This window comes from Streptomyces sp. NPDC047880 (genome assembly GCF_040706515.1).
Lineage (GTDB): Bacteria > Actinomycetota > Actinomycetes > Streptomycetales > Streptomycetaceae > Streptomyces.
Map to the genome: position 1 here is coordinate 1 of NZ_JBEZOK010000029.1, position 57671 is coordinate 57671.

Consider the following 57671-nt stretch of genomic DNA (forward strand, 5'->3'; position numbering starts at 1 on the left):
AAGGACGAGCGCACGCAGGAGCTCATCGCGATCTGGACCAAGGCGACCAACGAGGACGCCGAGGCGATGAACGACAACTTCCCGTTTCACGTGAAACAGGGCGCCCACCCACATGGTCGTCTAACCGATTCCGCGCCACCCGTCGCGATCGACGCCACCCGGCACAGGAGCGCCCTCGTCGTACGGCTGACGCGTGAACACGAACGAACCGACGTCCAGGTGGCTCACGGCTCCGTCAGGCCGCCGTACGGCCTGCAGAAGTTCGCCGGCGTAGTAGCCCTCCAGCCCCGTCCAGGTGCCGTCACCGTTCGGTCGGAACCGCGAGCGACGGCCTCCGCCAGTCAACGGCCCCAGCGAGACGAGCCCGTCGGCCGTCAGGCGCAGGGCGAAGGCGTGCGTCCCCCAGTACCACTGCCCCGTCAGCTCCAGCAGCGACGGGTCGACCTCACGCAGCGGCTTCCACGGGTCGGGGATGCGCGGCTCCGCCTCGGCGACGATGCGGACCAGATCGGCCGCGACAGGGAACAGCAGCGGCCCTGAGGTGGAGTTGGCCAGGGCGACCGCCGCCACGTCGTCCTCGACGCTGATCATGAGGCACGCGAGGAAGCCGGGCAGCGAACCGGTGTGGCCGACGAGGGAGCGTCCGTTCCGACGCCGGATCTCCATGCCGAGGCAGTAGGCGTAACCGCTCGCCACGTCCGCCGCCTCATGGGCCGCAGCCGGCGTCCTCATCTCTCGCAGCGACTCGGCGCTCAGCACCCGCTCGTCGCCGTTGAGCAGGAAGGCCGCGAACCGCGCCAAGTCACCTCCTGTAGACCACAGTTGACCAGCTGGAGCCATACGCCCCAGATCCTCGGCGGGCTCGGGAAGCATCACGTCGGCCCAGGGATGCACGGCCCAGCCCCCCGCATGGGGCGCCACAGACCGCACGCTCGTGCGATGCAACCCCAGAGGTTCGAGCACTTCGCTCCGCAGGACCTCCTCCCAGGAAGCCCCACGGAGCTTCTCGACGAGAGCACCGAGCAGGGCGTAGCCCGGGTTGGAGTAGTGGAATCGCCGGCCCGGCGGGGTCAGCTGGGGTCGGTCGCCCAGGATGTCGGCGAGTTCGGGCCGCAGGGCCCCGGGGCTTCGCTCCCACCACGGGCCCGGCGTCTCGGCCGGCAGTCCTCCTGTGTGCGCGAGGAGTTCGGCGATGGTCGCCTCCCCCACGCCGGTGCCCGGCAGATGCTTCTCGAGCGGGTCCTCGAGATCGAGTGCGCCCTCGTCGCGCAGCCGCAGCACCAGAACCGCTGTGAAGGTCTTGGTGATCGAGCCGATCCGGTACTGCACGTTCTCGTCCGGCGCGTGCCCTTCCACCGAGGTCCGTGCGCCCGTCCACACCGTCGTACCGTCTCGTACGACGGCCGCGACGAGCGACGGGGTCCGGCCCTCGGCCTGCGCGACGGCGATGCGGTGCAGCAGAGCGCGACGTGTACCGGGAAGCAGTTCTCCCTGAAATGTCGTCATGGGCACAGTCCACCCGGGCTGGCGTTCCCCCGTCGAGCACATTCGGGGGCAGGGCCTGTGAGAGCCGGGGCGGATCAGGTCTGTGCCATGTCCACGAAGCGCGAGTAGTGCCCCTGGAAGGCGACGGTGATCGTCGCCGTCGGACCGTTTCGGTGCTTGCCCACGATGATGTCCGCCTCGCCCGCACGGGGCGACTCCTTCTCGTACGCGTCCTCGCGGTGCAGAAGGATCACCATGTCGGCGTCCTGCTCGATGGAGCCCGACTCACGCAGGTCGGACACCATCGGCTTCTTGTCCGTGCGCTGCTCGGGACCACGGTTGAGCTGGGAGAGCGCGATCACCGGAACTTCCAGCTCCTTGGCCAGGAGCTTGAGGTTCCGGGACATGTCCGAGACTTCCTGCTGACGGCTTTCGGCGCGCTTGGATCCCCCGGACTGCATCAGCTGCAGATAGTCGATGATCACCAGCCTGATGTCGTTGCGCTGCTTCAGCCGACGGCACTTCGCGCGGATCTCCATCATCGACAGGTTCGGGGAGTCGTCGATGTACAGAGGCGCGGAGGAGACCTCGGGCATCCGGCGCGCCAGACGCGTCCAGTCCTCGTCCGTCATGGTGCCGGACCGCATGTGGTGAAGGGCGACCCGGGCCTCCGCGGACAGCAGACGCATCGCGATCTCGTTGCGACCCATTTCCAGGGAGAAGATGACGCTCGGCAGGTTGTGCTTGATCGACGCGGCCCGGGCGAAGTCGAGGGCCAGAGTCGACTTACCCATGGCGGGACGGGCCGCGATGACGATCATCTGGCCCGGGTGCAGACCGTTGGTGAGCGAGTCGAAGTCGGTGAACCCGGTGGGCACGCCGGTCATCTCGCCGCTGCGCGAGCCGATCGCCTCGATCTCGTCGAGAGCGCCCTCCATGATGTCGCCGAGCGGGAGGTAGTCCTCACTGGTGCGCTGCTCGGTGACCGCGTAGACCTCTGCCTGGGCGCGGTTGACGATCTCGTCGACGTCGTCGTCGGCCGCGTATCCCATCTGCGTGATGCGGGTCCCGGCCTCGACCAGGCGGCGAAGAACGGCCCGCTCGTGCACGATCTCCGCGTAGTACGCCGCGTTGGCGGCCGTCGGCACCGTCTGGACAAGGGTGTGCAGGTACGAGGCGCCGCCGACCTTGTTGATCTCGCCGCGCTTGGTGAGCTCGGCCGCGATCGTGATGGGGTCGGCCGGCTCGCCCTTGGCGTAGACGTCGAGGACGGCCTGAAAGATCGTCTCGTGGGCCGGCTTGTAGAAGTCGTGGCCCTTGAGGATCTCGACGACATCGGCGATGGCGTCCTTGGACAGGAGCATGCCGCCGAGGACGGACTGCTCGGCGTCAATGTCCTGCGGCGGTACCCGCTCGAACGACGGGGACGATCCGCCGTCCCACGCTCCGTTGTCCCTGCCTCGCTCGTGCTGTTCGTCGCGGCCCCGGGCTCCGTCGTCCCGTCGGCGGGAGGCGGGCAGACGATCACTGGGTCCGCTGTCGGCCCACGGGTCGTCCAAGGGCTCGGAAATACTCACCGAGCCACCTCCTCCCGTCCGCCGAAGCAGACCTAGCCGTGCCCCTCTTTTCTACGGCACGGCACTGACAAATAAGAGGCCCAACTCCGGTTGGCACGCGCCGGTTTTGTGGCGTTCTGAAAACCGGCGGACGGAGCGGGCGCCGGACCACCGTAGGCCTGTCGGCACCGTCAGCCAATCTGGTTATCCACAGGCCATGTGGACGACGGCCCAGATGCTGTGGAGAACTCCGCGAAACCTGTGTACGACCCAGTGGACAGGCCTGTGAACAAGCGACACCGGTCGGCGAAGAAGAAGCTCTGACCTGCACGTTTACCGTCCACGGGCTGTGTAGAAGAAAAACTTTCCCAACCGGCCCAAGATCACCTCGAACAGTGCACAGCAGTGCGCATGCCAGGACGCGAGGTAAGGGTCACGAAACCTTTGCATCTCTTACCTGTGGACGATTAGATTGGTGCACATGACACAGGCCCCCGCGCGCCGTCCCTCCGGCCGGAGACAGCACGACCGAGAGATCATCGCGTTGGCCGTGCCGGCCTTCGGCGCCTTGGTCGCCGAGCCCCTCTTCCTCATGGCCGACACCGCCATCGTGGGCCATCTGGGCACGGCCCAACTCGCCGGTCTCGGTGTAGCCTCCGCCCTGCTGATGACTGCCGTGAGCGTCTTCGTCTTCCTCGCTTACGCCACGACGGCCGCCGTGGCACGCCGTGTCGGCGCGGGCGACCTCCAAGCCGCCATCCGACAGGGCATGGACGGCATCTGGCTGGCCCTGCTCCTCGGTGCCGCCGTCGTCGCCGTGGCGTTGCCGACAGCCCCGCACCTCGTGGACCTGTTCGGCGCTTCGGACGCGGCAACTCCTTACGCGATCACGTATCTGCGCATTTCCGTGCTCGGCATACCCGCCATGCTCGTGGTCCTGGCCGCGACGGGTGTCCTGCGCGGACTGCAGGACACCCGAACCCCGCTCTATGTCGCCATCGCGGGCTTCGTCGCCAACGGCGCCCTCAACGCCGGCCTGGTCTACGGGGCAGACCTGGGGATCGCCGGTTCCGCGTGGGGCACCGTCATCGCCCAGTGCGGCATGGCCGCGGTCTATCTCGTGGTGGTTCTGCGAGGAGCACGCAAGCACGGAGCCTCATTGCGCCCGGATGCCGCCGGGATAAGGGCCTCCGCTCAAGCCGGTGTACCTCTCTTGGTGCGCACCCTCTCGCTGCGGGCCATCTTGATGATCGCAACGGCGGTCGCCGCCCGTCTCGGGGATGCCGACATAGCCGCCCACCAGATCATCCTCTCGCTGTGGAGCCTGCTGGCCTTCGCCCTCGATGCCATCGCCATCGCGGGACAGGCCATCATTGGGCGCTACCTCGGAGCCGGTGACGCCCAGGGCGCCCGGGACGCGTGCCGTCGCATGGTGGAGTGGGGCATCGCCGTCGGCGTCGTCCTCGGCGCTCTGGTGATTCTCACCCGACCGGCATTCCTGCCCTTGTTCACCAGCGACCCAGCCGTGAAGGACGTGGCGCTGCCCGCCCTGATCATCGTCGCCCTCTCCCAGCCGATCTCCGGGATCGTCTTCGTCCTGGACGGCATACTGATGGGCGCCGGCGACGGTCCGTATCTCGCCTGGGCCATGCTGCTCACCCTGGCGGTGTTCACACCGGCAGCTCTCCTGGTCCCGGTACTGGGCGGCGGCCTGACCGCGCTCTGGGTCACGATGACGCTGATGATGACCGTTCGCATGCTGACCCTGTGGCTCCGCACCCGCTCGGGCCGCTGGATCGTGACAGGCGCTACCCGCTGACCGTGCGCATAGGGCGCTGTCTGTTTCACGTGGAACGCTCTGTGTTTCACGTGAAACACGGGATGCTCCACAGAACGCGGTGTTTCACGTGAAACATGGTCGCTCGACAGGCCCGCCCACCAGGCACGAAGGGGCCGCACCCCATAGGGTGCGGCCCCTTCGCCTACTGCCTCAGCGAGCGCGGTGCTCAGGCCGCGACGACCTCGATGTTGACCTTGGCGGCAACCTCGGGGTGCAGACGCACGGACGTCTCGTGAGCGCCCAGCGTCTTGATCGGCGAGCCGAGCTCGATGCGGCGCTTGTCGACCTCGGGGCCACCGGAAGCCTTGATCGCGGAAGCGATGTCGGCCGGGGTGACGGAACCGAAGAGACGACCGGCGTCGCCGGAGCGGACGGCCAGACGGACCTTGACGCCCTCGAGCTGGGCCTTCACGGCGTTGGCCTGCTCGATGGTCTGGATCTCGTGGATCTTGCGAGCACGACGGATCTGCTCGACGTCCTTCTCGCCACCCTTTGTCCAGCGGATAGCGAACTTCCGCGGGATCAGGTAGTTGCGAGCGTAACCGTCCTTGACGTCGACGACGTCGCCCGCGGCACCGAGGCCGGAGACCTCGTGGGTGAGGATGATCTTCATGTGTCGGTCACCCTTCCCTTATCGCGCGGTGGACGTGTAGGGCAGCAGCGCCATCTCACGGCTGTTCTTCACGGCCGTGGCGACGTCACGCTGGTGCTGCGTGCAGTTGCCGGTCACGCGGCGGGCACGGATCTTGCCGCGGTCGGAAATGAACTTCCGCAGCATGTTCGTGTCCTTGTAGTCCACGTACGTGACCTTGTCCTTGCAGAAAGCGCAGACCTTCTTCTTCGGCTTGCGCACAGGCGGCTTCGCCATGATGTTTCTCCTGTGTGATCAAGAAGTGTGGGGTGCGAGCCCGCCCTTAGAAGGGGGGCTCGTCCGAGTAGCCGCCACCGCCGCCGCCGGAGTTTCCACCCCAGCCGCCGCCACCGCCCTGGTTGCCACCGGCGGGAGCGCCGGTCGCCCACGGGTCGTCGGCGGGAGCGCCGCCGCCCTGCTGGCCGCCACCGGGGCCGCCGCCCCAGCCGCCGCCACCCTGGCCGCCGCCACCGCCGTAGCCGCCCTGGCCACCCTGTCCGCCGCGGCCGGTGGTCTTGGTGACCTTGGCCGTGGCGTTGCGCAGGCTGGCGCCGACTTCCTCGACGTCCAGCTCGTAGACCGTGCGCTTGACACCCTCACGGTCCTCGTAGGACCGCTGCTTCAGCCGGCCCTGCACGATGACGCGCATGCCTCGCTGGAGCGACTCGGCGACGTTCTCCGCCGCCTGACGCCAGACCGAGCAGGTCAGGAAGAGGCTTTCGCCGTCCTTCCACTCGTTCGTCTGGCGGTCGAAGGTGCGGGGGGTGGACGCGACACGGAACTTCGCGACCGCCGCACCGGAGGGGGTGAAGCGCAGCTCGGGGTCGTCGACAAGATTGCCGACGACCGTGATGACGGTCTCGCCTGCCATGGGGGAACCTCTCGGCGGGTTTGCTCTGGCTGCTTGCTACTCGAATCCCGGAATCAGCTGAGCCGGGAAGCTCAGTGGGTCTCGGGACGGAGGACCTTGGTCCGGAGGACCGACTCGTTCAGGTTCATCTGGCGGTCGAGCTCCTTGACGACCGCAGGCTCGGCCTGCAGGTCGATGACCGAGTAGATGCCCTCGGGCTTCTTCTTGATCTCGTACGCGAGACGACGACGACCCCAGGTGTCGACCTTCTCGACCTTTCCGCCGCCGTCACGGACGACAGAGAGGAAGTTCTCGATCAGCGGAGAGACAGCGCGCTCCTCGACCTCGGGGTCGAGGATGACCATCACCTCGTAGTGACGCATGTGGAACCCACCTCCTTTGGACTCAGCGGCCACGGTCGTTCCGTGGCAGGAGGGTTGTGATGCGTAGCAACGGTATCGGCCATCACTGACAATCGGGGTTCTGAGGAGAAGCCCCTGCCATGACGTGGGCAGACACCGGTGCGGACGGTACAGAGTACCCGCACAGCGGCTTGCGGTTGAAATCCGGCCGTCTGGGCAGCCAATCTGTACACATCGGGTGTGTATGGCGCTACGGTGCGCCGACTTTCGCAGGAGGTGCCCTATGGCACAGGCATTGCGATCCAACACCGGTGGCGGCCTCTTCGCCACGGACGGCAAGCCCCATCCCCTCCAGGACGCCCTGCTCGCGGTGACCCTGGTGCTGGGCCTCTTGTCGTTCCTCACGGCGATCATCGACGAAGACCTGCATCTGCTCAGCTCCTGGGCCGGCCTGGTGGGCATCCTCACGGGTGCGTACGGCCAGTGGATCTCGGAGACGACCCGGGAGCGCTTCGGTCTCATCCTCGGCCTGGGCGCATCGGGCGTCGGGTTCTTCCTGGGCATGGCGCACGGCGGCCTCATCGGCTGACGCCAGGGACACCTCCTCAACCGAAGACCGGAGCACGCCCCGGTCGGCCTCGGGCCGGGACGTGGGCCCCGTACGCCCAACCGGCGCGCTCCCAAGGCGCAGTAGGCTTCGCGCGAGAGCCGGAGCCCCTGACCCCATGGGGACACACCAGCCCGAGGAGCGCCCCGAAATGAGCCTGACCCTGAGGACCATCAGTCGCGAGCAGCATCTGGCCTACATCCAGAGCCTGCCGTCGGCGAGCCACATGCAGGTCCCGGCCTGGGCTGACGTCAAGGCGGAGTGGCGCTCCGAGAACCTCGGCTGGTTCGACGACCGCACCGGCGAGATGGTCGGCGCGGGTCTGGTCCTCTACCGGCAGCTTCCCAAGATCAAGCGGTACCTCGCCTACCTGCCCGAGGGCCCGGTCATCAACTGGTTCGCGCCGAATCTGCAGGAATGGCTCGAACCGATGCTGGCGCACCTGAAGCAGCAGGGGGCCTTCTCCGTGAAGATGGGGCCGCCGGTGATCATCCGGCGCTGGGAGGCCCCGTCGATCAAGCAGGGCATCCAGAACCCGGACGTCAAGCGTCTCCGCGACATCGAGGCCGACCACATCGAGCCGCGTGCCTTCGAGGTGGCCGACAAGCTGCGCCGCATGGGCTGGCAGCAGGGTGAGGACGGCGGTGCCGGCTTCGGTGACGTCCAGCCGCGCTACGTGTACCAGGTGCCGCTGGCGAATCGTTCCCTGGAAGAGGTCCACAAGAACTTCAACCAGCTGTGGCGCCGCAACATCAAGAAGGCCGAGAAGGCCGGCGTGGAGGTCGTCCAGGGCGGCTACCAGGACCTCGAGGAATGGCAGCGGCTGTACGAGATCACGGCCGTGCGCGACCACTTCCGGCCGCGCCCGCTGTCGTACTTCCAGCGCATGTGGACGGCCCTCAACACCGAGGACCCCAACCGCATGCGGCTGTACTTCGCCCGGCACAACGGCGTGAACCTGTCGGCGGCGACCATGCTGATCGTGGGTGGGCACGTCTGGTACTCCTACGGCGCCTCCGACAACATCGGCCGCGAGGTGCGACCCTCGAACGCGATGCAGTGGCGGATGCTGCGCGACGCCTACGCGCTCGGTGCCACCGTCTACGACCTGCGCGGCATCTCCGACTCGCTGGACGAGACCGACCACCTCTTCGGTCTGATCCAGTTCAAGGTGGGTACCGGCGGCCAGGCGGCCGAATACCTCGGCGAGTGGGACTTCCCGCTGAACAAGCTGCTGCACAAGGCGCTCGACATCTACATGTCGCGCCGCTGATGTCCCGTTCAGTGCTTCTATACCTCTGATACACGGCAACCGCCGATACACGGCACCGCGAGAAAGGTTCCAGGTCCGGTCATGGCGCTCACGCTCTACGTCGACACCGCGCGCTGGCGTGCGCACCACAAGCACGTGCAGGAGCAGTTCCCGGGCCTCGTGCCGGTCTGCAAGGGCAACGGCTACGGCTTCGGGCACGAGCGGCTGGCGGAGGAGGCCACGCGGCTGGGCTCGGACGTCCTGGCCGTCGGCACGACCTACGAGGCCGCCCGGATCAAGGACTGGTTCGGCGGTGACCTGCTGGTGCTGACGCCGTACCGGCGCGGCGAGGAGCCGGTGCCGCTGCCGGACCGGGTCATCCGCTCCGTCTCGTCGATAGACGGTGTCTACGGTCTGGTCGGTGCGCGCGTCGTCATCGAGGTGATGTCCTCGATGAAGCGGCACGGCATCGGCGAGCAGGACCTGGCCCAGCTGCACGCGGCCATCGAGAACGTCCGTCTCGAAGGCTTCGCCATCCACCTCCCGCTGGACCGGACCGACGGCTCGGACGCCGTCGAGGAGGTCATCGGCTGGATGGACCGGCTGCGTGCCGCCCGGCTGCCCCTGCACACCATGTTCGTCAGCCACCTCAAGGCCGAGGACCTCGCCCGGCTCCAGCAGCAGTTCCCGCAGACCCGCTTCCGGGCCCGCATCGGCACGCGGCTGTGGCTGGGAGACCACGACGCCACCGAGTACCGCGGGGCGGTCCTGGACGTCACGCGCGTGGCCAAGGGGGACCGTTTCGGCTACCGGCAGCAGAAGGCGGCCTCGGACGGCTTCCTGGTGGTCGTGGCGGGCGGCACGTCGCACGGAGTGGGTCTGGAGGCTCCCAAGGCGCTGCACGGCGTCATGCCGCGCGCCAAGGGAGTCGCCCGTGCCGGCCTCGCGACGGTGAACCGGAACCTTTCTCCGTTCGTCTGGGGCGGCAAGCAGCGCTGGTTCGCGGAGCCGCCGCACATGCAGGTCTCGATCCTCTTCGTACCGGCGGACGCGCCCGAGCCGAAGGTCGGCGAGGAACTGGTCGCCCATCTGCGCCACACCACCACGCAGTTCGACCGGATCGTGGACCGCTGACCGTCGCGAGAGACCGTCTCGCGCAGGGCAGCAAGAAGGCCGTACACGGTGCCCCGTGTACGGCCTTCGACGTTCCCGGCCACGGCGTTCCGGGGGGCGGTTCGCTCAGAGCGAACCCCCCGTGGCACGGGGCCCGCCCCACTCGACCGGTGTCGCGTCGGACTCGGCGGTCACGCGCTGCCGGGGGCGGGCCGCCGGGCCGAGGACGAAGACGTCGTCGGCCCCGTCGAGGACACCGCCCGAGGGGTCGTCGTGACCGGACCGGCGCACCGGATCCCGATCCGGCATGAAGATGTCGCGCACGACCATCACGCACAGGTACAACGTCCCCAACAGATGCAGACCGATGGCCCAGTGGTAGCCGTCGGTGGGCAGCCCCTTGTGAGCGTCTCCGCTGGTCGTGTACGCGAGGTACAGCCAGATCCCCAGGAAGTACGCCACCTCGCAGGCCTGCCAGATCAGGAAGTCCCGCCACTTCGGCCGGGCGAGAGCGGCCAGCGGCACCAGCCACAGCACGTACTGCGGCGAGTAGACCTTGTTGGTGAGGATGAAGGCCGCGACGATCAGGAAGGCGAGCTGGGCGAACCGTGGGCGGCGCGGGGCGGTGAGTGCGAGCGCCGCGACAGCCGCACAGCACACCAGCATCAGCAGCGTGGCCAGGGTGTTGACGGTGTCGGTGCTGAGCGGGTCGTCCGAGTTCTGCGCCATGATCAGCCAGAAGGAGCCGAAGTCGACGCCCCTCTCCTGGCTGAACGTGTAGAACTTCGACCAGCCCTCGAAGGCGAAGAGCATCACCGGTCCGTTCACGACGACCCAGGCGACGATCGCGCCCCCCAACGCCGTCCCGAACTCGCGCCACCTGCCCGCGCGCCAGCACAGCACCATCAGGGGCCCGAGGAGCAGGAAGGGATAGAGCTTGGCGGCCGTGGCAAGCCCCAGCAGGACGCCGAAAGCGAGGGAGCGGCCACGTGACCACATCAGCATCGCCGCGGCGGTCAGAGCGACCGCCAGCAGGTCCCAGTTGATGGTCGCCGTCAGGGCGACGGCGGGCGCCAGGGCGACAAGCAGGCCGTCCCAGGGGCGCCGGGCATGGGTGCGGGTCACGCAGACGGCGATGACCGACGCGCACACCATGAGCATTCCGGCGTTGACCATCCAGTACCACTGCTCCTGGTCCTGGATGGTGCCGCTGCCGGGCGTGAGCCACGAGGCGACCTCCATGAAGACACCGGTGAGCACCGGATACTCCAGGTACTGCATGTCGCCGGGGAGCCTGTCGAAGTACGGCACGAGTCCGTCGGCGAATCCGCGTCCCTGGTAGAGGTGCGGGATGTCCGAGTAGCACGCGTGCGTGTACTGGGAGCTGGCTCCGAAGAACCAGGCGCCGTTGTAGCAGGGCGCCTTCTGGACCAGGCCGAGGGCGAACATGCCGATCGCCACCAGCGCGATCACCCGCACGGGCGTCCACCAGGACGACCCGAGCAGGGCACGCCGTCCGAGCGGACCGCCGATCAGCTCGCTGCCGGCCGCGGCGACCTCGTCCTCCTTGGTCGGCCGCACCGGCTCCCGCTCATGGACGCTCGCTTGCGTCGATTCTGCACTGGGCATGCCGCACATCCTGCCGTACGTGTCCAGGAAAACGCCGAGGGCCGCCGTACCCCGCGGGGACGGCGGCCCTTGTTTCACGTGAAACACCTTCGCGTTTCACGTGAAACACCCAAGCCGGGCGATCTGCCGGCGACTACCCTTCGGGGCCTCCGAAGATGCCGCCGTTGCCGTTGCCTCTGCTGTTGCCGCCATCCAGGTTCGTATCGGTTGGCGTGGGCTCGGGAGAGACTCCTCCGTCCGTGCCTCCGTTGCCGGTGCCGCCGTTCTGCGCGCCACCGTCCTCCTCACAGCCGAAGAACCCGCAGGTGTCGCTCGGCGTCGGCGACGGAGACGAGCTCTCGGTCGGCGTGGGACTCGGCGACTCGGTCACGGTCTGGCTGGGCTCCACGCTGGGCGTCGGCTTCGGCGACGGAGCACCCACCTCGTCCTGGATCTCGCCGATACTCTCGGCCTCGGGGAAGCCGAGGTCGGGCTTGCCCTTCAGTGCGGCCTTCATGTACTCGGTCCACACCAGCGTGGGGACGTCACCGCCGTGGATGGACTCCTCACCCGCGGTGCCGTTCATGGACAGCAGCTTGGCGCTCTTGGGGTCCTCACGGAACATCGCGACCGAGGTCGACAACTGCTGGGTGTAGCCGACGAACCAAGCCGACTTGTTCTCGTCGGTGGTACCGGTCTTGCCGGCCGCCGTACGGCCCAGGGAGAGAGCGTTCTTACCCGTACCGTTCTGGATGACGTTCTCCAGAACGTCCGTGACGTTGTTGGCCACCTGCTCGGGCATCGCCCGCGTGACCCTCGGCTTGTCGAAGCCCTCGACCTCCTGGCCGTTGGACTTGACGCTGGTCACCGAGTACGGAGCGGCCTGCTTGCCCGCCGCTGCGAACGTCGCGTAGGCGTCGGCCATACGGATCGCACTGGGAGTCGACGTACCGAGCGCGAACGACGGGTTGAGGGTGGCGAAGCTGGCGTCCAGGATGCCGGACTTCTCCGCCACGTCCCGCACGTTCTTCATCCCCACGTCCATGCCGAGCTGCACGAACGGCGTGTTGACCGACTGCTCCATCGCCTTGCGCAGGGAGATGTAGCCCCAGGGATGGTCGCTCTCGTTCTCCTGGAAGAACGGGGTGTTGTCCTTCTTCAGCACGTAGGTGCCGTCGTTGTTCTTGACCTTGAGGTGGTCGTTGCCGTTGTACTTGCTCAGCGGCGAGAGGGGACCGTTGCTCCGGTACGTGCCGTGCTCCATCGCGGCGGCGAGCACGAACGGCTTCCACGTCGAACCGACGGGGACACCCGAGGTGTCCGCGTTGTTGTTGAAGTGGCCGTTCTCGTAGCCCGCACCGCCGTACAACGCGACGATCGCGCCGTCCTTGGGCTTCACCGACGCCGCACCGAACTGGACGTGCTTGTCCAGCTCACGGTTCTTCGGGTCCAGCTTCTGCTTCTCGACCTTCTTGACGGCCTTCGCCAGCGCCTCCACCTTGTCCTTCTGGAAGGTGGTCTTGATCTGGTAGCCGCCCAGGTCGAACTGCTTCTCGGAGATGTTTGAGTGGCTCAGGACGTACTTCTTGGCCGTCTCCGCCAGGTAGCCGATCTGGCCGCTCATGCCCTTGGAGGCCTTGCGGTCCTGGGGCATGGGGTACTTCTTGATCGCGTCCTGATACTGCTTGTCCGTGATCCTCTCGTCGTTGTGCATCTGCTCGAGGATCCAGGCCCAACGGTCCTTGGAACGCTTGGTGTTCTTGGCCTTGCTCGCGTTCGCGTCGATGCTGCCGTTGCCCGCGGGGTCGTAGTACGTCGGGCCCTTCAGCAGCGCGGCGAGGAAGGCGCACTCACTCGGCGTGAGGTCCTTCGCCTCCTTGCCGTAATAGGCCTGGGCAGCGGCCTGGATGCCGTAGGCGCCCCGGCCGTAGTACGAGGTGTTCAGGTAGCCCTGGAGGATCACCGGCTTGGAGACCTTCGTGCCCACCTTGATGGAGATGAACATCTCCTTGAACTTACGGCTGACCGTCTGTTCCTGGCTCAGGTAGGTGTTCTTGACGAACTGCTGGGTGATCGTCGAACCACCCTGCGTGTCACCGCCCCGGGCCATGTTCGCCAGGGCGCGGGCGATACCCATGGGGTCGACACCCGAGTCGTCGTAGAAGCTCTTGTTCTCGGCCGAGATCACCGCCCACTGCATGGCCTTCGGGATCCGGTCGATCGTGACGTTCTGCCGGTTCTGACCACTGCCGGCCGCGACCATCTGGCTGCCGTCGGCCCAGTAGTAGACGTTGTTCTGTGACAGGGCCGCGGCGTTCTCCTCATTGGGGACGCCCACCATGGCGTAGCCGATGCCCGCCACGGCCACCAGGCTGCCGAAGAAGCCGATGCACAGTCCGGAAACGAGCTTCCAGGACGGCATCCAGCGCTGCCAGCCGTACTTGCCGGCCCGCGGATAGTCGATCAGCCGCTTCTTGTCCGGGACGGCGGCAGGGCGCCCTCTGCCCCGGCCGGGCCCGCCAGGCCCTCCGGGTACGGCGCGCCGGCCGCCACGGGCCGGCTCGGCGGCTCTGCGGCGGCTGCCACCCGTACTTCTCTGCGCCGCACGACGGGCCTCGGCACGGCCGCCGTACTGACGCTCCTCACCCCCCGAGTCGTACGAGCCCGACCCATAGGAGTCGGACGGAGACCCGGTGGCGCCTCGCGGTGCCGCACGGCGGCCGGAGGGCGAAGCGGACGTGCCGCGTCGGGCCGCGGCACGTCCGCCTCCCTGCGGCTGCTGCGGTTTGCGACGGTGCTCGCTCATCGAACGACTACTCCTCGGGCAGGCGCACCCCTGCGCGCCTGGAAACGGCGGCTTGTTTCCGGTCCCCCCGAAGTACGGATGCGGTCGGCTCCGCATTCATCGGTCCCGCATGCACCCGTACTACACCGATGACGACGACGCGCTCAGGCGTCACTCGGTTCCCGGTGATGTGCATGGCGCACAGACTACGCACCGCCAAAACCTGCCGAGCCCAGAAGTTCACCTCAAATCAGGCAACTCACGTCGGATGAATCGGTGATGTGATCCCGTTCACCCACCCCCCTCTTGTCGCATCCGGAAGGCCGTTCTATCGTCGTGATGTATCGACTCGATACATCAGCTCGACACATCGGCCCGAGACATCGGACTGATGCACGCGCACCGCGGTGAGAGGAGGCGACGATGAGCCGGCGTTCCGGGATCCTCGAGTTCGCCGTACTCGGTCTGCTCCGCGAATCTCCGATGCACGGCTATGAGCTGCGCAAACGGCTCAACACATCGCTGGGTGTGTTCCGTGCGTTCAGCTACGGAACGCTCTACCCCTGCCTCAAGACGCTGGTCGCAAACGGCTGGTTGATCGAGGAAACGGGCAGCACCACCGAGGACGCCCTCGCCGCCCCGCTCGCGGGGCGCCGCGCCAAGATCGTCTACCGGTTGACGGCGGAGGGTAAGGAGCACTTCGAGCAGCTGCTCTCGCAGACCGGACCCGACGCGTACGAGGACGAAACCTTCGCAGCCCGTTTCGCCTTCTTCGGGCAAACCTCACGCGATGTCCGCATGCGCGTGCTGGAGGGCCGCCGCAGCCGGCTGGAGGAGCGGCTGGAGAAGATGAGTGCCTCCCTGGCCCGGACCCGGGAGCGCCTCGACGACTACACGCTAGAGCTCCAGCGCCACGGGATGGAGTCCGTGGAGCGCGAGGTGCGCTGGCTGAACGAGCTCATCGAGAGCGAGCGGGCGGGGCGGGACCTCAAGGGTCCGGCCGCCGGAGAGCCCGCTTCGCATGACACCACATCTGGAGCGTCGGGCGCCCTGCCCCGGCCGGGGGACGCCCCCCAGCCGGATGCGCCCGACGACACCGCCACGTGAGAGCCCACTCAGGGCCTCACTCGTACACACAGGGAGCAACCGGAATGGGTTCGGTTCGCGTAGCCATCGTCGGTGTGGGCAACTGCGCCGCATCGCTGGTGCAGGGAGTCGAGTACTACAAGGACGCCGACCCGGCGTCCAAGGTGCCGGGCCTGATGCACGTCCAGTTCGGCGACTACCACGTGCGCGACGTCGAGTTCGTCGCCGCGTTCGACGTGGACGCCAAGAAGGTCGGCCTGGACCTGGCGGACGCCATCGGCGCCTCCGAGAACAACACCATCAAGATCTGCGACGTGCCCCGCACGGGTGTCACGGTGCAGCGCGGCCACACCCTCGACGGCCTCGGCAAGTACTACCGCGAGACGATCGAGGAGTCCGCCGAGGAGCCGGTCGACGTCGTCCAGGTCCTCAAGGACCAGCAGGTCGACGTCCTCGTCTGCTACCTGCCCGTCGGTTCCGAGGACGCGGCGAAGTTCTACGCGCAGTGCGCCATCGACGCCAAGGTCGCCTTCGTCAACGCCCTTCCGGTCTTCATCGCCGGCACCAAGGAGTGGGCCGACAAGTTCACCGAGGCGGGCGTCCCGATCGTCGGCGACGACATCAAGTCCCAGGTGGGCGCCACCATCACGCACCGTGTGATGGCGAAGCTGTTCGAGGACCGGGGCGTCGTCCTGGACCGCACGATGCAGCTGAACGTCGGCGGCAACATGGACTTCAAGAACATGCTCGAGCGTGACCGCCTCGAGTCGAAGAAGATCTCCAAGACGCAGGCCGTCACCTCCCAGATCCGCGACCGCGAACTGGGCGAGGGCAACGTCCACATCGGCCCGTCCGACTACGTCGCCTGGCTGGACGACCGCAAGTGGGCCTACGTCCGCCTCGAGGGCCGCGCCTTCGGTGACGTCCCGCTGAACCTGGAGTACAAGCTCGAGGTCTGGGACTCCCCGAACTCGGCCGGCGTCATCATCGACGCCCTGCGCGCCGCGAAGATCGCCAAGGACCGCGGCATCGGTGGCCCGATCCTCTCCGCGTCGAGCTACTTCATGAAGTCCCCGCCCGTGCAGTACTTCGACGACGAGGCCCGTGAGAACGTCGAGAAGTTCATCAAGGGTGAGGTCGAGCGCTGACGCGCACAACAGTCGCTCCTGCCAAGGCTGTGAGGGTCCCCGGGTCGTACGACCCGGGGACCTTCCCCGTATGTGAGGCTGGGCCCCATGGCCGTCGTCCGTGACCTGCGCGTCCTGTTGCGCTTCCAAGGTTTCCGGCGCCTGCTCGCCGTGCGTCTGCTGTCCCAGGGGGCCGACGGCGTCTACCAGGTCGCGCTCGCCGCGTACGTGGTCTTCTCGCCGGAGAAGCAGACCTCGGCGGCGGCGGTCGCCTCCGCGATGGCGGTGCTGCTGCTTCCGTACTCACTCGTCGGCCCCTTCGCCGGTGTCCTGCTGGACCGCTGGCGGCGCCGGCAGGTCCTGCTGTACGGGAGTCTGCTGCGCGCTCTGCTGGCCGGTGCGACGGCCCTGCTGATCCTCAGCCCGGCTCCGGACTGGCTCTTCTACGTCTCGGCGCTGTGTGTCACCGCGGTCAACCGTTTCGTCCTGTCGGGCCTGTCCGCCGCCCTGCCGCGTGTGGTCGACTCCGATCGCCTGGTCATCGCCAACTCCCTTTCCCCCACCGCCGGAACGCTGGCGGCGACCGCGGGCGGCGGGCTCGCCTTCGTCGTACGCCTGGCGGTGGCGGACTCGGACGCCGCGGTGGTGCTCGTGGGAGCCGGGCTGTATCTGTGCGCGGCCCTGGCGTCGCTGAGCATGGCGCGGGAACTCCTCGGCCCTGACCGGCCCTTGGCGCGCGAGCAGCTCGGGACGGCCCTCACGGGAACGGCCCGTGACCTGGCGGCAGGCGTACGTCACCTGGCCGCTCCACAGCGCCGGGAGGCCGCCTGGGCGCTCGCGGCGATGTCGCTGATGCGGTTCTGCTACGGCGCCCTGCTGGTCATGCTGTTGATGCTGTGCCGGTACGCCCTCACCTCGACCACGGACGACGGACTGGCCCTGCTGGGACTGGCGTTGGGCGTCTCCGGAGCGGGGTTCTTCGCGGCCGCCGTGGTCACCCCCTGGACCGCGGGGAGGCTCGGGCCGGGGCGCTGGATCGTCGTGTGCGCGGGAGCCGCAGCGCTGCTGGAGCCCGCTCTCGGGCTGCCGTTCGCCACCGCCCCGATGCTGGCCGCGGCCTTCGTCCTGGGGCTGACGACTCAGGGCGCGAAGATTGCCACAGACACCATCGTCCAGTCCTCCGTCGAGGACAGCTTCCGTGGCCGGATCTTCTCGGTTTACGACGTGCTCTTCAACACTTTCTTCGTCGGCGCGGCCGCCGTCGCGGCCCTGATGCTGCCACCGGACGGCCGATCCGTGCCGTTGGTGATCACGATCGCCGTTATCTACGCGGCAGTAGCTGGTGCTATGGCACGGTTTGGCCATCAGTAAGTGTCACATCAATGACACAGAGCCACCTCTGACTACTGCGTTGTCAGCGGGGCCCGCTACCTTACGTGGGTCTTATCTCGCGACATGTTCGCGTCACTCACCATGTTCTAGGGGGACCCCCAAGTGACTACTCCGCCGCCCCAGGGCAATCCGTTCGCGCAGGGACAGCCCGCGGCTGCACCCCAGGCTCCGTTCCCGCCCCAGGGCGGCCACCCGCAGCAGCCCGGACAGCCCGGCTTCCCGCCCCAGGGCGCCGCTCCGTACGCTCCGGTCCCCCCGCAGCCGGCCGGCCGCAAGCTCAGCTTCAAGACCATCAAGAACATCGTCGTCGTCATAGCCGTGGCGACCATCGCCATCGTCGGCTACGTCACGAGCCGGGACGACGCCAACACCGCCGCCGTGGGCGACTGCATGCACCGAGGCAGCAGCAGCGACAACAACCCGGACCTGGAAGTCGTGAACTGCGACGACGCCAAGGCCCAGTACAAGGTGCTGGCCAAGATCGAGGGTTCGTTCCTCACGGACACCCTGGCCTCCAGCAAGTGCGAGGCGAAGGCCAAGGACTTCCAGTACACGTACACCGAGAGCGGTGACGGCAAGGACTTCCTGCTCTGCCTGAAGGACTACAAGAAGTAGGCAGACGCACCAAGGGGCACTGTTTCACGTGAAACAGTGCCCCTTGGGCTGTGTCCAGCAGGTGGCAGCTCTCCGCCGGGTCGTGTTTCACGTGAAACATGACCCCGTTTCCCAGCCCTCAGCCCTCCTGGCCGGCCCACCACTCCTTGAGCGCCGCCACCGCAGCGTCGGGCTCCATGGGGCCGTGCTCCAGACGCAGCTCCAGCATGTGCTGGTAGGCACGGCCGATGACCGGGCCGGGACCCACGCCGAGGATGTCCATGATCTGGTTGCCGTCGAGGTCCGGACGGATCGCGTCCAGCTCCTCCTGCTCCTGCAGCTTGGCGATCCGCTCCTCAAGCCCGTCGTAGGCGCGTGACAGAGCCGCCGCCTTGCGCTTGTTCCGGGTCGTGCAGTCCGAGCGGGTCAGCTTGTGGAGGCGGTCGAGGAGAGGCCCGGCATCACGGACGTAACGGCGGACCGCCGAGTCCGTCCACTCGCCGGTGCCGTAGCCGTGGAAGCGCAGGTGGAGTTCGACCAGACGTGAGACGTCCTTCACCAACTCGTTGGAGTACTTCAGCGCCGTCATGCGCTTCTTGGTCATCTTCGCCCCGACCACCTCGTGGTGGTGGAACGAGACCCGGCCGTCCTTCTCGAAGCGACGCGTACGGGGCTTGCCGATGTCGTGCAGCAGGGCGGCCAAGCGCAGAGTGAGGTCGGGACCGTCCTCCTCCAGTGCCATCGCCTGCTCCAGAACGATCAGCGTGTGGTCGTAGACGTCCTTGTGACGGTGGTGCTCGTCACGCTCCAGGCGCAGGGCCGGCAGCTCGGGCATCACGCGTTCGGCCAGGCCCGTCTCGACGAGCAGCGTCAGGCCCTTGCGCGGCTGCTGGGAGAGGACCAGTTTGTTCAGCTCGTCCCGCACCCGCTCGGCCGAGACGATCTCGATACGCCCGGCCATCTCCGTCATCGCCGTGACGACCTCGGGGGCGACCTCGAAGTCGAGCTGAGCCGCGAAGCGCGCGGCCCTCATCATCCGCAGCGGGTCGTCCGAGAACGACTCCTCTGGAGTGCCGGGGGTGCGCAGCACCCGTGCGGCGAGGTCTTCCAGCCCGCCGTGCGGGTCGACGAACTCCTTCTCCGGCAGTGCCACCGCCATCGCGTTCACCGTGAAGTCACGACGAACGAGGTCCTCCTGGATGGAGTCCCCGTACGACACCTCGGGCTTGCGCGAGGTGCGGTCGTAGGCCTCGGAGCGGTAGGTGGTCACCTCGATCTGGTAGCCGTCCTTGTGCGCACCGACGGTGCCGAAGGCGATCCCGACCTCCCACACGGCGTCCGCCCAGGGCCGCACGATCTTGAGGACGTCCTGGGGGCGGGCGTCCGTGGTGAAGTCCAGGTCGTTGCCGAGCCGGCCGAGCAGCGCGTCCCTGACCGATCCACCGACCAGGGCGAGTGAGAACCCGGCCTCCTGGAAGCGGCGGGCGAGGTCGTCGGCGACAGGGGCGACCCGCAGCAGTTCGCTCACCGCGCGGTGCTGCACCTGGCTGAGGGCGTTGGACGATTCTTCGTTGGCGTTCGGCACAACAGAAGAGGGTACGTGGCCCGCGCCACCGCAAGCTCCTCCTATTCTGCTGGCAGAGGCATGGGGGACACATCCGCTATACACGCACAAGCCGAGCCTTGAGCAGTAAAGAAGCGCTCTCCTCCAAAGAGTCATATACCGGACAGCGCGGTGCCCGCCCGCGATCTTGTGAGGCGGACCATGGCACTTCCCCTCAGCGCGCATCGTTACCATGCGTGGACGCACATTCCGACGACCACTGACGACGACGAGGGACGGACGAGCGCGTGGCCGAGGCGGCAGACTTCCGAGGGGCCAGTGCCTCACCTGCCCGCCGCTGGCTGCGGCGCACCGGGGCACTGCTCACCGGCGCACCCCTGCTGGCCGGGCTCCTCCAGTTGCCCGCTGCGACACCGGCGGGCGCGACCGGACAGGAGTCCCCGCAGGCTGCCGCCGGCAAGGGCTCGGTGTCGGTCGCGGTCGACTCACTGAGCCCCAGCGCCCCCTCCGAGGGGGACACCGTCACCGTGTCGGGGACGGTGACCAATAACGGCAAGCAGACGGTCACCGGTGCCCACGTCGACCTACAGGTGGGCCCACCGCTGGAGACCCGCTCGGCGATCGACACCCTCGCCAAGAAAAGCGATGACCTCCAGGGCCCCTCCGGAGAGAAGGTCGGCGGCAAGTACACCGAGAAGTTCTCCGCGCTCACCCCCGGCGTCGCGGAGCCGTTCAGCATCTCTGTGCCGGCCGACAAGCTGGATCTCGGCAGCGACGGTGTCTACCAACTGGGCGTCGCGCTCTCCGGTGAGACAGCGGCGCAGCCGTGGGACCAGGTTCTCGGTGTCCAGCGCACTTTCCTGCCGTGGCAGCCGGAGGAGGCCGGCACCAGGACGAAGACCACGTTCCTGTGGCCACTGGTCTCCAGCGCGCACATGGCCGCCGAGACCGGGTCGAACGAACAGCAGACTCCGGTCTTCCGTGATGACGAGCTCGCCGACGAGATCGCCCCGGGGGGCCGCCTCGACCAGATGGTGTCGCTGGGCAAGGGCCTCGACGTCACCTGGGTGATCGACCCGGACCTGCTGGCGTCCGTCGACGCGATGACGGGGAGCTACGAGGTCCGCGGCCCGGACGGCACCACCACCCCTGGAAAGAACCAGGAGATCGCCAAGCACTGGCTGGCCGAGCTCCAGCAGGCGGTCACGGGCAAGGAGGTCACCGCGCTGCCGTTCGGCGACCCGGACCTGGCCTCCCTCGCCCACAACGGCACGAATGTCACCGGCTCGCTGAACCACCTCAAGGAGGCCACCGACGTCGCCGACGACACGGTGGAGACCATCCTCCACGTGAAACCGTCCACGGATTTCGTGTGGCCGGTGGACGGCGCCGTCGACCCCTCGATCGTGAAGGTCGCCACATCCGCGGGCGCCGACAAGGTGATCACCCGCAGCGACAGCCTCCAGGACAACCTGTCGTACACGCCCTCCGCGGCCCGGCCCATCGGCGGCGGCACCACCGCCGTCGTCGCGGACTCCCGGATGTCCACGGCGTTCCAGGGCGACCTGACCAGGGCCTCCGCATCCACGCTCGCCGTGCAGCGGTTCCTGGCCCAGAGCCTGACGCTCGGCCTGCAGACCGGCAAGCAGCGCAGCGTCGTCGTGGCCCCGCCTCGCATGCCGTCCGTGAGCCAGGCACAGGCCATGGCCGAGGCGGTGGGGGCCCTTCAGGTCGGGAACTGGTCCGAGTCGCAGGACCTCACGGCCGCCGCCAAGGCCAAGCCGGACCCGTCCGCCAACACGAAGGTGCCGTCGGCCTCCGCCTATCCCTCCGCGTTGCGCAAGCAGGAACTGCCGCGGGCCGCCTTCGAGCAGATCGCCAGGACCCAGGCCAAGCTCGACAAGTTCAAGGTGATCCTCACCCGCCAGGCCCGGGTGGTGACCCCGTTCGGGCGGGCCATGAACCGCGAGATGTCCGCGTCGTGGCGTGGCCGGGGTGTTGCGGCGGTGGGGTACCGCGATGGCATCGAGTCGTACCTCAACGGTCTCATCGACGGCGTCAAGCTGATCCAGAAGTCGGAGACCAAGCTCTCCGGCCGCAGTGCCACGATCCCCGTGACCGTCCAGAACAACCTGGTCCAGGGCGTCGAGCACCTGGAGCTGCGGCTCACGTCGAAGAACCCCACGCGACTCAAGATCGGCGGCGACGCCTACGAGGAGCAGCGAGTCACCGTCAACGGCGGCCACGCCCAGTCGGTGAAGTTCACCACGTCCGCCAATGCCAACGGCCGGGCGGAAGTCGTCGCCCAGCTGTACACGGAGGACGGCCAGAAGTACGGCGCCCCGGTCACCTTCGACGTGCGGGTCACCGAGGTCACGCCCACGGTGATGCTGGTCATCGGCGGTGGCGTCCTGCTCCTGGTCCTCGCGGGCTTCCGGATGTACACCCAGCGCAAGCGCGCCGCCGCCCGTGAGGCCGCCGAGGACGAGACCACCGAGGCGGACGACGAGGTCGACGGCCCGCAGGGCCAGGTCGAGGCTCCGCAGAACCCGGACGCCTCCGGCGTACGTCCCACGGAGGAGGTGGAGGCCGGCTCACCCGCGGAAACCCCCGAGCAGCCGAGTGACCCGGCCCCGGACACCGCAGCGGAAAGCGCCGACCCGTCCGGCACGGGTGAGAGAGTGGACCGTTGAGAAGTCGTGGCCGGTGGGCCCGGGACGATGAGGTGGGGTAATCATGAACGCGCCGTACGACGGTGACCGCCGTGCCGCGGGCAGCTCGGGCTACCCCGACGCGGGCGGACCCGAGGGGGCACCGCCCGAGCACGGCCAGGTGCCGCCGCAGCCGCCCACGGACGTGTACCTCCAGGACGTCTACAGCCAGGACCCCTACCGCGCGCAGGACCTCTCCGCGCAGGACCCGGTCGGCGAAGCGCTCTACGACCGCGCCGCGCACCCTCCGCCCGCTCCCGGCACGTACCAGCCGCAGCAGCAGCTCTACGGCCAGCCGCCGCAGTCGCCGTACGCGCCCGACCCGCAGGTGTGGGCCCAGACGCCCGCTCCGGAGCCGGAGGGCCCCACGCGGCATCTGCCCTACGGCGACGACCCGCGCACCACGCAGTTCGTAGGCGTGGACGACCTCGTCTCCCAGGCGGGCGGGCCGCGCCAGGAGCAGGACGCGTTCGCGCACCTCTTCCGGGACCAGCAGCAGAGCAGCGGTCACCCGTCGTACGAGCCGCCGTCGGTCCCCGGCCCGTCGCCGGCCCCGGGGCAGCCGGCGCAGAGCCCGTACGCGGCGCAGAGCCCGTACGCGGCCGCCGACCAGACCATGGCGGGACCGCACCTCGTGGACGAGGCACAGGATCCCGAGCCCGAGGCCGCGCCGGCGCCGGCGCCGAAGAAGAGCGGCCGCGCGGCGGGCTTGATGAAGTCCAGCGCCGTGATGGCCGCGGGCACGATGGTCTCCCGCCTCACGGGCTTCATCCGCTCCGCGCTGATCGTGTCGGCGCTGGGCGTCGGCCTGCTCGGTGACACCTTCCAGGTCGCCTACCAGCTGCCGACGATGATCTACATCCTCACCGTCGGCGGTGGTCTCAACTCCGTCTTCGTGCCGCAGCTCGTGCGCGCCATGAAGGAGGACGACGACGGCGGCGAAGCGTACGCCAACCGCCTGCTCACCCTGGTCATCGTGACGCTGGGCGCACTCACCGCGCTCTCGGTCCTCGGCGCACCGCTCCTGATCCGCGTCCTGTCCGACCCGGTCGCCAGCGACCCGGCGGCCAACGAGGTCGCCGTCACCTTCGCCCAGTACTTCCTGCCCACCATCTTCTTCATGGGCATCCACGTGGTGATGGGCCAGATCCTCAACGCCCGCGGCAAGTTCGGCGCGATGATGTGGACTCCGGTCCTGAACAACATCGTCATCATCGTGACGCTGGGCATGTTCATCTACGTCTACGGCACAGCGGCCGACTCCGGGATGACGGCCACCACCATTCCGCCGGAGGGCCAGCGTCTGCTCGGCATCGGCGTCCTGCTCGGTCTCGTGGTCCAGGCACTCGCGATGATTCCCTACCTGCGCGAGACCGGCTTCCGGCTGCGGCTGCGCTTCGACTGGAAGGGCCAGGGCCTCGGCAAGGCCATCACGCTCGCCAAGTGGACCGTGCTGTTCGTTCTCGCGAACCAGGCCGGCGCCATGATCGTCATCCAGCTCTCCACCGCGGCGGGCAAGGCCTCGCCGGTCGACGGCACCGGCTTCGCCGCCTACGCCAACGCACAGCTGATCTGGGGCCTGCCGCAGGCCATCATCACGGTCTCCCTCATGGCCGCCCTGCTGCCGCGTCTGTCGCGCTCGGCCGCCGAGGGCGACGGGGGCGCCGTCCGCGACGACATCTCCCAGGGCCTGCGCACCACGGCGGTCGCGATCGTGCCGATCGCGTTCGGCTTCCTCTCCCTCGGCATCCCGATGTGCACGCTGATGTTCGGCTCCTCGGGCACCAGCGAGGCCACCAACATGGGCTTCATGCTGATGGCGTTCGGTCTCGGCCTGATCCCGTACTCCGTGCAGTACGTGGTCCTGCGTGCCTTCTACGCCTATGAGGACACCCGAACTCCCTTTTACAACACGGTCATCGTGGCCGCGGTCAACGCGGGCGCCTCGGCTGTCTGCTTCTTCGTCATCCCCTCCCGCTGGGCCGTGGTCGGCATGGCCGCCTCGTACGGCCTGGCCTACGCGATCGGCGTCGGCGTCGCCTGGCGACGGCTGCGCAAGCGGCTGGGCGGGGACCTCGACGGCGCGCGTGTCCTGCGGACCTACGCCCGCCTGTGCATCGCTTCGGTCCCGGCCGCCCTGCTCAGCGGAGCGGCCTGTTACGGCATCGGCCACACGCTCGGCCAGGGCCCGGCCGGATCGCTGGCCGCCGTCCTGGCAGGCGGCGCCGTGCTGCTCGGGATCTTCTTCGTCGCCGCCCGCCGCATGCGCATCGAGGAGCTCAACTCCCTGGTCGGCATGGTCCGCGGACGCCTGGGACGCTGAGTCGGGGGGTAGGCGCACAACCATCGTCAGCCACCGCGTGTCGTGCATAGCGGCGGACTGTGGGCACAATTGGTTTCGGCGTCGGACGGCGCGCACTGGATGCCGGCCGGGGCGTAATGGATGGGGAGGCAGGAACGACGGTGGCGGATCGGAGTACGGCTGCCGTCGACGTGGCAGACAACAGCGGCGAGACGTCGCTGACCGCAGAGGCGGACCAGTCCACGGCCGACGGGGTGGCCAAGAACCGGGAGCGGGACACGGACAGCGACGAGGTACAGGAGAGCACCAGCATCGACGGTGCCGGAACGACCTCGCCGCCCGAACTGCACAGTGGTCACAAGCTCGCCAGACGCTACCGTCTCGAGGAGTGCGTTACCCGACTGGACGGTTTCAGCAGTTGGCGTGCCGTCGACGAGAAGCTCCGGCGTGCCGTCGGAGTGCACATCCTGCCCGCCGACCACTCGCGGGCCCGCTCCGTCCTGGCCGCCGCCCGTTCCTCCGCCCTCCTGGGTGACCCCCGCTTCGTTCAGGTGCTGGACGCGGTCGAGGAGAACGACGTCGTCTACGTCGTCCACGAGTGGCTTCCCGACGCGACGGAACTGACCACGCTCCTCGCCTCCGGCCCCCTGGAGCCCTACGACGCCTACCAGATGGTCAGTCAGGTCTCCTCCGCCATGGCGGCCGCCCATCGTGAGGGCCTCGCCCATCTGCGGCTGAACCCCAACGCCGTGCTGCGCGCCTCGACCGGCCAGTGGCGCATCCGCGGCCTGGCGGTCAACGCCGCCCTGCGCGGCGTCTCGTCAGACACGCCGCAGCGCACCGACACCGAGGCCATCGGCGCCCTGCTGTACGCGGCGCTCACACAGCGCTGGCCGTACGAGAGCGACGCCTACGGCCTGTCGGGCCTCCCCAAGGACATCGGTCTCATCGCGCCCGACCAGGTGCGGGCCGGTGTGCACCGCGGCCTGTCCGAGCTCTCCATGCGCGCGCTCGCCAACGACGGCGCCACCGCCTCCCGGCACGAGTCGCCGTGCACCACGCCGGAGGAGCTGGTGAAGGCGATCGGTGAGATGCCCCGCATCCGCCCGCCGGAGCCCGCATTCACCGCCCCGCCCGAGTACCAGCGCACGACCTATCAGCAGGGCACGTACGGCCGTCAGACCCCGCTTCCGGGCGGCACCCAGCCGGTGCCGGCCCCGCCGCCCCCGCTCCAGAGCCGCACGGGCAAGGCCCTGAAGTGGGCTGTCTCCGCACTCCTGATCGCAGCGCTCGGCCTCGGCAGCTGGCAGCTGGCGGACGCGCTGATGGACCAGGGGGGCAAGAACGACGAGCCGACCAAGACGCAGAACCACGAGGGCGGCGACAAGAACAGGAACGCAGCGCCGTCCAAGCCGATCGCCATCAAGGGCGCCGAGGAGTACATCGCCGAGGGCGACGCCCAGCACCCCGCCGACGTCGGCAAGACCTATGACGGGAACACTTCCACGGGCTGGCGGACCAACAGCTACCTGGACGGCCCGAAGATGGTGATAAAGCCGGGTGTCGGCATCGTCTACGACCTCGGCTCCGAGCAGAAGGTCTCAGGCGCGACCCTGTCGCTGCGGTACGGCAATGACCACACCACGGCCGAGCTGTACGCGACGGATTCCCTGAGCTCGTCGACGCCGCTGAGCTCCATGCGGAAGCTCGGCACAGCCACGACGAGCGGCACATCCCTCAAGGTGAGCGTCGACAAGCCCGTGAAGAGCCGGTACGTCCTGGTCTGGCTTACCGCGCTGCCGTACTCCGGCGACGACCCTGCCAACTACAGCAACCCGGGATACAAGCAGGCCATTACCGAAGTGAAGTTCACGGGCTGAGAGCCGACTGAGGGGGAGGGGGTCCGATGGCAGACCGCACCGAGCACAGCGGTGCCAGTGATCAGGATCTTCTCGCTCGGCACGTCGAAGGCGACCCCGATGCCTTCGGTGAGATCGTGCGGCGGCATCGTGATCGGCTCTGGGCCGTCGCACTGCGGACGCTCGGTGACCGCGAGGAGGCCGCTGACGCCGTGCAGGACGCCCTCGTGTCCGCCTACCGGGCCGCCCACACCTTCCGGGGCCAGTCGGCCGTCACGACGTGGCTGCACCGGATCACGGTGAACGCCTGCCTGGACCGGGCCCGCAAGGCCGCCTCCCGGAAAACCTCTCCCGTGGACGACACCGAGCGCCTGGAGCAGCTGCTGGAGCCGCACGAGTCGGCCTCGGCCCCCGCCGAGCGCAACGATCTCCACCGGCAGCTCATCGAAGCCCTGGGGACCCTCCCGGCCGACCAGCGTGCCGCGCTCGTACTGGTGGACATGCAGGGCTACCCGGTGGCCGAGGCCGCCCGCATCCTCGACGTGCCCACCGGCACGGTGAAGAGCAGATGCGCGCGCGGAAGAGCGAGACTCCTGCCGCTGCTGACCCACCTGCGACCGGACAACCGCGGTGAGGGCAAGAACCCGGGTGGAGAACGGAACCGGACGCAGGGGTCGGCCGTCCCACCCGCAGCGGGGCCGCGTCAAGCGGACCCCCCGGCCAAGGGGCCCAGCGACCCAGCTGCAGTGAAGGGCGGAGGTGGACGAGCGTGACGTCGACGACAGACATGGCCGGGCACCCGGACGTCGCGGAGATCTCCGACCTCGCCGAGGGGCTCCTCCCAGCGGACCGGACCCCCGACCTGCGTCGGCACCTGGATGAGTGCGAGCTCTGTGCGGACGTGTACAGCTCCCTGGAGGAGATCCGTGGCCTGCTCGGCACGCTGCCGGGCCCGCCGCGCATGCCTGCCGAGATCGCGGGCCGTATCGATGCCGCACTTGCCGCCGAAGCTCTACTGAACGCCGGCGACCCGGATTCGTCAGAGACGCCTGAGTCGGTGGGTGCCCCTCGTGCCACTCCCGAGGACGACAGCGATGTGCGGGTTTCACGTGAAACATCGACGCCAGCCGATCGACCTGCCGGCCGCCCCCGCTCCTCCACCACGGGCCCCGGCCGCAAGGGCCGCACCCCCGTCGGGCGGCGCAGGATCGCCGTCCTGGGAACCGTCTTCACAGTGGCCGCCCTGGGGCTGGGCTCCGTACTGCTGTCATCACTCGGCGACAACAAGCCTTCCCATGACACGGCAGACGAACGGAAGACCACCGCCGCGGACACCTTCTCCGAAGGAAAGCTGCAGAAGCAGGTCACCGATCTGCTGTCCCAGAACAAGACCAAGGAGGGCGGCCCCCGCACCCCGCTGGGCGCGGCGACGGCCCCCGGCACCAACCAGCCCAGGGTCTTCCGGGAACCCGTGGTGCCCGGCTGCGTCCGAGACGGCATCGGGCGCGACGATGCGGCCCTGGCCACCGAGAACGGCACCTACCAAGGGAAGAAGGCCATGCTCGTCCTGCTTCCCGATGCCTCCGACGCCACTCGGGTCACCGCCTACATCGTCGACGCTACCTGTGTGGATCACGCGCCGTCCACGGTCACCGGCGAGGTGCTCCTGGAACGCACCTATCCCTCCGCTTGACCAAGCGCCTCGTCTTTCGCCTCGCAGGGTCACCGCTTGGTGCCGCATCTCCGTGTGCCCGGACACAGTGGGAATGCGCGCCCCTTAGGATCCGTTGGGTGGGGTGAGAGCTCCGAGAGAAGCTCCCACCGGTCGAACGACGCAGTCCAGAGACGAGGAATCAAGCCGTGAGCGACGTCCGTAACGTGATCATCATCGGCTCCGGGCCCGCCGGCTACACGGCGGCGCTCTACACCGCGCGCGCGTCGCTGAAGCCCCTGGTGTTCGAGGGTGCCGTCACTGCTGGTGGTGCGCTCATGAACACCACCGACGTCGAGAACTTCCCGGGCTTCCAGGACGGCATCATGGGCCCCGAGCTCATGGACAACATGCGCGCCCAGTCGGAGCGCTTCGGAGCCGAACTCGTCCCGGACGACATTGTGGCCGTCGACCTGAGCGGTGAGATCAAGACCGTCACGGACACGGCCGGCACGGTGCACCGGGCGAAGGCCGTCATCGTCGCCACCGGCTCGCAGCACCGCAAGCTCGGTCTGCCGAACGAGGACGCCCTCTCCGGCCGTGGCGTGTCCTGGTGCGCCACCTGCGACGGATTCTTCTTCAAGGACCAGGACATCGCCGTGATCGGTGGCGGTGACACCGCGATGGAGGAGGCGACGTTCCTCTCGCGGTTCGCCAAGTCCGTGACCGTCGTCCACCGTCGTGACACCCTGCGCGCCTCCAAGGCCATGCAGGAGCGCGCCTTCGCCGACCCGAAGATTTCCTTCGTCTGGGACAGCGAGGTCGCCGAGATCCAGGGCGACCCGAAGCTCTCGGGTCTGAAGCTGCGCAACCTCAAGACGGGGGAGCTCTCGGACCTGCCGGTCACCGGACTCTTCATCGCCATCGGCCACGACCCGCGCACTGAGCTCTTCAAGGGTCAGCTCGACCTGGACGAAGAGGGGTACCTGAAGGTTCAGGCGCCGTCGACGCGCACGAACCTGACCGGGGTCTTCGGTGCAGGCGACGTGGTCGACCACACCTACCGACAGGCGATCACCGCGGCCGGGACCGGCTGCTCCGCAGCTCTCGACGCCGAGCGCTACCTCGCCGCCCTGGCGGACGAGGAGCAGCCCGAGCCCGAGAAGACCCCTGTCTGACCTTCCCCTACCCGCCCCACGCACCAACAGTTAAGGAGCCCGCCGTGGCCGGCACCCTGAAGAATGTGACCGACGACTCCTTCGAGCAGGACGTCCTCAAGAGCGACAAGCCTGTTCTGGTGGACTTCTGGGCCGCCTGGTGCGGACCGTGCCGCCAGATCGCTCCGTCCCTTGAGGCGATCGCCTCCGAGTACGGCGACAAGATCGAGATCGTCAAGCTGAACATCGATGAGAACCCGGGTACGGCCGCCAAGTACGGCGTCATGTCCATCCCCACCCTGAACGTCTACCAGGGTGGCGAGGTCGCCAAGACCATCGTGGGCGCGAAGCCGAAGGCCGCGATCGTTCGCGACCTCGAGGAGTTCATCGCCGAGTGAATCGGCTGAGTCGTCGTACCGACGACTCATGTTTCACGTGAAACACGAATGGGCCAGCCCGGAAGGGCTGGCCCATTCGTTTGCCTGCCTTACAGCGGTCGCAGGGCCGGCTCTTTCTGGACGGCTCCCAGCAGACGGTCCAGCGCCATCTCGACGTCTTCCTTCCAGGAGAGCGTCGACCTCAGTTCCAGCCTCAACCGGGGATGTGTGGGGTGCTGGCGAACCGTCTTGAAGCCCACAGCCAGCAGATGCTCTGCGGGCAGGAGGCAGGCGGGTTCCTTCCAGCGCGCGTCGCCGAACGCCTCGATCGCCTTGAAGCCGCGCCGCAGCAGATCCTTGGCAACCGTCTGCACCATCACCCGACCCAATCCCTGCCCCTGGTAGCCGGGCACGATGAACGCGGTCATCAGTTGCACCGCGTCGGGCGAGACAGGACTCGTGGGAAACGCGGTGGAGCGAGGGACATAGGCGGGTGGGGCGTAGAGCACGAAACCCACCGGCACGTCGTCGACGTACACCACACGCCCACACGAGCCCCAGTCCAGCAGAACCGCTGAGATCCAGGCTTCCTTCTCCGGGGCGGAGGTGCCCGCCGCTACCGCGGCCTCACCGCTGACTGGGTCGAGTTCCCAGAAGACGCACGAGCGACAACGCTTGGGAAGGTCCTGGAGGTTGTCCAGCGTGAGCGGTACGAGCCGGCGGCCCATGAAGGCTGATCCTCGCTTCCTTCGCCCGCCGCCGCGTCGCGGGCGGCTGTCAGAGCGCTCCGTTCCCTGAGGAGACTGCCGATGAACCCACCGACTGCTCCCAGCCCCAAACCGGCGCTCACCAATCCGGTGCGCCTCATGGTTCGCATGGCCCCTGCCTCCCTCTCAGAGGTGTTGCCAAGTGGTTGCGCCGTACCCGACGCATCGTATCCACGATGCGATTGCATCGATACCGCCAGAAAGGAAAGAGCGGGCCATGTTCCGGCACACACCGGACATGGCCCGCTCCGTGTCCTGCACAGCGGAGGTTCCTCGCCGGAGGCTCAGGAATCGGTCTCCTCGGAGTCACCCTCCAGGAGACTCTTCTGCAGGACCGGCCCCTCGCCAGGAGCGAGTGAGCCGAGGATCCGCTCAAGGTCCTCCATCGAGGCGAACTCGACGGTGATCTTGCCCTTCTTCTGCCCCAGGTCGACCTTCACCCGGGTCTCGAAGCGGTCGGAGAGCCGCGTGGCGAGGTCGGACAGTGCGGGAGAAACCCGCGCGCCGGCACGCGGGCCCTTGGGCTTCTGCGCCTTCTGGGGCCGTGATCCCATCAGCGTCACGATTTCCTCAACGGCCCGCACCGAAAGGCCCTCGGCCACGATGCGGTGAGCCAGCCGGTCCTGCTCCTCCGAGTCGTCCACGGAGAGCAGTGCCCGCGCGTGGCCCGCGGAGAGGACCCCAGCGGCGACCCGGCGCTGCACGGCCGGTGAGAGCTTCAGCAGACGCAGAGTGTTGGAGACCTGAGGACGGGATCGGCCGATGCGGTCCGCCAGCTGGTCATGCGTGCAGCTGAAGTCCCTCAGCAACTGGTCGTAGGCGGCAGCCTCTTCCAGCGGGTTGAGCTGGGCCCGGTGCAGGTTTTCCAGCAGGGCGTCCAGGAGGAGCTTCTCGTCCTCAGTGGCACGCACAATGGCCGGGATCGCCTCCAGCCCTGCCTCACGACAGGCCCGCCAGCGACGCTCGCCCATGATGAGCTCATAGCGAGCCGGACCCACCTGCCGTACGACGACCGGCTGGAGGAGCCCCACTTCCTTGATGGAGGTGATGAGCTCGGACAGCGCGTCCTCGTCGAAGACATCACGCGGCTGGCGCGGGTTCGGCGTGATGGCGTCGAGAGGGATCTCGGCGAAGTGCGCACCTACGGGTGCCGCAGACGTGACGGGAGCACTCGACTGCGCCGGCTCCTCCGTTTCACGTGAAACAGACGGCAGCGTCGCTACCTTCGCCGCGGCCACCCCGCGGTCGTGCGGCAGCGCAGGCACTGCCGCAGGGGACGTGGAAACAGCGTTCCCAGCCGCAGCCTGGGCCACCGATTTCTCCGTCGGTGCGGCAGGGATCAGTGCGCCGAGACCACGGCCCAGCCCCCTTCGTCGCTCGCTCACTGGATGCCCTCCACCATGCTCGGGTCGTTCTGCTGTGCGCCGATATGGGCGTGTGTCGCGTCATAGCTGATCCCCACACCCTTCAGCGCGATCTCTCGTGCCGCCTCAAGGTAGGAGAGGGCACCACTCGATCCAGGATCGTAAGTCAGTACCGTCTGCCCATAACTCGGCGCCTCCGAAATTCGGACGGAGCGCGGGATGCTCGTCCGCAGTACCTCGTCGCCGAAGTGGGTGCGCACCTCTTCCGCGACCTGCGACGCAAGACGCGTCCGGCCGTCGTACATGGTGAGCAGGATGGTCGACACATGCAGCGCGGGGTTGAGGTGCCCCCGCACCAGGTCGACGTTGCGCAGCAGTTGCCCGAGGCCTTCCAGCGCGTAGTACTCGCACTGGATGGGAATCAGGACTTCCTGGCCTGCCACGAGAGCGTTGACCGTCAGAAGACCGAGAGAGGGCGGGCAGTCGATGAGGATGTAGTCCAGCGGCTGTTCGTACGCCTGGATCGCGCGCTGCAGCCTGCTCTCCCGAGCCACCAGGGACACCAGCTCGATCTCCGCACCGGCGAGATCGATGGTGGCGGGGGCGCAGAAGAGTCCCTCGACATCGGGGACCGGCTGGACGACCTCGGAGAGCGGCCTACTCTCGACCAACACGTCGTAGATGGAAGGAACTTCGGCGTGATGGTCGATACCCAGAGCGGTGGAGGCATTGCCCTGAGGGTCGAGGTCGACCACCAGAACCCGACCACCGTGCAGCGCCAGCGATGCGGCGAGGTTGACGGTCGTCGTCGTCTTCCCCACACCGCCCTTCTGGTTGGCGACCACGATGATCCGCGTCTGCTCGGGTCGTGGGAGGGCCTCACCGGCACGCCCCAGAGCCTCCACCGCCAGTTGGGCAGCACGACCGATGGGAGTGTCGTCCATTGGAGGCGGTGTTTCACGTGAAACATCCGCCCCCATCGACTCGGTACGGGGACCGGGGACCGGATCGGTCATCGGTCCCGCGATGTTGGCGTCGGACCGCAAGGATTCACTCTCCTCGACTTCAGGCTCGCAATGAACAGAGCCTCCCATGTCTTCGGGGTCGCGAACCAGTGAGGCCTGGCGTTCTGTGGAGAAATCCACCTCTGTGGATACCTCCGGTCCCTCATCGAGTGAACCGAGAGGCTTTCGGTCGCGGGGTTCGGCCGCAGCGCGGCCCCGACTGATGATGCCGTGCAGCAGTGAGCGACGTTTCACGTGAAACACGATGCACAGCAGCCGTGGCCGGACTGTCGCGACACTCCGGCATGCACGGCTTTGGCAGCTTGTGTGGAGTACGTCTCTTCCTCAGGACGGATCAGACCCTCAGGACGGATCAGCCCCACTCCGAAGGATCCCCTCAGCGCCGACGGCGCGTCCGGCCCGTGCGAGCCGCCTTGGCGCGCTTCGCAGCGAAGCGCACACCGCCGGGGCTCTCCCCGACCTCGACCCGTACGACGGTGGACGTCGGGTCCACGACGCCCTCACCCACATGCAGGATGGACGTCTCCACCGCGCCCAGCTTGCTCAGCGCCGCCGACGCGCTCTTCAGCTCCTCCTCGGCGGTGTCGCCCTTGAGCGCGAGCATCTCCCCGTAGGGCCGCAGCAGCGGAATGCCCCAGGTGGCGAGCCGGTCGAGCGGCGCAACGGCTCGAGCCGTCACCACGTGGACGGGCTGGATCTTCCCCATGACTTCTTCGGCCCGGCCTCGCATGACCGTCACGTGGTCGAGGCCGAGCAGCTCTACGACCTCGGTGAGGAAGTTGGTGCGCCGCAGCAGCGGCTCCAGCAGCGTGATCTTCAAGTCGGTCCGGACCAGCGCCAGCGGAATGCCGGGGAGCCCGGCGCCGGAACCGACATCGCAGACGGTCACGTTGTCGGGCACGACTTCCGAGAGCACCGCGCAGTTCAGCAGGTGCCGCTCCCACAGGCGGGGCACCTCACGCGGGCCGATGAGACCGCGCTGCACGCCCGCCTCAGCGAGCAGCTCGGCGTACCGCACCGCATCCGCGAAGCGATCAACGAACACCTCGCGCGCCTGCTCGGGCGCGGGGGGAAGCTCCGCTGCCTCCGTCACGGGGGACCGTCCTTCCGTACCGCGTCAGCGCACTCGGCGCCGACACCAGAACCACCAGAACTATCAGGCTGAAAAGTTCGGCCCCGCCTGCGCAACAGACGGGGCCGGGGAACGTAGGGGCCGATCAGGCGGGCAGCACGACGACGAAGCGCTGCGGCTCCTCGCCCTCGGACTCGCTGCGCAGACCGGCGGCCTTGACCGCGTCGTGCACGACCTTGCGCTCGAAGGGCGTCATCGGCTTCAGCTTCACGGCCTCACCGCTGCTCTTGGCCTCCGCGGCGGCCTTCGCGCCCAGCTCGGACAGCTCGGAGCGCTTCTGTGCCCGGTACCCCGCGATGTCGAGCATCAGACGGCTGCGGTCGCCGGTCTCCCGGTGCACGGCCAGGCGGGTGAGCTCCTGGAGCGCTTCAAGCACCTCGCCGTCACGGCCGACCAGCTTCTGCAGGTCGCGGCCGCCCGTGTCGCTGATGATCGAGACGGAGGCGCGGTCGGCCTCGACGTCCATGTCGATGTCGCCGTCGAGGTCGGCGATGTCGAGCAGACCCTCCAGGTAGTCCGCCGCGATCTCGCCTTCCTGCTCCAGGCGAGTCAGGGTGTCTGCACCCTCGGCAGCGGCGGAGGTGGTGCCTTCCGTCACGGGATGGACTCCTTCTTACTTCTTGGACGGGGACTTGGGCCGCTGCGGACCCTTGCGCTGTCCGGACTGGGCCTTGCTGCGGGTGCCGCCGGCGGGCTTCGGACCGCCCTGCTTGGCAGCGGTGGCGGGCTTGTCCTCGGACTGGTCGGACTTGGTGAGCGACGTCTTCGGCTCGTTCTCACCGGCCACCTTCGCGCCGACGGCACCGCCGTGCTGCCGCTGCGACTTGCTCTGCCGCTTGGGCTGCTGGCGCTTCGGGGTTCCGGCGGCGGTGGTCGGCGTACCGTCCTCGGCCTGGGCCGCGGCCGCGCTCTCGCTCCTGATCACGGTTCCATCGGTCTGGGCGGCGAGGCCGGCCTTGCTCAGGCCGTTGATGAACTTGCGCTCGAACTCGTTGCGGTCGCGGCCCTTGACGACGATCGCCTTGACGATGGCCCGGTCGCGGCGCTTGCCGACCTTTTCGTGCTGCGTGACGTGCTTGCCCAGGCGCTCGAGGTACGCGGCCTGCGCCTTGGAGCCCGGAGTCGGGTTGTTGCGGATCACGTACATCTGCTGGCCCATGGTCCACACGTTCGTGGTCAGCCAGTAGACGAGGACACCGACGGGGAAGTTGATGCCGAAGACGGCGAACATGACCGGGAAGACGTACATCAGCATCTTCTGCTGCTGCATGAAGGGCGTCTTCACCGTGGTGTCGACGTTCTTCGTCATCAGCTGACGCTGCGTGTAGAACTGCGACGCCGACATCAGGACGATCATGACCGCGGTGACGATGCGGACGGTGGTCAGCGAGGCGTCGAGTGCGGCGACATCAGCGCTGCTGTCGGTGAACTTCGCGGCCAGCGGAGCCCCGAAGATGTGCGCCTTCTGCGCGCTCTCCAGCAGGCTCTGGTTAATGACACCGATGGTGTCGTTGTTCGCGATGCTGTTGAGCACGTGGTACAGGGCGAAGAAGAACGGCGACTGCGCCAGGATGGGAAGGCACGAGGAGAGCGGGTTGGTGCCCGTCTCCTTGTACAGCTTCATCATCTCTTCGGACTGACGCTGCTTGTCGTTCTTGTAGCGCTCCTGGATCTTCTTCATCTCGGGCTGGAGCGTCTGCATGGCCCGGGTCGCCTTGATCTGCTTCACGAAGAGCGGGATCAGGCAGATACGGATCAGGATCACCAGGGACACGATCGACAGGCCCCAGGCCCAGCCAGTGTCGGGGCCGAAGATGGCGCCGTACACCGAGTGGAACTGGACGATGACCCAGGAGACGGGTGTGGTGATGAAGCTGAAGAGGCTGGCAATCGTGTCCACTAATCATGCTCCTTGGGCATGGGACGGTGTCTCTGCGGCCGGGCTCGAGGGGCCGGACCGACTTGTGGGAGAAGTCGGTCCCTCGAGGGCCGGTTCGGCGGCGGAGGACCCGCCCTTGCGTGCACGCCACGCGTTACGCAGCGTTTCGTGCCACCGCGGGCGCTTGCGCGGCGGGACATGGTCCACACCGCCCAGCGACCACGGATTGCACCGCAGGATGCGCCAGGCCGTGAGTGCCGTTCCCTTGATGGCACCATGCCGGTCGATGGCCGTGTAGCCGTAGTGGGAGCACGACGGGTAGTACTTGCAGACCGGCCCCAGCAGCGGACTGATCGTCCACTGGTAGAGCTTGATCAGAGCCAGCAGCGGGTACTTCATCGCGCGCCCCCTCCCAGCAACCGCTGGAGAGCGGCATCCAGGTCTCGGGCCAGCTGTGCATGGTCGGCGTCGCCCGATCTGGGCAGCGCTCGTACGACTACCAGGCTACCGGGGGGCAGCTGGGCGACTCGCTCGCGCATCAGGTGGCGAAGCCTGCGCTTGACTTTGTTGCGCACGACCGCGCCACCCACGGCTTTGCTCACGACGAAACCCGCACGCGTCGGGGGAGCGCTCTCCCCAGGCGCATGCGGGTCCGTGGCACCGCTTCGAAGGTGGACGACGAGGTGCGGGCGTCCTGCCCGACGTCCTCGCCGTACCGCGGTCGCGAAGTCCTCGCGCCGCCTCAGCCGGTTCTCGGTGGGCAGCACGACGTCATGACCTGATCGGGATCAGGCGGACAGACGGGCGCGACCCTTGCTACGGCGGGACGCGAGAATCGCGCGGCCGGCACGGGTGCGCATACGCAGCCGGAAGCCGTGGGTCTTCGCGCGACGACGGTTGTTCGGCTGGAAGGTGCGCTTGCTCACTCGGGGGCTCCAGAAAGAATCGGTGGTTGCGGGGTGCCGTCCTGGCTGTCACCGTGCGCCCACGAGTAGCTCGCAGTTACGCCCGAGTGCACCGCTTACCGATCACCCAAATGATCTGTGCCCATCGGAGGCAGGCGGCAGCAGCCATCGACAACTCGACCTGGTTACGGTACGCGCGGCTACGCCATCCGGTCAAACCGGGAGTCGCCGGGAGACACTTGTCCACAGGCTGGGGACAACAACTTGAACCGTACCGGCCGCGCTGACTACCGTGACGGAACTCCGATTCGTTCCCTTATCCCTGCCCCACCCGATTTACATCCCGAGCCGTCCCAGAACCACACGTTCGTGGGACCTGTGAGAGAGCGTGCCCTGTGGCTGACGTACCTGCCGATCTTGCCGCAGTGTGGCCACGCGTATTGGAGCAGCTCCTCGGGGAGGGGCGCGGCCAAGGGGTCGAGGGGAAGGACGAGCACTGGATCCGGCGCTGCCAGCCGCTCGCGCTGGTCGCGGACACCGCGCTGCTCGCGGTGCCGAACGAGTTCGCGAAGGGCGTACTCGAGGGGCGGCTGGCGCCGATCGTCAGCGAGACGCTGAGCCGCGAGTGCGGGCGCCCGATCCGGATCGCGATCACCGTCGACGACTCCGCGGGCGAGCCCCCCGCCCCTCCCGCGCCCCCGGCGCGCCCCCAGCAGCGCTACGAGGAGCCCGAACTCCCGTCCGCGCGCTCGGACCGCGACGGGTACGACCGTCAGGAGCGTGACGGGTACGACCGCCCCGAACGCGACGGATACGACCGCCAGGACCGCGACGGGTACGACCGCCCCGAACGTGACGGATACGACCGTCAGGAGCGTGACGGGTATGAGGGGTACGGCCGTCACCGCGCCGAGCCACTGCCCGGGCCGGCCGGCGACCAGCTTCCGCCTACGCGCGCAGATCATCTGCCGACGCCCCGTCCCGCATACCCCTCCGAGTACCAGCGCCCCGAGCCCGGCGCCTGGCCGCGGCCGACGCAGCAGGACGAGTACGGCTGGCAGCAACAGCGCCTCGGCTTCCCCGAGCGTGACCCGTACGCGTCACCCGGGCAGGACTCGTACGGCTCCGGCTCGCAGGACGCCTACGGATCCCAGGACTCCTACGGCCCGAAGGACACGTACGGGTCCAAGGACTCCTACGGCCCGCCCTCCCAGGACTCCTACGGTTCCCCCTCCCAGGACTACCGCCCACAGCCGGTCGAGCGGCCCTCCTACGACCAGCAGCGCTCCGACTACGACACATCGCGGGGCGATTACGACCAGCGTGACGCGGTGCGCCGGGAGCTGCCCGAGCCCCCGGCCGGTTCGGGCCACGTGCACCGGGGCGGCCCGGTCGGTCCGAACCTGCCGACGACCGGTGCGCCCGGCCCGCTGGCCGCGCAGCCCGCGCCGGCGACAGGCCCGGGTGAGCCGACCGCCCGCCTGAACCCGAAGTACCTCTTTGACACCTTCGTCATCGGCGCCTCCAACCGCTTCGCGCACGCGGCCGCGGTCGCCGTGGCCGAGGCGCCGGCGAAGGCGTACAACCCCCTGTTCATCTACGGGGAGTCCGGGCTCGGCAAGACCCACCTGCTGCACGCGATCGGGCACTACGCGCGCAGCCTGTACCCGGGCACACGGGTGCGGTACGTGAGCTCGGAGGAGTTCACCAACGAGTTCATCAACTCCATCCGCGACGGCAAGGGCGACAGCTTCCGCAAGCGGTACCGCGAGATGGACATCCTGCTCGTCGACGACATCCAGTTCCTCGCGGACAAGGAGTCGACGCAGGAGGAGTTCTTCCACACCTTCAACACGCTCCACAACGCCAACAAGCAGATCGTGCTCTCCTCCGACCGGCCGCCGAAGCAGCTGGTGACGCTGGAGGACCGGCTGCGGAACCGTTTCGAGTGGGGCCTGATCACGGACGTCCAGCCGCCCGAGCTGGAGACGCGGATCGCGATCCTCCGCAAGAAGGCGGTGCAGGAGCAGCTGAACGCGCCGCCGGAGGTGCTGGAGTTCATCGCGTCCCGGATCTCGCGGAACATCCGTGAGCTGGAGGGCGCGCTGATCCGGGTCACGGCGTTCGCGTCGCTCAACCGGCAGCCGGTCGACCTGGGCCTGACGGAGATCGTCCTGAAGGACTTGATCCCCGGGGGCGAGGACTCGGCCCCCGAGATCACCTCGACGGCCATCATGGGCGCCACGGCGGACTACTTCGGGCTGACCGTCGAGGACCTGTGCGGCACCTCACGCGGCCGCGCCCTCGTCACCGCCCGGCAGATCGCCATGTACCTGTGCCGTGAGCTGACGGACCTGTCGCTGCCGAAGATCGGCGCATTGTTCGGCGGGCGCGACCACACCACGGTCATGCACGCGGACCGCAAGATCCGCAACCTGATGGCCGAGCGCCGCTCCATCTACAACCAGGTCACGGAGCTGACCAACCGCATCAAGAACGGCTGACCGCCGCAGGCGAAAGCTCCGCATCAAGATCGGCTGACGCCGCCGGCGGAGCGCCGATGAGGGCGCCCTCCTGTGCTTCCGGGGGCGCCCTTCTTCATGCCCCGGGAGGCGGCCGCCGAGAACCGCGCCCAGCATCCCCCCGGCACTCGACCGCAACCCACTGTTCGATTAGTCGCCGGGTTACGGCCCCTCTCCACAGATTCGGTGACTTTCTGCCGTCCACATCCTGGGGACCGGAGAGTTGTCCAGATCGTGTCCACAGGAGCCACTGTTGAAAGACCATCAGACCAGCTCAGGTGGTTGTGGATTGGTGGACAAAGGATCTCCACAGACTGTGGACGACGAGATGATCCACAGGCTGTGCACCGAGTTGTCCACCGGCTGCCCACAGGCTGGGGGCGGTTGTCCCCAGCAAACGGTCGCTTCTCCACATGCCTGTCCACTGTTCGGCAACCCGACGCGAGCCCTCACCGAGTCGAGTGAAAGGCGTCACACAAAGGTGCCGGGTTGGGCTGTGGGAAAGCTGGGTAAAGCTGGGGATGGCGCTGGGGAGAACTTGCCTCACCCTGTGCACGGCGTGTGCAGAACTTTCTGTTCTCCACAGATACGCCCGGTTGTCCACCGCCTCCACCCACAGGACCCGTGGACAAAATTCCCGCCCTGAGCTGGGCAAACGAGGTTATCCACGGTATCCACAGGCCCTACTACTACTCCCGACTAGAGAGAGCTGGGAATCCGTTTCGAAGGGGGCCCTGTGCACAACTCGCTCTTCGGTGCCCGGCCGCCCCTCGTCACGACTTGACCCCGAGAGGCACCTACTGTCAGTGCCGTGCGTCAGACTGGTCCCCGGTGTCCTCCCCCTCACAGGGACCGTCGGCACCGAGACAGACGACGAGGGCCAGGCAGAGCGAGAAGCGCCGGCAACAGCAGGAGGCGGCAACAGTGAAGATCCGGGTGGAACGCGACGTACTCGCGGAGGCAGTGGCCTGGGCGGCACGCAGCCTCCCGGCCCGTCCGCCGGCGCCTGTCCTCGCCGGCCTCCTGCTGAAGACCGAGGAGGGCCAGCTGAGCCTGTCCGGCTTCGACTACGAGGTCTCCGCGCGGGTCTCCGTGGATGCCGAGGTCGAGGAGGAGGGCACGGTCCTGGTCTCCGGCCGCCTGCTCGCGGACATCTGCCGCGCGCTGCCCAACCGCCCGGTGGAGATTTCCACAGACGGTGTACGGGCGACCGTGGTCTGCGGCTCCTCCCGGTTCACACTCCACACCCTGCCTGTGGAGGAGTACCCGGCCCTGCCCCAGATGCCGAACGCGACGGGCACCGTCCCCGGCGAGGTCTTCGCCTCCGCCGCCTCCCAGGTCGCCATCGCGGCCGGCCGTGACGACACGCTGCCCGTCCTCACCGGTGTGCGCATCGAGATCGAGGGCGACACCGTCACGCTGGCGTCCACCGACCGCTACCGCTTCGCGGTCCGCGAGTTCCTGTGGAAGCCGGAGAACCCGGAGGCCTCCGCGGTCGCCCTGGTGCCCGCCAAGACGCTCCTGGACACCGCCAAGGCCCTGACCAGCGGCGACCAGGTCACCCTGGCGCTGTCCGGCTCGGGCTCCGGCGAGGGCCTGATCGGCTTCGAGGGCGCCGGCCGCCGCACGACGACCCGGCTGCTGGAGGGCGACCTCCCGAAGTACCGCACGCTGTTCCCGACGGAGTTCAACAGCGTCGCCGTGATCGAGACCGCCCCGTTCGTGGAGGCCGTCAAGCGCGTGGCCCTGGTCGCCGAGCGCAACACCCCGGTGCGGCTCAGCTTCGAGCAGGGCGTGCTCATCCTGGAAGCCGGTTCCAGCGACGACGCACAGGCTGTGGAGAGGGTCGACGCTCAGCTCGAGGGCGACGACATCTCGATCGCCTTCAACCCGACGTTCCTGCTGGACGGCCTGAGCGCCATCGACTCCCCGGTGGCCCAGCTGTCGTTCACGACGTCCACCAAGCCCGCCCTGCTCAGCGGCAAGCCGGCGCTGGACGCCGAGGCGGACGACGCCTACAAGTACCTGATCATGCCGGTGCGCCTCAGCGGCTGAGCCGGGCCCGAGGGCCGCGGGCAGGCTGGGGATCACCGGCGGTTGTCCACAGGCTGAGGACAAAGCCGCAGGTGAGGGCGTACGGGTGAGCGCGTATGCCCACAGATGTGCGCGAGCGTCCGGGTTTAGGGTCGGACGTGGGTACGAAAGTGCCTCGCGGTACGCACGTGCCGCCACGCCACGTCGCAGAACCTAAGGAACACAACTGATGGAGCTCGGTCTCGTCGGCCTCGGCAAGATGGGCGGCAACATGCGCGAGCGGATCCGCCGCGCAGGCCACACCGTCCTCGGATACGACCGCAACCCGGACCTCGCCGATGTCCACAGCCTGGAAGAGCTTGTGGGTAAGCTCAGCGGCCCGCGCGTGATCTGGGTGATGGTCCCGGCCGGTGAGGCCACGCAGACCACGATCGACCGTCTCGCCGAGCTGCTGGAGCCCGGCGACGTCGTCGTGGACGGCGGCAACAGCCGCTGGACCGACGATGAGCGGCACGCGGAGGAGCTGGCGGCCAAGGGCATCGGGTTCGTCGACTGCGGTGTCTCCGGCGGAGTCTGGGGCCTGGAGAACGGCTACGCGCTGATGTACGGCGGTGACAAGGAGAACGTCGCCAAGGTGCAGCCGGTCTTCGACGCCCTCAAGCCGGAGGGCGATTTCGGCTCGGTGCACGCCGGCAAGGTCGGCGCGGGCCACTTCGCGAAGATGGTCCACAACGGCATCGAGTACGCGATGATGCAGGCCTACGCCGAGGGCTGGGAGCTCCTGGAGAAGGTCGACTCCGTGACCGACGTCCGGGAGGTCTTCCGCTCCTGGCAGGAGGGCACGGTCATCCGTTCCTGGCTGCTCGACCTCGCGGTCAACGCGCTCGACGAGGACGAGCACCTGGACGAGCTGCGGGGTTATGCACAGGACTCCGGCGAGGGACGCTGGACTGTGGAGGCCGCCATCGACAACGCGGTGCCGCTGCCGGCGATCACCGCGTCGCTGTTCGCGCGGTTCGCCTCCCGCCAGGAGGACTCGCCCCAGATGAAGATGATCGCGGCGCTGCGGAACCAGTTCGGCGGCCACGCGGTCGAGAAGAAGTAATCCACAGGGCTGTACGGCAGTCCACGAACGCCCGGGGAGGTCGGCGAAACGACCATGCACGTCACGCATCTGTCGCTGGCCGACTTCCGTTCGTACCCCCGGGTCGAGGTCCCGCTCGACCCCGGGGTGACGGCCTTCGTCGGGCCGAACGGGCAGGGCAAGACCAACCTGGTCGAGGCCGTCGGCTATCTCGCCACTCTCGGCAGCCACCGGGTCTCCTCCGACGCCCCCCTGGTCCGCATGGGCGCCGAGCGCGCGATCATCCGGGCCCAGGTCCGGCAGGGAGAGCGGCAGCAGCTGGTCGAGCTGGAGCTGAACCCCGGGCGCGCCAACCGGGCGCGTATCAACAGGTCCTCGCAGGTCAGACCGCGTGACGTGCTGGGGATCGTACGGACCGTGCTGTTCGCGCCCGAGGATCTCGCGCTGGTCAAGGGCGATCCCGGCGAGCGGCGCCGTTTCCTCGACGAGCTGATCACCGCGCGCTCTCCGCGCATGGCCGGGGTCCGCTCCGACTACGACCGGGTCCTCAAGCAGCGCAACACACTGCTGAAGTCGGCCGCCCTGGCCCGTCGGCACGGCGGCCGCACCATGGACATGTCCACGTTGGACGTGTGGGACCAGCATCTCGCGCGCGCGGGGGCCGAGTTGCTGGCCCAGCGCCTGGACCTGATCGCCGCGATCCAGCCGCTGGCGGACAAGGCATATGAGCAGCTCGCGCCCGGTGGCGGCCCGATCGCCCTGGAGTACAAGCCGTCCGCGCCGGGCGAGGCGCACACCCGCGAGGATCTCTTCGAGCAGCTGATGGCGGCGCTCGCGGAGGCCCGCAAGCAGGAGATCGAGCGCGGTGTCACCCTGATCGGCCCGCACCGCGACGACCTGCAGCTCAAGCTCGGCCAGCTCCCGGCCAAGGGCTACGCCTCCCACGGCGAGTCCTGGTCCTACGCGCTGGCGCTGCGTCTGGCCTCGTACGACCTGCTCAGGGCGGAGGGCAACGAGCCGGTGCTGGTGCTCGACGACGTCTTCGCCGAGCTGGACACCCGTCGCCGTGAGCGCCTGGCCGAGCTGGTCGCGCCGGGCGAACAGGTCCTGGTGACGGCCGCGGTCGACGACGACGTACCGCATGTGCTGTCCGGGACGCGGTTCGCCGTGTCCGAGGGGACGGTGGAGCGGGTATGACGGAGAACACATCCGGCGACGCCCCCCGGTCCTCCAAGCCCCCCGAGCCCTCCGGCGTCGACCTCGCGCGCGTGGCGCTGCGCGCGGCCAAGGAAGCGGCACGCGCGCGGGGGGACGCGGCGCAGCAGAAGAAGCAGGCGCGCCGCGGCGGTCTGCGATCCGGCGCGCGAGCCGACGGACGCGACCCCATGGCACTCGGATCCGCGATCAACCGGCTGATCACCGAACGCGGCTGGGAGGCGCCGGCCGCGGTGGGCGGTGTGATGGGCCGCTGGCCGCAGATCGTCGGCGAGGACGTGGCCAAGCACTGCGTACCGGAGAGATACGACGAGGACGAGCGCGTCCTGACGGTGCGCTGCGACTCGACGGCCTGGGCGACGAACCTCCGGCTGCTGGCGCCCACGCTGGTCGCGCGGCTGAACGAGGACCTGGGCCACGGCAGGGTGAAGCTGATCAAGGTGCAGGGCCCCGGCGGGCCCGCCCGCCGCTACGGCCCGTTGCGCGCGCCCGGCAGCACCGGTCCGGGCGACACCTACGGCTGATCGGCACCGGTTTTCCCACCTGTCGACAGCACGTGACTGACATCACATCGGGGGCTTCCGGCGGCTCTGTCGGAGCGTCGGCGGCCCTCTTGGCATGTGCCCGCACACGGTTGCGAATCGCGACCTGACTCCTAAGTAGCCAAGGGTTGACGGTCGGAAGCGCTGAGTGCCTCCGTGAGCCTCTTGGAGCCCCCTTCCGTATATCGGGAGTCGGACAAGACCCGTCGAGGGCGGCACATGCGGACTCAGGTACCGGCAAACCCCCATCAGTGTCAGTGCTACCGGTAGACTGGAAGCAATCCCGCCCCACTCGCTGGGGACCGTCCGGGAAAAGCTGAGCAACGCTGATCAAGGCTTACCAACGCAACATGCCGCAGCCGCTCCGGCAACCCGCCGACGAGCCTGGCTCGTGCTGTGCCAGAAAGGGCGCTTCGTGGCCGATTCCGGCAACCCCAACGAGAACATCCCGTCCACCGACGAAGGCGTGAGCAGCGAGGCGATCACCTCCAGCAGCGAGGTCACCGCCTCGTACGACGCCAGTGCCATCACCGTCCTCGAGGGTCTGGACGCGGTCCGCAAGCGACCCGGCATGTACATCGGCTCGACCGGTGAGCGCGGCCTGCACCACCTCGTGTACGAGGTCGTCGACAACTCCGTCGACGAGGCGCTGGCCGGGCACGCGGACACGATCCAGGTGACGATCCTCCCCGACGGCGGCGTCCGCGTCGTCGACAACGGCCGTGGCATCCCGGTGGGCATCGTCCCGTCCGAGGGCAAGCCGGCCGTCGAGGTCGTGCTGACCGTGCTGCACGCGGGCGGCAAGTTCGGCGGCGGCGGCTACGCGGTCTCCGGTGGTCTGCACGGCGTTGGCGTCTCGGTGGTGAACGCCCTGTCCAGCAAGGTCTCCGTCGAGGTGAAGACCGACGGCCACCGCTGGACGCAGGACTACAAGATGGGCGTCCCCACGGCGCCGCTCGCCAAGCACGAGGCCATCGAGGAGACCGGCACCTCGGTCACCTTCTGGGCCGACGGCGACATCTTCGAGACCACCGACTACTCCTTCGAGACGCTCTCGCGGCGCTTCCAGGAGATGGCGTTCCTCAACAAGGGCCTCACGATCAAGCTCACGGACGAGCGCGAGTCCGCGAAGGCCACGTCGGGGGCGGACGAGGCGGGCGCGGACGAGACCGCCGAGGTCAAGACGGTCACGTACCACTACGAGGGCGGCATCGTCGACTTCGTGAAGTACCTCAACTCCCGCAAGGGCGAGGCGGTGCACCCCACCGTCATCGACCTGGAGGCCGAGGACAAGGACAGGCAGCTGTCCCTCGAGGTCGCCATGCAGTGGAACGGCGGCTACACCGAGGGTGTGTACTCCTTCGCCAACATCATCCACACCCACGAGGGCGGTACGCACGAGGAGGGCTTCCGGGCCGCGCTGACCTCGCTGATCAACAAGTACGCGCGCGACAAGAGGCTGCTGCGCGAGAAGGACGACAACCTCACGGGCGACGACATCCGCGAGGGTCTGACGGCGATCATCTCGGTCAAGCTGAGCGAGCCGCAGTTCGAGGGCCAGACGAAGACCAAGCTGGGCAACACCGAGGCCAAGACGTTCGTCCAGAAGGTCGTCTACGAGCACCTCGCGGACTGGCTGGACCGCAACCCGAACGAGGCCGCGGACATCATCCGCAAGGGCATCCAGGCGGCTACCGCGCGCGTGGCGGCCCGCAAGGCCCGTGACCTGACCCGCCGCAAGGGCCTGCTGGAGACCGCGTCCCTGCCGGGCAAGCTCTCCGACTGCCAGTCGAACGACCCCACCAAGTGCGAGATCTTCATCGTCGAGGGTGACTCCGCCGGCGGCTCGGCCAAGTCCGGCCGCAACCCGCAGTACCAGGCGATCCTCCCGATCCGCGGCAAGATCCTGAACGTCGAGAAGGCGCGGATCGACAAGATCCTTCAGAACCAGGAGATCCAGGCGCTGATCTCGGCCTTCGGCACCGGAGTCCACGAGGACTTCGACATCGAGAAGCTCCGCTATCACAAGATCATCCTGATGGCGGACGCCGACGTCGACGGCCAGCACATCAACACCCTGCTGCTGACCTTCCTGTTCCGTTTCATGCGGCCCCTGGTCGAGGCCGGGCACGTGTACCTCTCCCGCCCGCCGCTCTACAAGATCAAGTGGGGCAAGGACGACTTCGAGTACGCGTACTCCGACCGCGAGCGTGACGCTCTGATCGAGATGGGCCGCAACGCCGGCAAGCGCATCAAGGACGACTCCGTGCAGCGCTTCAAGGGTCTCGGTGAGATGAACGCCGAGGAACTGCGCGTCACGACCATGGACCAGGAGCACCGTGTCCTCGGTCAGGTCACCCTCGACGACGCCGCCCAGGCCGACGACCTGTTCTCGGTCCTCATGGGCGAGGACGTCGAGGCCCGCCGCGCGTTCATCCAGCGCAACGCCAAGGACGTCCGCTTCCTCGACATCTGAGTCGGTCTCAGCTGACCGCACCAGGAAGGATCTTCACCAGCAATGACCGACGAGAACACTCCCGTGACGACGCCCGAGGGTGACGCCCTGGCCATGCGCGTCGAGCCCGTCGGGCTCGAGACGGAGATGCAGCGCTCGTACCTCGACTACGCGATGTCCGTCATCGTCTCGCGTGCGCTGCCCGACGTCCGTGACGGCCTCAAGCCCGTCCACCGCCGCGTGCTGTACGCCATGTACGACGGCGGCTACCGCCCCGAGCGCGGCTTCTACAAGTGCGCCCGCGTCGTCGGCGACGTCATGGGCAACTACCACCCGCACGGCGACTCCTCCATCTACGACGCGCTGGTCCGCCTCGCGCAGCCGTGGTCGATGCGCATGCCGCTCGTCGACTCCAACGGCAACTTCGGCTCCCCGGGCAACGACCCGGCCGCTGCCATGCGGTACACCGAGTGCAAGATGGCGCCGCTGTCGATGGAGATGGTCCGTGACATCGACGAGGAGACCGTCGACTTCACGGACAACTACGACGGCCGCTCCCAGGAGCCGACCGTCCTGCCGGCCCGCTTCCCGAACCTGCTGATCAACGGCTCGGCCGGTATCGCGGTCGGCATGGCGACCAACATCCCGCCGCACAACCTGCGCGAGGTCGCCGCCGGCGCCCAGTGGTACCTGGAGAACCCCGAGGCCTCCCACGAGGAGCTGCTGGACGCGCTCATCGAGCGCATCAAGGGCCCGGACTTCCCGACCGGCGCGCTCGTCGTCGGCCGCCGGGGCATCGAGGAGGCGTACCGCACCGGCCGCGGCTCCATCACCATGCGCGCGGTCGTCGAGGTCGAGGAGATCCAGAACCGCCAGTGCCTGGTGGTCACGGAGCTGCCGTACCAGGTCAACCCGGACAACCTCGCCCAGAAGATCGCCGACCTCGTGAAGGACGGCAAGATCGGCGGCATCGCGGACGTCCGCGACGAGACCTCCTCGCGCACCGGCCAGCGCCTGGTCATCGTGCTGAAGCGGGACGCGGTCGCCAAGGTCGTGCTGAACAACCTCTACAAGCACACCGACCTGCAGACGAACTTCGGCGCCAACATGCTGGCGCTGGTGGACGGCGTGCCGCGCACGCTGTCGCTGGACGCGTTCATCCGCCACTGGGTGACGCACCAGATCGAGGTCATCGTCCGCCGTACGCGCTTCCGGCTGCGCAAGGCCGAGGAGCGGGCGCACATCCTGCGCGGTCTGCTGAAGGCCCTGGACGCCATCGACGAGGTCATCGCGCTTATCCGGCGCAGTGACACCGTCGAGATCGCCCGCGGCGGCCTGATGGACCTGCTGACGATCGACGAGATCCAGGCCAACGCCATCCTCGAGATGCAGCTGCGCCGACTGGCCGCCCTGGAGCGCCAGAAGATCGTCCAGGAGCACGACGAGCTCCAGGCGAAGATCAACGAGTACAACGAGATCCTCGCCTCCCCCGTCCGCCAGCGCGGCATCGTCAGCGCCGAACTGGCCGCGATCGTCGAGAAGTACGGCGACGACCGCAAGACGACGCTGATCCCCTACGAGGGCGACATGTCCATCGAGGACCTGATCGCCGAGGAGGACATCGTCGTCACGGTCACCCGGGGCGGCTACATCAAGCGCACCAAGACCGACGACTACCGTGCCCAGAAGCGCGGTGGCAAGGGCGTGCGCGGCACGAAGCTCAAGGAAGACGACATCGTCGACCACTTCTTCGTCTCCACCACGCACCACTGGCTGCTGTTCTTCACCAACAAGGGCCGCGTCTATCGCGTGAAGGGCTACGAGCTGCCCGACGCCGGCCGGGACGCACGGGGCCAGCACGTGGCGAACCTGCTCGCCTTCCAGCCGGACGAGTCGATCGCCGAGATCCTGGCGATCCGCGACTACGAGGCGGTCCCCTACCTCGTGCTCGCCACCAAGGCCGGACTTGTGAAGAAGACGCCTCTGAAGGATTATGATTCGCCCCGTTCCGGCGGTGTGATCGCGATCAACCTCCGCGCGATGGAGGACGGGTCCGACGACGAACTGATCGGTGCCGAACTCGTCTCGTCGGACGACGATCTCCTTCTGATCAGCAAGAAGGCGCAGTCGATCAGGTTCACCGCATCGGACGACACCCTGCGGCCCATGGGCCGTGCCACCTCGGGTGTCAAGGGCATGAGCTTCCGCGAAGGCGACGAGCTGCTCTCGATGAATGTTGTTCGACCCGGTACGTTCGTGTTCACTGCCACAGACGGCGGGTACGCGAAGCGGACCAACGTCGACGAGTACCGCGTCCAGGGTCGCGGCGGCCTCGGTATCAAGGCCGCCAAGATCGTCGAGGACCGCGGATCCCTCGTCGGCGCGCTGGTGGTCGAGGAGACCGACGAGATCCTCGCCATCACGCTGTCGGGCGGTGTGATTCGTACGCGAGTCAACGAGATCAGGGAAACCGGCCGTGACACCATGGGCGTCCAACTGATCAATCTGGGCAAGCGCGATGCCGTCGTGGGCATCGCTCGCAACGCCGAGGCGGGGCGCGAGGCGGAGGAGGTCGACGGCGATGTGGTCGTCGACGAGACCGCCGTGGGCGCCGCGACCAGCGGCACGGACGAGGGTGAGGCGCCCTCGGCCGAGTAGGCACGAGGAGTGAGTCAGCGTGAGCGGAGCCACGGGCGCCGGACCGGCCGGAACCTCGAGGGGTACGGAAGCGGACGACGGCGGCCGTGGCTCCGCCGCGCGTGCGGCGGACCCGCACACGACCAATCTGAAGGCGATCAAGTCCCCGACCAAGGACGAGCCGTCGCCTGACGCGCACGAATCACAGGGGGGAACTGTGACGGACACCCGAGGTCCGCAGACTCAGCAGGCCAAGTCCGGTGCGGGGGCGTCCGCCTCCGGCGCGCAGCCGCAGCCGGCCGGGCAGGAACCGGCCACGGCCTCGCCCCTGCCCGGCGAACGCAAGACGCAGCAGCCGGCCGGTCCGTACCACCCGCCGCAGGCCTACCCGGCGCAGCAGCAGGCGGCGGCCGGGGCCGGCTCCGGCGCGGTACGGCGTCCTCGCACGGGGGCGCGCACCTTGCCCCGCGTCCGCAAGGCGCGGCTCCGCGTGGCGAAGGCCGACCCGTGGTCGGTGATGAAGGTCAGCTTCCTGCTCTCCATCGCCCTGGGCATCTGCACGATCGTCGCGTCCGCCGTGCTGTGGATGGTCATGGACGCGATGGGCGTCTTCTCGACGGTCGGCGGCACGATCTCCGAGGCCACCGGATCGAACGAGTCCAACGGCTTCGACCTGCAGGCTTTCCTGTCGCTGCCCAACGTCCTGATGTTCACGTCGGTCATCGCGGTCATCGACGTGGTCCTGGCGACCGCCCTCGCGACGCTCGGCGCGTTCATCTACAACCTGTCCGCGGGCTTCGTGGGCGGGGTGGAGCTGACGCTCGCCGAGGACGAGTGACGTCACCTTCGTCGTTCTCCTGACGAGGCTGACCTGACGGTGCTCTGACAACCGATTTTGGGACTGCCCATGTCGTGCGCTAATCTTCAGGAGTCAGCGCGCGGGACACACACCGCAGAGCGCGGCGGGGCTATAGCTCAGTTGGTTAGAGCGCATCCCTGATAAGGATGAGGCCACAGGTTCAAATCCTGTTAGCCCCACCAGCGAGAAGACCCCCAGTCGAATGCGACTGGGGGTCTTTCGGTGTCCGTGGCCGGTGTTCAGATGGACAGCTCTGTGCCCGACGGCCACGGCCGATGGTCAGGGTCGACGGCCGTGTCTCTCATCCGGTGGGCACGCCCTGATCCGAGGCCTCTGGAGCAGGACATGCGTAAGCCCGGCCGCTCCGCAGAGCTGCCGGGCTTTGTACGCAGTTCGCCGGGACGTTGTTCTGAGAGGTTCAGCGCTGGAGGGGCGTGAGATGGTCCGCCTCGGGGTCGGAGCCGGGGTCCTCGCCGGTGCTGTCGGTGCCGGGGGAGGCGGCCGTGTCCGCGGGTGAGCGGTGCCGGCAGCGGGGGGTCTTGCCGTGGGCCTCGGCGCGGATGCGCTGCTTCATCGTGGGGGGCAGGGCCCTGGGGGAGGACCAGGGGGACATCACCGGTGCCGCCGTCCGCTGCTGCGGGATGCTCACGCCGTTGCTGTTGCTCTTCTGCTCGGTCTGCGGTACGGCCGCGGCGGCGGTCGTGGTGATCAGTCCGAGCGCCGTGCACAGCGCGAGGAAGGCGGTGACGATGGTGGTCCACAGCTTCATGACCTTGTTCCGGGCCATGGCCCCTCACTTTCGGGTTGGGCGATTTGCGTACTTTCCTCATGATGTGTATGGGGGTCGAGAAGTGGTGGATCTCCGCCCGTGGCGCGTCGATGTTCTGATGAACACCACCCGGATGGGTGCAGGGCGGATGAAAAGGTGAGGAAAGTGCCGAAGGGGGGTCAAAGTAACCGTCCGTCGGCGTGTGGTCACCCTCCGATCGGAGCGGTGTACTCCGCTTCTATCCCGGCTCCCGGGACGGGAGTTGAGGGCCGACGCAGGTCACCGATCGGTCTCGGCCGGTGTGTATAGTCGGGCGCCAGAGGTCCCCTACGTCAAGGAAAGACGAGGTCGCGCGGTGAAGAAGCTTCTCCTGGTCGCACTGGCCGCCATCGGCGGGCTCCTCGTGTACCGCCAGATCCAGGCGGATCGCGCCGAGCAGGATCTGTGGACGGAGGCGACTGACTCCGTGCCCACGGGTTCGTGAGTCACGACAACTCAGACCGAGCACACCCCGGCCGCCTCGCGGTCGGGGTTTTGTGTGCCGAGGGCCGGTCGTGAACCCGGTGCACGCGGCAGGATGGGCCACGGCTTCAGGGCTCTGCGGTCCGGCGAGGGGGAGGGGTGGCGCGTGAGGGGACGGTGTCGTACGGCGTGGAGACGGCACGCGGGGGCGTGGCGCGGCCGTCCGGCCGTGGCCGTGCGCGTCGGCGCCGCGGCGCTGGTCCTGGGCACGACGACGGCAGCGATGCCGACGACAGTTGCAGCGCTTCCGACCGCGGCGGCAGCGGTTGCGGGGCGGGCCTCCGCCACCGCGGCGCAGGCCTCCGTCATCGCTGCGACGGCCTCCGGTACGCCGAGCCCGTACGCCTTCACCGACGGAGCCCGCAGCATCGAGGGAGCCGGCAGCACCGGTGACGCCCCCCTCCTGAAGCCCGGCGAGGCCTACAAGAGCTCCCTGCCGGGCAGCGGCAGGGTCAGCTACCGCCTCGACCTCGACGCCGCGTCCAACGCGTACGTCTCCGTCACGGCCGTCCCCTCCCCCGACACCACCGTCTCCGTCATCGACGGGGTCAAGGTGACCGTGCAGGACGCCGAGGGCAACACCTGCTCCGACGACACCAAGCGCTTCGGTACCGCCCGCAGCCCCCACCCCGTCGCCGCGTGGGGCATGCGGGAGATCTCGCCCAACCGGCCGCTGTGCCGGAAGGCCGGTGCCTACTACGTGTCCGTCGAGCGCGCCGACCCCGAGGGCGACGGCTCCTCACCGGACGCCTGGGACCTGGAACTTTTCGCCACGACGGAACCGCGGACAGCGAAGACCGGGGCGACCAGCGCGCCCGAGGTGTGGAACTCCGCCACGCCCCAGCCGCTCCAGGGCGAGCCCGAACACCGCAAGGGCGGCGCGGGATTCACCGGGGCGACGCCCCTGGACCAGGGCGTCTGGCGGGACGACATCCGGCCCGGCCAGACCCTCTTCTACCAGGTGCCCGTCGACTGGGGACAGCAGATCTCCGCCACGGCGGACCTCGGCAGCTCGGACTCCGGCGGTACCGGGTACACATCCGACGCGCTGGACCTGGCCGTCTACAACCCCGCGCGCGGTGACGTCGCCGATGTGGCCGTGGGCTACGACGGCGACCAGAACTCCAGAAGCCTGCCTCCCCTGCCACCGGTCGACCACGCCAACCGCTACTCCGCCATCGCCCAGGTGAGCGCGATGCGCTTCGCCGGCTCCTACTACCTCGTCGCCCACCTCGCCCAGGGCGTTGCCGACAGCTTCGGGGACGGGCCGTTCAAGATGACGCTGCGCGTGACGGTGAGCGGGGAGCCGCGTGGAGGGCCCGAGTACGTGGGGGAGTCCGTGCCGAACGGCGTCTTCGAGGTCTCGGAGCAGGACCGGGAGGCGGCAGCGGAGGGCGTGGCCGCGGGCGGCGACACCGCCATGAGGGTGCTCGCCGTCGGCGGCATCGGCACCGGGAGCGCCCTGCTCGTGGGGCTCGGCGTGTGGACCCTTGTGGCCCGGCGCAGAAGCGTCGCGTAGGGGCCTTGGGGCGGTCTGCCGCGGCGCGCGGATTATCGCGTGAGGGGAGCGCCGACCCGTCCGGGCGGTTCGCCGCAGCGCCGGGCTCCCCGTTCCCGTCCCGCCGGCCCCGCCGCGCCGGCGTGCGCGTCAGGACCGCTCAGATGCGGGACAGCGCCCAGAAACCCACGGCGTAGCAGGCCAGTGCGAGGAGCAGCAGGGGCACCGCCACCCGGGCCGGAGGACCTGGTCGCGAGGGCCGCTGAGCCCGATGCCGTGACGGTGCCGGGCCGCTCGGCGGGGCCGTCGGTGTCCGGGCGGTGTACGAGGCTGTGGAGGCGTCCGCCCGGTACTGCTCAGCGGGAGGCACCGGCGGACCGGTGTGCACCGGTGGGAGCGGCTGGGCGGGGGACAGCCGGTGGGTGGTGTCGTAGGGGGAGACGGGCGCCTGCACGGGCGGGGCGTGGACCGGTGCGGGACGGGCCTGCCCGGCCGCGGGGGACGAGGTGACGGTGGGCTGCGGCGGCGGCAGATGGAAGCTGCCGGTGTCCGACATGGACGCCGGCTGCGCCGGGTCGGCGGTGTGCCGGGGATCGGACTGCACCACCTGTGCGGGATGCCGGTCGTGCTCGGAAGCCTGCGGCCCGCCCGGCTCCGACGCCTCGCCCTCGGTACGCCTCTGCGAGGACCGCTCCCCGCCCCTCTCCGAGGGGCCGGACGGCTCCTCCCTCGGGCCCAGCCCCTTCGCTCTCTCCAGCGGCCCCTCGGGGGCGAACCCTCGCGGCAACGGGCCCAGTTGGTCGAAGATCTCGATCAGCTCGTCGTCCGGGCCCGGCTCGGGAAGCAGCTCCGCGGCGGCGGCGAGCGCCTTGCGTGCCCCGGTGGCCGTACGGAAGCGCGCCTCCGGATCAGGCTGGAGCAGCGAGGCCACCACCTGCCACAGCGGCTCCGGAATGCCCTTGGGCGCACCGGGCGTCCCGTGCTCGGCGAAGTACTGGATGAGCGCCTTGCTGTCCGGTTTGGCGCCTTCCAGCAGATACAGCGCGACCAGTCCCACGGCGAACAGGTCGGCGGGGAAGTCCGGTTCGGCCCCCATCAGCTGCTCGGGCGCGAGGTATCCGGGCGTCCCCACCACGAGGTTGGTCTCCGTCAGGCGGGGCTCGCCCAGCCGCATCGCGATGCCGAAGTCGGACAGCCGCAGCCGCGGCCGGCCGGTGCCCGTGGCCTCCAGCAGCACATTGGCGGGTTTCACGTCACGATGGACGACGTCCTCCGCGTGCACCGCGGCCAGGCCCGCCAGCAGCTGATCGAGCAGGGTGCAGACGAACGCCGGCGGGAGCGGGCCGTAGTCACCGACGAGGTGGACGAGCGAACCGCCCGCGACCAGGTCCATGGTGAACAGGACCTTGTCGTCGTCGGCGGCCCAGCTGGTCGGGGCGAGCACATGCGGGTGATCGATCCGCAGGGCCTGTTCCCGTACGAAGCGCAGCAGCGAGTGCGCGTCGCTCTGGAGCAGGACCTTGGCGGCCACGTAGCGGCGGCGGCGGTGGTCCCACGCGCGCCAGACGGCACCGACCCCTCCGCGCCCGATCGGGTCGACCAGTTCGTACCGGCCGGCGAAGACCTCACCCATGGCTGTACGTCGCTCCTCCCCCTGCGGCTTCCCCCCTTGCTTCCCCCTCGGCGAGCGCTACGACTCCCCGACGGACGAAACGGCTCCCCCGAATCCCCCGAATCCTGATCCCCCTCGAACCCACGGGCTCCCCCGAACCCCTGGAATTCCCGGGCTCCCCCGAACCCAGGCTGTCTCGAACCCGGCTCCCCCGATGCGTGATACGTCCCCCTCGCGTCGACCGGTCCCCCGTACGGAACACGCCCCCACGTGCCCGCCCGTACCGTGACGCGTCCCCCGTCACCTCACCCGAGCCCGTTGCCGAACCCCCTTCGGCGGTCGGGCGGTGGGTTCAGTTCTGGTGGGACTGGTAGTGCGTGACGGCGTCCGAGGTGCGGCCGGCGCCGTAGACCCGGAGGAACTCTGCCAGCTCCGGATGGCTCGGGGCGAGAGTGTCGGCGGCGTCGATGATGTCGCCCGCCGCCGCGACCGACCGCAGCAGCGACTGGATCTCGCGCACGACGCGCTTGACCGTGGGCGCCCCCGAACTGCTCGTCGTCTGCGTGGTGTTGCTCAGCACCGAGCCCCCCTGCGACTTCTTGATCTCCTCCATGCGCTCGGTGGCCTCGGCCGCGCTCACACTGCCGTCCGCGACCTGGCCCGCCAGGTCCTGCAGCAGCTGCACCCGCTGCACCACGGCCGGGTTGCCGATCTTCGCCCGCTGACCACTCATCAGCTGCGACAACATCGGTGCGGACAGTCCCAGAACCCCCGCGAGACGAGCCTGGTTGAGACCAAGATCGTCGATGAGCCTACGGAAGAGTGCCCCCAGTGGCTCCCCGTACCAGTTCCGCTGCAGTTCCCGCGCTCTTGCGGTCGCTTCCTGCTGTGCGGCGTCCATTGCGTCTCCCCATCGCTTCCCCATGTACGGCGGTTCGCGGTAGCGAACCACGCCGAGCATCTTACGGAGAGTGGTCGGTGACGGGGACCCCCAATCTTTTTGCGGAACCACGGGGGAGACCCGGTACTCTGGTCTCCGACGCCCGCCGGGACGCGGTTTCTCCGGCCGGACGTCCCCTTCCGGGGCCTTAGCTCAGTTGGTAGAGCGCTGTCTTTGCATGGCAGATGTCAGGGGTTCGACTCCCCTAGGCTCCACTCCGGAAATGCCCTCCGAGCTGCGGAAACGCGATCTCGGGGGGCATTTCGCATGCCGGCGCGGACGGCGGGGGCGCCTGTTTCACGTGAAACAGCCCGGCGGGGCGGGAGACCATCAAGTCTCCCGCCCCGCCGGGCTGTTCGATCAGGCGCCCTCAGGAACCGTCGTCGCGCCGGGAGGCCTCGTCCTCGGCCTGCTTGGCCTCGACCTCCGGATCCAGGACCGCCGGGCCGGTGCCGTCCACGGACGACAGACGCCCCGACTCGGGGACCTCCGTCGCGGCCGGCGGCTCCACCAGCCAGTCCGGATTGGCCTGCTTGTCCCACCACTTCCACGCGGCGAAAGCACCACCGGCGACCGCGCCCAGAATCATCAGCGTCTTCATGGCCTTACCGGCCTTGGCCCGCCGTTGGTGCTTGCGGACCAGCTTCTGGATCTCCTTGGGCGTGACCTGGCCGCGCAGCGCGGACAGGGCGGCCGCGCTCCGGGCCGCGGCCTCGGTCGTGACAGGCACGGCCGCGGCCACTGCCTGCTCGATCCTCGGACGCGAGTACTCGGCCGCCTGGCGAGCGGCCTTGCGGGTGCGCTCGGCCGCTTCCTGGGCAGCTTGGTCGACCTTCGGCGGCACATGCGTGCGGGCCTGCTCCAGATACGGCTGCACATGAGTGCCGTACTGGACGCGCGCCTGCCCTGCGGCCTGCGTCACCTTGGGCGCTAGCCGTACGCGTGCCTCGTGTGCGTAGTGCGCGGCCCTGTCCTTGGCCGTGTCGGCGTAGGGCGCCACCACTTCCGCGGCGTGCAGCACGCTGTCCTTCGCCGAACCGGTCGCGGCGCGCACGCTGTCGATGCGGGTCACGGGTTCCTCCTCCTCGGTGGCGTACGGTATTTCGACTTTCCACCCTTTTACGGATCATGCCTCCCGGCACACGACCAGGCATGCGCGGAAGGGCATCCGGGTCACGGGAACCGGCGTCCGAACGCCGATCACGCGCAATAGCGGATGAATAGGGGGCAACAGGAGCTTGTCGTCGACAATGCCACGGATCGCCGCCGGGCGCCCCCACCCCGGGACGACTCGACTTCTTTTTGCGTACACCCGCCGAGGGTTTCCCCCCGCTGCCACGCGGTCGGGCGACGCGGAGGCCCGTCCGTGCGAGGATCGGGGAGTCACGGAAAGACAACGGAAGGCAGATCGTGGCCGAGCAGCTCTACGCCACCCTGAAGACCAATCACGGCGACATCGAAGTCCGGCTTCTGCCGAACCACGCGCCCAAGACGGTCAAGAACTTCGTCGAGCTCGCCCAGGGCGAGCGGGAGTGGACCCACCCGGAGACGGGACAGAAGTCCACGGACAAGCTCTACGACGGCACGGTCTTCCACCGGGTGATCAGTGGCTTCATGATCCAGGGCGGTGACCCGCTGGGCAACGGCACCGGTGGCCCCGGCTACCAGTTCGAGGACGAGTTCCACCCCGACCTGCGCTTCGACAAGCCCTACCTGCTCGCGATGGCCAACGCCGGCCCCGGCACCAACGGCTCGCAGTTCTTCATCACCGTCTCCCCGACGGCGTGGCTGAACCGCAAGCACACCATCTTCGGCGAGGTCACCGACGCGGCCAGCCAGAAGGTCGTGGACACCATCGCCACGACCCAGACGAACCCGCGCACCGACCGTCCGCTCAACGACGTGGTCATCGAGTCGGTCGTCATCGAGACCCGCTGAGCGCGAAGGCTTCCGTGGGGGACCCCGTGACGGCCCGCAGGCCGTCATGCGCGGGCGCCCCGC

General features: G+C 68.5%; 48 protein-coding genes and 2 tRNA genes. 28 read left to right on the forward strand and 22 right to left on the reverse strand.

Annotated elements, in window-relative coordinates; translation table 11 throughout:
• Positions 1 to 120: 120 nt before the first annotated feature.
• Positions 121 to 1506: a serine hydrolase domain-containing protein gene (locus tag AB0937_RS32400; protein WP_366716795.1), complete on the reverse strand. Its 1386-nt coding sequence runs from the start codon at positions 1504 to 1506 to the stop codon at positions 121 to 123.
• Positions 1507 to 1580: 74 nt separating this feature from the next.
• Entirely contained in the window at positions 1581 to 3062 is a 1482-nt protein-coding gene (gene dnaB, locus AB0937_RS32405) for a replicative DNA helicase (protein WP_366716797.1), read from the reverse strand.
• Positions 3063 to 3522: 460 nt separating this feature from the next.
• On the opposite strand from dnaB, the gene AB0937_RS32410 reads away from it, so the two are divergent.
• Positions 3523 to 4860: an MATE family efflux transporter gene (locus AB0937_RS32410; protein WP_366716799.1), complete on the forward strand. Its 1338-nt coding sequence runs from the start codon at positions 3523 to 3525 to the stop codon at positions 4858 to 4860.
• A gap of 187 nt (positions 4861 to 5047) precedes the next feature.
• Here AB0937_RS32410 and rplI read toward each other — a convergent pair whose 3' ends face one another.
• The 4 genes from rplI to rpsF all read right to left on the reverse strand — a co-directional run bounded on the left by rplI (position 5048) and on the right by rpsF (position 6745).
• The gene (rplI, locus tag AB0937_RS32415) at positions 5048 to 5494 is read right to left on the reverse strand and encodes a 50S ribosomal protein L9 (protein WP_033309881.1); all 447 of its coding nucleotides are present in this window, start codon (positions 5492 to 5494) and stop codon (positions 5048 to 5050) included.
• An 18-nt stretch (positions 5495 to 5512) separates the two neighbouring features.
• Positions 5513 to 5749 (reverse strand): 30S ribosomal protein S18, encoded by a 237-nt coding sequence (gene rpsR, locus AB0937_RS32420; RefSeq protein WP_003949403.1) that lies wholly within the window; start codon positions 5747 to 5749, stop codon positions 5513 to 5515.
• 46 nt (positions 5750 to 5795) lie between these two features.
• Positions 5796 to 6383, reverse strand: coding sequence for a single-stranded DNA-binding protein (locus AB0937_RS32425; RefSeq protein WP_234750335.1), 588 nt, complete (start codon positions 6381 to 6383; stop codon positions 5796 to 5798).
• Positions 6384 to 6454: 71 nt separating this feature from the next.
• Complete coding sequence (gene rpsF, locus AB0937_RS32430; RefSeq protein ID WP_030847098.1) at positions 6455 to 6745, reverse strand: 30S ribosomal protein S6; 291 nt, start codon at positions 6743 to 6745, stop codon at positions 6455 to 6457.
• 262 nt (positions 6746 to 7007) lie between these two features.
• On the opposite strand from rpsF, the gene AB0937_RS32435 reads away from it, so the two are divergent.
• From AB0937_RS32435 to AB0937_RS32445, 3 genes are all read left to right on the forward strand, one after another.
• Entirely contained in the window at positions 7008 to 7313 is a 306-nt protein-coding gene (locus AB0937_RS32435) for a hypothetical protein (protein WP_366716803.1), read from the forward strand.
• A 169-nt stretch (positions 7314 to 7482) separates the two neighbouring features.
• Positions 7483 to 8604, forward strand: a complete 1122-nt coding sequence (gene femX, locus AB0937_RS32440; protein WP_031137685.1) for a peptidoglycan bridge formation glycyltransferase FemX — start codon at positions 7483 to 7485, stop codon at positions 8602 to 8604.
• An 81-nt stretch (positions 8605 to 8685) separates the two neighbouring features.
• Positions 8686 to 9717, forward strand: a complete 1032-nt coding sequence (locus AB0937_RS32445; protein ID WP_366716805.1) for an alanine racemase — start codon at positions 8686 to 8688, stop codon at positions 9715 to 9717.
• Between the two features lie 105 nt (positions 9718 to 9822).
• Here the strand turns inward: AB0937_RS32445 and AB0937_RS32450 are convergent, their stop codons facing one another.
• Together AB0937_RS32450 and AB0937_RS32455 are read right to left on the reverse strand one after the other, a co-directional pair.
• Positions 9823 to 11334 (reverse strand): glycosyltransferase 87 family protein, encoded by a 1512-nt coding sequence (locus AB0937_RS32450; RefSeq protein ID WP_366716963.1) that lies wholly within the window; start codon positions 11332 to 11334, stop codon positions 9823 to 9825.
• 124 nt (positions 11335 to 11458) lie between these two features.
• Complete coding sequence (locus AB0937_RS32455; RefSeq protein WP_366716807.1) at positions 11459 to 14110, reverse strand: transglycosylase domain-containing protein; 2652 nt, start codon at positions 14108 to 14110, stop codon at positions 11459 to 11461.
• Positions 14111 to 14512: 402 nt separating this feature from the next.
• Here AB0937_RS32455 and AB0937_RS32460 point away from each other — a divergent pair, with 402 nt between their 5' ends.
• The 4 genes from AB0937_RS32460 (at position 14513) to AB0937_RS32475 (ending at position 18309) form a co-directional block, all read left to right on the forward strand.
• The gene (locus AB0937_RS32460) at positions 14513 to 15196 is read left to right on the forward strand and encodes a PadR family transcriptional regulator (protein ID WP_366716809.1); all 684 of its coding nucleotides are present in this window, start codon (positions 14513 to 14515) and stop codon (positions 15194 to 15196) included.
• A 44-nt stretch (positions 15197 to 15240) separates the two neighbouring features.
• Positions 15241 to 16323 (forward strand): inositol-3-phosphate synthase, encoded by a 1083-nt coding sequence (locus AB0937_RS32465; protein WP_366716811.1) that lies wholly within the window; start codon positions 15241 to 15243, stop codon positions 16321 to 16323.
• Between the two features lie 87 nt (positions 16324 to 16410).
• Positions 16411 to 17673 carry an MFS transporter gene (locus tag AB0937_RS32470; protein WP_366716813.1) on the forward strand — a complete coding sequence of 421 codons (1263 nt, stop codon included), beginning with the start codon at positions 16411 to 16413 and terminating at the stop codon, positions 17671 to 17673.
• Between the two features lie 123 nt (positions 17674 to 17796).
• Positions 17797 to 18309: a hypothetical protein gene (locus AB0937_RS32475; RefSeq protein WP_366716815.1), complete on the forward strand. Its 513-nt coding sequence runs from the start codon at positions 17797 to 17799 to the stop codon at positions 18307 to 18309.
• Between the two features lie 118 nt (positions 18310 to 18427).
• Here AB0937_RS32475 and AB0937_RS32480 read toward each other — a convergent pair whose 3' ends face one another.
• A complete protein-coding gene (locus tag AB0937_RS32480; protein WP_366716817.1) occupies positions 18428 to 19873 on the reverse strand; it encodes a CCA tRNA nucleotidyltransferase in 1446 nt (481 codons plus the stop codon).
• 266 nt (positions 19874 to 20139) lie between these two features.
• On the opposite strand from AB0937_RS32480, the gene AB0937_RS32485 reads away from it, so the two are divergent.
• From AB0937_RS32485 to trxA, 7 genes are all read left to right on the forward strand, one after another.
• Positions 20140 to 22545, forward strand: a complete 2406-nt coding sequence (locus AB0937_RS32485) for a DUF6049 family protein (protein ID WP_366716819.1) — start codon at positions 20140 to 20142, stop codon at positions 22543 to 22545.
• A 43-nt stretch (positions 22546 to 22588) separates the two neighbouring features.
• On the forward strand, positions 22589 to 24886 hold the full coding sequence (gene murJ / locus AB0937_RS32490) for a murein biosynthesis integral membrane protein MurJ (RefSeq protein WP_366716821.1): 2298 nt from the start codon (positions 22589 to 22591) through the stop codon (positions 24884 to 24886).
• A 140-nt stretch (positions 24887 to 25026) separates the two neighbouring features.
• Positions 25027 to 26745, forward strand: coding sequence for a protein kinase family protein (locus tag AB0937_RS32495; RefSeq protein WP_366716823.1), 1719 nt, complete (start codon positions 25027 to 25029; stop codon positions 26743 to 26745).
• Between the two features lie 26 nt (positions 26746 to 26771).
• Complete coding sequence (gene sigM, locus AB0937_RS32500; RefSeq protein WP_366716825.1) at positions 26772 to 27497, forward strand: RNA polymerase sigma factor SigM; 726 nt, start codon at positions 26772 to 26774, stop codon at positions 27495 to 27497.
• Positions 27494 to 28417 carry a hypothetical protein gene (locus AB0937_RS32505; RefSeq protein WP_366716827.1) on the forward strand — a complete coding sequence of 308 codons (924 nt, stop codon included), beginning with the start codon at positions 27494 to 27496 and terminating at the stop codon, positions 28415 to 28417. Before sigM ends, AB0937_RS32505 begins: the two co-directional genes overlap by 4 nt.
• 167 nt (positions 28418 to 28584) lie before the next feature.
• Complete coding sequence (trxB, locus tag AB0937_RS32510; protein ID WP_366716829.1) at positions 28585 to 29553, forward strand: thioredoxin-disulfide reductase; 969 nt, start codon at positions 28585 to 28587, stop codon at positions 29551 to 29553.
• A 44-nt stretch (positions 29554 to 29597) separates the two neighbouring features.
• Entirely contained in the window at positions 29598 to 29930 is a 333-nt protein-coding gene (gene trxA, locus AB0937_RS32515) for a thioredoxin (protein ID WP_030847066.1), read from the forward strand.
• Positions 29931 to 30019: 89 nt separating this feature from the next.
• On the opposite strand, the gene AB0937_RS32520 is transcribed toward trxA, so the two are convergent.
• The 9 genes from AB0937_RS32520 to rpmH form a co-directional block, all read right to left on the reverse strand.
• On the reverse strand, positions 30020 to 30637 hold the full coding sequence (locus AB0937_RS32520) for a GNAT family N-acetyltransferase (protein WP_366716831.1): 618 nt from the start codon (positions 30635 to 30637) through the stop codon (positions 30020 to 30022).
• A gap of 323 nt (positions 30638 to 30960) precedes the next feature.
• Positions 30961 to 32061, reverse strand: coding sequence for a ParB/RepB/Spo0J family partition protein (locus tag AB0937_RS32525; protein ID WP_366716833.1), 1101 nt, complete (start codon positions 32059 to 32061; stop codon positions 30961 to 30963).
• Positions 32058 to 33134: a ParA family protein gene (locus AB0937_RS32530; protein ID WP_366716965.1), complete on the reverse strand. Its 1077-nt coding sequence runs from the start codon at positions 33132 to 33134 to the stop codon at positions 32058 to 32060. The genes AB0937_RS32525 and AB0937_RS32530 overlap by 4 nt, the downstream gene beginning before the upstream one ends.
• A 307-nt stretch (positions 33135 to 33441) precedes the next feature.
• Complete coding sequence (rsmG, locus tag AB0937_RS32535; protein ID WP_366716835.1) at positions 33442 to 34158, reverse strand: 16S rRNA (guanine(527)-N(7))-methyltransferase RsmG; 717 nt, start codon at positions 34156 to 34158, stop codon at positions 33442 to 33444.
• Positions 34159 to 34282: 124 nt separating this feature from the next.
• Positions 34283 to 34795, reverse strand: a complete 513-nt coding sequence (locus tag AB0937_RS32540; RefSeq protein WP_053670147.1) for a R3H domain-containing nucleic acid-binding protein — start codon at positions 34793 to 34795, stop codon at positions 34283 to 34285.
• A 15-nt stretch (positions 34796 to 34810) separates the two neighbouring features.
• A complete protein-coding gene (gene yidC, locus AB0937_RS32545; RefSeq protein WP_366716837.1) occupies positions 34811 to 36097 on the reverse strand; it encodes a membrane protein insertase YidC in 1287 nt (428 codons plus the stop codon).
• Positions 36098 to 36100: 3 nt separating this feature from the next.
• Positions 36101 to 36475: a membrane protein insertion efficiency factor YidD gene (gene yidD / locus AB0937_RS32550; RefSeq protein WP_366716839.1), complete on the reverse strand. Its 375-nt coding sequence runs from the start codon at positions 36473 to 36475 to the stop codon at positions 36101 to 36103.
• The gene (gene rnpA, locus AB0937_RS32555; protein ID WP_366716842.1) at positions 36472 to 36843 is read right to left on the reverse strand and encodes a ribonuclease P protein component; all 372 of its coding nucleotides are present in this window, start codon (positions 36841 to 36843) and stop codon (positions 36472 to 36474) included. The genes yidD and rnpA overlap by 4 nt, the downstream gene beginning before the upstream one ends.
• A 21-nt stretch (positions 36844 to 36864) precedes the next feature.
• Positions 36865 to 37002: a 50S ribosomal protein L34 gene (gene rpmH, locus AB0937_RS32560; protein ID WP_003956500.1), complete on the reverse strand. Its 138-nt coding sequence runs from the start codon at positions 37000 to 37002 to the stop codon at positions 36865 to 36867.
• 374 nt (positions 37003 to 37376) lie between these two features.
• Between rpmH and dnaA the strand changes: the two genes are divergently transcribed.
• The 9 genes from dnaA to AB0937_RS32605 all read left to right on the forward strand — a co-directional run bounded on the left by dnaA (position 37377) and on the right by AB0937_RS32605 (position 50511).
• Positions 37377 to 39485, forward strand: coding sequence for a chromosomal replication initiator protein DnaA (gene dnaA, locus AB0937_RS32565; RefSeq protein ID WP_366716845.1), 2109 nt, complete (start codon positions 37377 to 37379; stop codon positions 39483 to 39485).
• A gap of 942 nt (positions 39486 to 40427) precedes the next feature.
• Positions 40428 to 41558: a DNA polymerase III subunit beta gene (gene dnaN / locus AB0937_RS32570; RefSeq protein ID WP_234750285.1), complete on the forward strand. Its 1131-nt coding sequence runs from the start codon at positions 40428 to 40430 to the stop codon at positions 41556 to 41558.
• Positions 41559 to 41766: 208 nt separating this feature from the next.
• Complete coding sequence (gnd, locus tag AB0937_RS32575; protein ID WP_361114601.1) at positions 41767 to 42642, forward strand: phosphogluconate dehydrogenase (NAD(+)-dependent, decarboxylating); 876 nt, start codon at positions 41767 to 41769, stop codon at positions 42640 to 42642.
• A gap of 54 nt (positions 42643 to 42696) precedes the next feature.
• Positions 42697 to 43818, forward strand: a complete 1122-nt coding sequence (gene recF, locus AB0937_RS32580) for a DNA replication/repair protein RecF (protein WP_366716848.1) — start codon at positions 42697 to 42699, stop codon at positions 43816 to 43818.
• Positions 43815 to 44360 (forward strand): DciA family protein, encoded by a 546-nt coding sequence (locus AB0937_RS32585; RefSeq protein WP_366716850.1) that lies wholly within the window; start codon positions 43815 to 43817, stop codon positions 44358 to 44360. The genes recF and AB0937_RS32585 overlap by 4 nt, the downstream gene beginning before the upstream one ends.
• Positions 44361 to 44793: 433 nt before the next feature.
• Positions 44794 to 46854 (forward strand): DNA topoisomerase (ATP-hydrolyzing) subunit B, encoded by a 2061-nt coding sequence (gyrB, locus tag AB0937_RS32590; RefSeq protein WP_366716852.1) that lies wholly within the window; start codon positions 44794 to 44796, stop codon positions 46852 to 46854.
• Positions 46855 to 46896: 42 nt separating this feature from the next.
• The gene (gene gyrA, locus AB0937_RS32595) at positions 46897 to 49491 is read left to right on the forward strand and encodes a DNA gyrase subunit A (RefSeq protein WP_366716854.1); all 2595 of its coding nucleotides are present in this window, start codon (positions 46897 to 46899) and stop codon (positions 49489 to 49491) included.
• Between the two features lie 19 nt (positions 49492 to 49510).
• A complete protein-coding gene (locus AB0937_RS32600; RefSeq protein WP_366716856.1) occupies positions 49511 to 50308 on the forward strand; it encodes a DUF3566 domain-containing protein in 798 nt (265 codons plus the stop codon).
• 126 nt (positions 50309 to 50434) lie between these two features.
• Positions 50435 to 50511 (forward strand) — tRNA-Ile (locus AB0937_RS32605).
• Between the two features lie 236 nt (positions 50512 to 50747).
• On the opposite strand, the gene AB0937_RS32610 is transcribed toward AB0937_RS32605, so the two are convergent.
• Complete coding sequence (locus tag AB0937_RS32610; protein ID WP_366716858.1) at positions 50748 to 51116, reverse strand: DUF6344 domain-containing protein; 369 nt, start codon at positions 51114 to 51116, stop codon at positions 50748 to 50750.
• A 337-nt stretch (positions 51117 to 51453) separates the two neighbouring features.
• On the opposite strand from AB0937_RS32610, the gene AB0937_RS32615 reads away from it, so the two are divergent.
• Both AB0937_RS32615 and AB0937_RS32620 read left to right on the forward strand, forming a co-directional pair.
• Positions 51454 to 51582 (forward strand): DLW-39 family protein, encoded by a 129-nt coding sequence (locus AB0937_RS32615; RefSeq protein ID WP_003999697.1) that lies wholly within the window; start codon positions 51454 to 51456, stop codon positions 51580 to 51582.
• A 207-nt stretch (positions 51583 to 51789) separates the two neighbouring features.
• Positions 51790 to 53139 (forward strand): hypothetical protein, encoded by a 1350-nt coding sequence (locus tag AB0937_RS32620; RefSeq protein ID WP_366716860.1) that lies wholly within the window; start codon positions 51790 to 51792, stop codon positions 53137 to 53139.
• 139 nt (positions 53140 to 53278) lie between these two features.
• On the opposite strand, the gene AB0937_RS32625 is transcribed toward AB0937_RS32620, so the two are convergent.
• Both AB0937_RS32625 and AB0937_RS32630 read right to left on the reverse strand, forming a co-directional pair.
• Positions 53279 to 54751 carry a protein kinase gene (locus AB0937_RS32625; RefSeq protein WP_366716862.1) on the reverse strand — a complete coding sequence of 491 codons (1473 nt, stop codon included), beginning with the start codon at positions 54749 to 54751 and terminating at the stop codon, positions 53279 to 53281.
• 331 nt (positions 54752 to 55082) lie between these two features.
• The gene (locus tag AB0937_RS32630) at positions 55083 to 55631 is read right to left on the reverse strand and encodes a DNA-binding protein (protein ID WP_189590515.1); all 549 of its coding nucleotides are present in this window, start codon (positions 55629 to 55631) and stop codon (positions 55083 to 55085) included.
• Positions 55632 to 55812: 181 nt separating this feature from the next.
• Here AB0937_RS32630 and AB0937_RS32635 point away from each other — a divergent pair.
• Positions 55813 to 55885 (forward strand) — tRNA-Ala (locus tag AB0937_RS32635).
• A gap of 155 nt (positions 55886 to 56040) precedes the next feature.
• Here AB0937_RS32635 and AB0937_RS32640 read toward each other — a convergent pair.
• Complete coding sequence (locus AB0937_RS32640) at positions 56041 to 56742, reverse strand: DUF5324 family protein (protein ID WP_366716864.1); 702 nt, start codon at positions 56740 to 56742, stop codon at positions 56041 to 56043.
• A 338-nt stretch (positions 56743 to 57080) separates the two neighbouring features.
• On the opposite strand from AB0937_RS32640, the gene AB0937_RS32645 reads away from it, so the two are divergent.
• Entirely contained in the window at positions 57081 to 57608 is a 528-nt protein-coding gene (locus AB0937_RS32645) for a peptidylprolyl isomerase (protein ID WP_033309915.1), read from the forward strand.
• The last annotated feature ends 63 nt before the right edge of the window (positions 57609 to 57671 follow it).

Bases quoted from the DNA above. Each gene is read 5' to 3' on its own strand.
- rpsF (WP_030847098.1), bottom strand. From the start codon at position 6,745: ATGCGTCACTACGAGGTGATGGTCATCCTCGACCCCGAGGTCGAGGAG.
- gyrA (WP_366716854.1), top strand. From the start codon at position 46,897: ATGACCGACGAGAACACTCCCGTGACGACGCCCGAGGGTGACGCCCTG.
- AB0937_RS32625 (WP_366716862.1), bottom strand. From the start codon at position 54,751: ATGGGTGAGGTCTTCGCCGGCCGGTACGAACTGGTCGACCCGATCGGG.
- yidD (WP_366716839.1), bottom strand. From the start codon at position 36,475: ATGAAGTACCCGCTGCTGGCTCTGATCAAGCTCTACCAGTGGACGATC.
- recF (WP_366716848.1), top strand. From the start codon at position 42,697: ATGCACGTCACGCATCTGTCGCTGGCCGACTTCCGTTCGTACCCCCGG.
- AB0937_RS32425 (WP_234750335.1), bottom strand. From the start codon at position 6,383: ATGGCAGGCGAGACCGTCATCACGGTCGTCGGCAATCTTGTCGACGAC.
- AB0937_RS32435 (WP_366716803.1), top strand. From the start codon at position 7,008: ATGGCACAGGCATTGCGATCCAACACCGGTGGCGGCCTCTTCGCCACG.
- AB0937_RS32470 (WP_366716813.1), top strand. From the start codon at position 16,411: ATGGCCGTCGTCCGTGACCTGCGCGTCCTGTTGCGCTTCCAAGGTTTC.
- AB0937_RS32465 (WP_366716811.1), top strand. From the start codon at position 15,241: ATGGGTTCGGTTCGCGTAGCCATCGTCGGTGTGGGCAACTGCGCCGCA.
- AB0937_RS32460 (WP_366716809.1), top strand. From the start codon at position 14,513: ATGAGCCGGCGTTCCGGGATCCTCGAGTTCGCCGTACTCGGTCTGCTC.
- AB0937_RS32610 (WP_366716858.1), bottom strand. From the start codon at position 51,116: ATGGCCCGGAACAAGGTCATGAAGCTGTGGACCACCATCGTCACCGCC.
- AB0937_RS32585 (WP_366716850.1), top strand. From the start codon at position 43,815: ATGACGGAGAACACATCCGGCGACGCCCCCCGGTCCTCCAAGCCCCCC.
- AB0937_RS32530 (WP_366716965.1), bottom strand. From the start codon at position 33,134: ATGGGAGGCTCTGTTCATTGCGAGCCTGAAGTCGAGGAGAGTGAATCC.
- sigM (WP_366716825.1), top strand. From the start codon at position 26,772: ATGGCAGACCGCACCGAGCACAGCGGTGCCAGTGATCAGGATCTTCTC.
- AB0937_RS32455 (WP_366716807.1), bottom strand. From the start codon at position 14,110: ATGAGCGAGCACCGTCGCAAACCGCAGCAGCCGCAGGGAGGCGGACGT.
- AB0937_RS32630 (WP_189590515.1), bottom strand. From the start codon at position 55,631: ATGGACGCCGCACAGCAGGAAGCGACCGCAAGAGCGCGGGAACTGCAG.
- gnd (WP_361114601.1), top strand. From the start codon at position 41,767: ATGGAGCTCGGTCTCGTCGGCCTCGGCAAGATGGGCGGCAACATGCGC.
- femX (WP_031137685.1), top strand. From the start codon at position 7,483: ATGAGCCTGACCCTGAGGACCATCAGTCGCGAGCAGCATCTGGCCTAC.
- murJ (WP_366716821.1), top strand. From the start codon at position 22,589: ATGAACGCGCCGTACGACGGTGACCGCCGTGCCGCGGGCAGCTCGGGC.
- AB0937_RS32450 (WP_366716963.1), bottom strand. From the start codon at position 11,334: ATGTGCGGCATGCCCAGTGCAGAATCGACGCAAGCGAGCGTCCATGAG.
- rpsR (WP_003949403.1), bottom strand. From the start codon at position 5,749: ATGGCGAAGCCGCCTGTGCGCAAGCCGAAGAAGAAGGTCTGCGCTTTC.
- AB0937_RS32400 (WP_366716795.1), bottom strand. From the start codon at position 1,506: ATGACGACATTTCAGGGAGAACTGCTTCCCGGTACACGTCGCGCTCTG.
- rplI (WP_033309881.1), bottom strand. From the start codon at position 5,494: ATGAAGATCATCCTCACCCACGAGGTCTCCGGCCTCGGTGCCGCGGGC.
- AB0937_RS32520 (WP_366716831.1), bottom strand. From the start codon at position 30,637: ATGGGCCGCCGGCTCGTACCGCTCACGCTGGACAACCTCCAGGACCTT.
- AB0937_RS32410 (WP_366716799.1), top strand. From the start codon at position 3,523: ATGACACAGGCCCCCGCGCGCCGTCCCTCCGGCCGGAGACAGCACGAC.
- AB0937_RS32445 (WP_366716805.1), top strand. From the start codon at position 8,686: ATGGCGCTCACGCTCTACGTCGACACCGCGCGCTGGCGTGCGCACCAC.